The following is a 57671-nucleotide window of genomic DNA, read 5'->3' on the forward strand; positions in this document are numbered from 1 at the left end:
AACAGGCTGATCTCCCCCGAGAGCTCACATCGACGGGGAGGTTTGGCACCTCGATGTCGGCTCATCGCATCCTGGGGCTGGAGCAGGTCCCAAGGGTATGGCTGTTCGCCATTTAAAGCGGTACGCGAGCTGGGTTCAGAACGTCGTGAGACAGTTCGGTCCCTATCTGCCGTGGGCGCAGGAAGGTTGAGGAGAGCTAACCCTAGTACGAGAGGACCGGGTTGGACGAGCCACTGGTGTACCAGTTGTCCTGCCAAGGGCAGCGCTGGGTAGCCAAGCTCGGAAGGGATAACCGCTGAAAGCATCTAAGCGGGAAGCCCACTCCAAGATGAGCCTTCCCATGAGGGTGCAGGAAGACTACCTGCTTGATAGGCTGGGGGTGTAAGCCCTGCGAGGGGTTGAGCTGACCAGTACTAATAACCCGAATGGCTTTTAAGCGGACGTGAGACAAGACTTTTAACAGCTAAATATAATTAACAGCTGTTTATTATTAGTATCGGATTTAATCTATCTAAAGAGTTTAGAAAAAAGTAGAAATTATAAAAAATTATTGTAATTTATCTTTTAAATTTAATAATAAATTTTTTTAAGGTTATCCATTCTCCTAATTGAATTAATCATTAACATATCTGCAACTACACATGCTACCATAGATTCTGCCACTACCGCACCTCTGATTGCAACGATTGGATCGTGTCTTCCTTTTAAAGTTACTTCAACCTCATTTTTATTAATATCTATAGATTTTTGTGTTTGAAAAATTGATGGAGTCGGTTTAAAATAAATTTCAAGTTCAATATTTTCTCCGTTGCTTATTCCGCCCAAAATTCCGCCAGAATTATTGCTTAAAAACCCATTTTTACTAATTTCATCATTATTTTTACTGCCTTTTAATTTATGTGAATTAATATTTCCAATATAAATTCCTTTTACAGCATTAATGCTGAGTATTGCGCTTGCTAAAATATTATCAAGTTTACAATAAATCGGTTCACCAAGTCCAATAGGAGTATTTTTTATTCTAAGTTTTACAACTCCTCCTAGGGAATCGTGATTTTTTCTTGCTTCATCTATTAAATCCATCCAAATTTTTTCTTTTTCTTTATCTAAGGCTAAAATAGGAGAATTTTTTGAATAATTAAAATCAATATCTTCTGCTCTAATTCCTCCTATTTCAATAATTCCTGCTTCAATTTCAATGTCAAATTCTTTTAAAATCATTTTAGCTACTGCTCCGGCTGCTACCCTCGCGGCAGTCTCCCTTGCAGAGCTTCTACCACCGCCTCTGTAATCTCTTATTCCGTATTTGTTAAAATAAGTAAAGTCTGCGTGCCCCGGACGGAAAATATCTTTTATATTTGAATAATCGTTACTTTTAGCGTTTTTATTAAAAATTACTATTGCAATAGGAGTTCCTGTAGTTTTTCCTTCAAAAATCCCGCTTAAAACTTCCGGAAAATCCTCTTCTTTTCTTTGGGTCGCAAATCTGTTTTGCCCTGGTCTTCTTCTTTTAAGTTCATTTATTAAAAATTCTTCATCAAAATTGATTCCGGCCGGCACTCCGTCTATTACAACCCCTATTGCTTTTCCGTGCGATTCTCCAAAAGTTGTAAATCTGAAAATTTCTCCAAAACTGTTAAACATATTTCCCCTTTATTTTCTATTGACCATTAATTATAAATTAAGTTCTTTTTTTAAAATATCAATAGTTTTTTTAGCTCCTTCTTGTTGGGCGACTTTTTTACTTTTACCTTTTGCGCTTGCATATTTTTTACCCTGAATAAAAACTGCTATTTCGAATTCTTTTTTATGATCGGGCCCGGAAGTGTTTACAACCCTATATTCCGGTACTTCCCCAAAATATGCCTGAGTAATTTCCTGTAAATTTGTTTTATAATCTCTTAAAAGTTCTTCAGGCGTAATGGTAGGATAAACATTTTTTAATAAATTTAGGGCTATTTCTTTTGTTTTTTCAAAGCCTGCTTCCAAATACAATGCACCGATAAGTGCCTCAAATGCACTTGAAAGAATTGAAGGTTTCTCTCTTCCTTCGTTGTTTTCTTCAGCATTGGAAAGGAGAAGATAATTTCCCAAGTTTAGTTTTTTTGCTAATCTTGTAAAAGATTCCTCATTTACCAACGCCGCCCTCAGTTTTGATAAAATACCTTCTTCAGCTTTGGGAAAGATAAAAAAAAGATATTCCCCGACAATTAAATCCATAACCGCATCACCTAAAAATTCCAGTCTTTCATTATTAAAATCTTTAGAGTAACTTCTGTGTGTAAGAGCCTCGGTTATCAATTTTTCATTTTTAAACTGATACCCCAGACTCTTTTGCAAATCTTTAGCTATCATTGCTTATCCTTTCATATGTTTTTGGAATGTATTCAATACATTTTGGATTAAATTCTATTAAAGAATTTAAATCAAAAAAGGCCGGTTTACTTGTTAAATAAAAAAATATAAAATGATTAAGAGCTGAAAAGGGATTATCACATATTTCACATTCGCTTTTTTTAATTATTTCACATTTTTCTTTTTCTAAATCCCATATTTCAGCAATTTTGGCTGCAATACCAAATAGACTCTCACCTGTTAATCTTTTAAGTAAAGTTCCATATTCTATGGGTGTTGAACTTAAAATAATATTTAATTTCTCTTTTTTAACTCCGAGCAGAGAGTCACATACGCAAACACTTGCCGGAATTATCGCACCGATTTCAGCATATTTTTTGTATATGTTTTCTCCAAATTCTAATGAGGCAAATTCTTTATAAGAATTTAAAAATTCTTTTTGAAAATCTGTAAAATCAATTTTAAATATTTCCCAATTTTTAGGCGTAAGAAGGGATACTAAATATGAATATACAATTGCCCTAATATTCTCAATTCCTAAAAGAGTAAATAACTGTAATATGTCTTTAACTTCTTTTCTTAAGGAAAAAGCTGCTGAATTTACTATTTTTTCCAATTGTTTTTTTAATATTAAATCATTTTTGGCAGCATTTGCCGCTTTTTTTATATTGCCTTCTTTTAAAGCATTCAAACATTCAAGCGCATATTTTGGAATGGGAGGAATATTTTGTAAATATTTTTCAATGTCATTTTTGCTTACAAGCATTAATTTTTCCTTTTTTGTGCTTCCTCTTTTGCAATTTTATCACAAATTTCATTTTCCTTGTGGCCCGAATGTCCTTTTATCCAGTTTATATTGATTGTATGTAATTTTTTTAATTCATATAATTCTTGCCACATTTCTTTGTTTTTCACATTTTTAAAATTTTTTTTAACCCAGTTTTCCAACCATTCGTTTATTCCTTTTAATACATAAGTTGAATCGGAATATAAATTTATAATGCATGGTTTTTTTAATTGTTTTAATGCCTCAATTACTGCCATAAGCTCCATTTTATTATTAGTTGTATAATCTTCTCCTCCGCTTATTATTTTTTCATAATTTTTATACCTTAAAATGGCACACCATCCTCCAGGTCCCGGATTACCAAGAGAACTTCCGTCTGTAAAAACATCTATTTGTTTCATTTAGTAGCCTTTAATAATTTTTTTCTATTAATAAAATACTGATTTTGTCTTTTTTTATTTTTTGTGCTATAATATATTACAAATTTTAACAAAAGGAGGGCAAAATGCCAAAAATTAACAGATACGAAGATATTTCTCAAATTGACAGAGAAGCAAAAAGAGATTATATAGACAGACACTCACCATTTATTCATTGTGAAGACACAGCAAAAAAAGGTGAAAAATTTAAAGTTAAAGTAAAAGTCGGAAATGAATATTCTCATCCAGATGATTTTGACCATTATATTGCATATGTGCAATTATGGGATGGTGAAACACTACTTGGACAAGCTACATTTACTCCAGGTACTCTTGGAAATGAAAAAAGCCAAGTGGAAGTAGATTTTTATATTATTCCTAAAAAATCTAAACTTAAACTTACTGCAATGGCTTACTGTACAAAACACGGACTTTGGGAGAGTGAAACTAAGGAAGTAACCGTTAGCGAATAATTTTTCCTTTTTTCTTTCCTGTATAAAAAATGACCAAATTATATATAAATGAATCTTCATATGTATAAAAAGAGTATTTTTATTCTGTTTTTTTATTAATTTTTTATTAAAAACTATTGACACAATTTAATTTTTGATTTATAATTTTTACTAGCCTCGAAGGAGGGCTTATGTTTAAACGCATCTTGTTTTTTTACATTGACGGGTTTAAAAACCTGTCTGACCTGGGTAAAAAAATCTGGGTCATCGTTATTATTAAACTTGTTGTGATTTTTGTAGTGCTGAAAGTTTTCTTTTTCCCGACAATCAATTCGCAGGTAAAAGGGGAAAAAGCAAAAGCACAGCTTTATGTTAAACAACTTACAAAAATCACAACGAACCATAAAAAGGAGGAATAGAATGGATTATGCAATGCTAGAATGGGCAAGAGCCCAATTTGCAATGACAGCGTTGTTTCACTTCTTTTTCGTTCCATTTACATTAGGAATGTCGTTTTTAGTGGCATTTTTTGAAACTATCTATGTAAAAACCGGAAAAGAAGAGTGGAAAAACATTACACAGTTTTGGCAATTGATATTTGGTATTAACTTTGCCATAGGTTTAGCAACAGGTATTATTCACGAATTTGAATTTGGGACAAACTGGTCTACGTATTCATGGGTTGTAGGTGACTTGTTTGGAGCACCTCTTGCAGTTGAAGGTATTGTTGCATTCTTTATGGAAGCGACTTTTGCGGCAATAGCATTTTTCGGATGGAAAAGAGTCAGTAAAGGTGTTCATTTAAGTGCATCTTGGCTGCTTGCAATTGGTTCAAACCTTTCAGCGCTTTGGATACTAATTGCAAACGGATTTATGCAACATCCAAGCAGTGCGTTTTTAAGATTTTCTATTGACAACGCAAGAGCGGAAATGCAAAATTTCTGGGCATTGATTACCCAACCGGTTGCACAGGTTAAATTTTTACATACTATTAGTGCCAGTTATACATTGGCAGCGGTATTTGTACTTGGTATATCTTCACTTTATCTGCTTAGAAAAAAACATGTAGAATTTGCTAAAAAATCAGCTGCGGTAGCGGCTGCATTCGGTTTAATCGTTTCTATTTTCACTGTAGTTATAGGTGATGAACATGCTTATGAAGTTACAAATACACAACCTACAAAAATAGCTTCAGCAGAAGGGCTTTATGTAGGTGAAAAGGGTGCACCAATAGTGGCTTTTGGATTTCCAAAAGATTTAGATGCAAGAAATGTTAAATCAAATGATGAGGCATGGAGTTTTAAAATTGAAATTCCAGGATTATTATCACTTCTTGGAAAAAGAAATCCAAATGCTTATATTCCTGGACTTAGAGATTTAGTAAATGGAAATGATAAATACGGTATTTGGTCATTTGCCAAATTACATCAAGTTGGTAAAGAAGCTATTGAAGATTTGAAAGCATATCACGTGGCAAAAGCCAAAGGTGATGCTGCGGCAATGGAAGCAGCAAAAAGAGATTTTTATGCTCCGGTTACCACAGTTGACGGATGGACAGTTACAAAAGCAGATTTAATGGGTTACGGATATCTTGATGATCCAACTAAACTGTATCCCCCAGTACCACCAGTATTTTATGCATTCCATATTATGGTTACTTTAGGATTCTGGTTTATAATTTTATTTGCATGGGCATATATTGCAGTTACAAAAGGAACATTTGAAAACAGTGCAGTACTACAAAAGCTTGCAGTTTTATCAGTTCCACTTCCATGGATTGCAACAAGCTTTGGTTGGATGACAGCAGAACTTGGAAGACAACCTTGGACAGTATTCGGATTGCTTCCGACAAAAATTTCAGTAACACCGATTGCATTGCAAAATGTTCAGGCAACATTTTTCTTATTCTTAAGTGCATTTGTAATTTTAGGTATTGCTGAACTTAAAATCCTATTTACGGTCGTAAAAATCGGACCAAAAGGAGCGCACTGATGACTTGGGCACCAATTACAGTGGACGCGACACATTTTTATCTTCAGGTATATTTCTGGATAATTGTCGCGGTTTTAGGAGGACTTTTTTTATTTATGACATTTGTTCAAGGTGGACAAAGTCTAATGCATGTTGCAAAAGATGAAATGGAAGAAAGAGGTATTGTAAACTCCCTTGGTAGAAAATGGGAGCTTACATTTACTACTCTTGTATTATTTGGTGGTGCGTTGTATGCGGCATTTCCATTATTTTATTCTGTATCATTTGGTGGTGCATACTGGGTATGGATGTTAATTTTATTTACATTTGTATTTCAGGCGGTATCATATGAATATATGAATAAACCCAATAACTTAATTGGTAAAAATACATATAAATTCTTTTTATATGTAAACGGTATAGTCGGTATGATTCTAATTGGTGCTGCTGTCGGAACATTTTTTACAGGAAGTAATTTTACTTATGATCCTGTAACAAGAGTGTTACATTGGGGAACAGCAGCCAACGGATTTAATTTAAGAGGGCTTGAAGCTGCTATAGATTTTGGTCACGGAGCTTGGTTTAACTTGGCATTTGGTGTGTTAGCATTTAGTGCCGCTAGAATTTTAGGTGCTTTATGGCTCATGAATGATTTAGACCAAAATGAATTTTCAGCAGTTCATGAAAGATTAAGAGCAGTTTTAAAAAGATGTTTTGTTGTATTGTTGATTGCCCTATTAATAGTACTTTACGGTTTGTTGACAATGAAAGGATATTCTTATAATATCCATGATCCAGCCGGAAAAGTGACATTGGTTGATGGCAAATATTTGCAAAATTTACTTGCATTTGCAGCAATTCCTTTAATTTTATTCTTAGTTGGAGTAGTTCTTTTTGTTATTGGAATTTTCCAAGGAATCAAAGGTTCAACAAAAGGTATCTGGCCAGCAGGACTTGGAATTGTATTAATCGGAATTATTGTCTTTGTTATAGCAGGACTTAACGGAACTCCATTTTATCCAAGCTATGCTGATTTACAAAGCAGCTTAACTATTCAAAACAGTTCAGGAAGTAAATATACTCTTGAAGTTATGGCATGGGTTAGCGTTGCTGTGCCAATAGTATTGGCATATATTGTTTATGTCTGGTATCAGATGAAAAAAGGCGGACCTGTCAGTGTTGAAGAAATTAATGATTCTGAATCACATGCATATTAAGGAGTGGATATGAAAAAATTTTTAACATTAATAACAATTTTCTTCGGAAGTTTCCTTTTCGCTTCTGATAAATTGTTGCCAAACGGGATTAATCCGGAAGCACAACAGATTAATACGACATGGGGAGTTATCTTATTTTTCATGTGGCCTGTATTGATTATAATTGCTTACAAATTTATAGAATTTACACTTAAAAAAACAGGTCTTGAAAAAGACCTTTAATCTCCTCTTTTTTTCTTCATTTTTGTTATAATAATACTCCAAAAACCACATTAGATTAGGAGAATGTTATGTTAAATTTAGACGATTTGGGTATTACAGCCCAAAACATTATTCACAATCCAAGTTACGATAAAATAATAGAAGATACATTAAAAAAAGGTGAAGTTGTAATAACCAAAAGCGGGGCGACAGCAGTTGATACAGGTGAATTTACCGGAAGAAGCCCAGAAGATAAGTTTTTTGTAAAACAATCTCCAAGTGAAAAATATATAGCATGGGGGGAAATAAACCATCCTATAACTCTTGAAACATTCAGAAATCTGGAAGTATTTACAAAAGAAGAATTATCAAAAAAAGATGAATTGTATGTTGTTGATGTATTTGTAGGAGCCAGCAAAAACAGTAGAAGAGCAATAAGATTTATAACTCCTATAGCATGGCAGGCACATTTTGTAATGAATATGTTTATTTTACCGAGTGAAGAAGAATTTAAAAATTTTGAGCCGGATTTTACTTTTTTGGTTGCAGGGGAAGCAAGATATCCAAAATGGAAAGAGGACGGTTTAAACAGTGATATTTTTGTTGCATTTAATGTAGAAGAAAATACAGCTGTAATGACGGGTACTTTGTATGGGGGCGAGCTTAAAAAAGGTATTTTTACTATGATGAATTACTGGCTTCCGCTTGAAGGTAAACTATCAATGCACTGTTCTGCTAATGTAGGTGAAAAAGGTGATGTGGCATTGTTTTTCGGTCTTTCAGGAACAGGAAAAACTACACTCTCAACTGACCCAAACAGAAAACTTATAGGTGATGACGAACATGGATGGGATGATGAAGGTGTATTTAATTTCGAGGGCGGATGCTATGCAAAAGTAATAAATCTTGACAAAGAAAGCGAGCCTGAAATTTATAATGCTATTAAGAGAAATGCCCTTTTGGAAAATGTAGTAATAAATGAAGAGGGAGAAGTGGATTTTACCGACGCATCAAAAACAGAAAATACAAGGGTCAGTTATCCGATAGAACATATTGAAAATCATGAATGCACTCTAACAGGAGGACACCCTAAAAATATAATATTCTTAAGCGCCGATGCTTTTGGAGTATTGCCTCCGGTTTCTAAACTTACAAAAGAACAGGCAATGTATTATTTTTTAAGCGGATATACTGCAAAAGTAGCAGGGACAGAAAGAGGTATTACAGAACCGGTTGCAACATTCAGTGCATGTTTTGGTGAGCCGTTTTTACCTCTTCATCCAACAGTATACGCAAAACTACTTGGAGAAAAAATTGACAAACACGGAGTAAATGTATATTTAGTAAACACAGGATGGACAGGCGGTCCGTATGGTGTTGGAAAAAGAATGAGCATTAAAGACACAAGAGCATGTATTAATGCAATTCTTGACGGAAGTATAAAAATGGCTGAATTTGAAATTTTACCAGTATTTAATTTAGCTATGCCAAAAGAATTAGCAGGAGTTAATACAAAAGTTCTTAATCCGAGAAACACATGGGCAGATAAAAAAGCCTATGATGAGCAATTAAAAAAACTTGCAAATATGTTTATCGAAAATTTTAAAAGATATGAAGATGTAAAAGAAGGAAAAGAATACGAAAAAGCAGGTCCTAAACTTTAATTCTTCTTGCTTTTTTCACTATTTTTTTATATAATTCTATTCCTTAAGCGGGCTTAGCTCAGTTGGCTAGAGCGCCACCTTGCCAAGGTGGAGGCCGCGGGTTCGAGTCCCGTAGCCCGCTCCAGTAAGGCGCCATAGCCAAGTGGCTAAGGCGGGGGCCTGCAAAGCCCTGATCCCCGGTTCGAATCCGGGTGGCGCCTCCACTTGACATAGGTATATATTTTAATTATAATTCCTTTCACATTTGCCCGGGTGGCGGAAATGGTAGACGCAAGGGACTTAAAATCCCTCGGGAGTTTTTCCCGTGCCGGTTCAAGTCCGGCCCCGGGCACCACCGTCAATCAAATATTTAAAATTATTTGTTTTGATTCATTGGAGAGGTGGGTGAGTGGTTGAAACCGGCGGCCTTGAAAGCCGTTGAACGGGCAACCGTTCCGTGGGTTCGAATCCCACCCTCTCCGCCACTGTTAATTTTATACTTTGTCTTTCTTCAAAAATATTTTATCAGTAATTAATTTAGATATGGTATAATATATTCAAATCTTAATATTCAATTGTTTTTTATTTAAATAATTTTTTTAATTTTTTAAAAAATTAACGGAGCTTTAAAAAATGAATATTCATTTAGAAAAAAAGAATAAAAAAATAATTATTTTTTATTCATCTATCGGTTATGGGCATATTAGCGCGGCTCAGGCTATTAAAAAAGAGATACATAAGCATAATCCCTATGCTGTTATTGTTTTGAAAGATATTCGTGATTTTATGAATCCATTGTGGCGTAAAATTGATGAAAAGCTTTATTGGCTCGTGGCCGGAAACTGTCCGGAGTTGTTTGATGTACTTTTTCAAGAAATTCAAATGCGAGGTAACAGTGTTCCTTCACTTGCTTTATTGCCAAATGATTATCCCGATGAAAAGGTTTTTGAATTTATACAATCCCAACAACCGGATGTAATTTTATCCACGCATTACGGAGCGGCACAGGTTCTTGGTAACTTAAGAGAAAAAGGTAAATTAAAAAACATTAAAATAGGATGGCTTCACACTGATTTTTTTCAAGGTTATTTTCCAAGAATTTCCAAACGGATAGATCAGACGTTTCTTGCACACAGGAAACTGTATAAAATGTGGCTTTCGGCAGGTGTTCCTTCTGAAAAAATTATTACAACTGGTATGCCCGTATATGTGCCTGAATATGAGCATAAAGATCAAAAAACAATTTTAGACAAATATAATTTGGCAGAGGATATACCAATAGTATTAATAACTTCCGGAAAAGAAGGGGTTGGAAATTATGCCGCTTTGGTTAAAGATATTGTGGCACATTATAAAGGAGCGCTGCAAATTGTCGCTGTTTGCGGAAAAAATAAAAAACAGCAGTTTTTGCTTAAAACGTTAAAAAAAAATCTGCCGGATAATGTAAAACTGAAAATTTTTTCTTTATTAACGCATGATGATTTGCTCTCTTTAATGAATATAGCCGATGTTTTAATAACTAAAGCCGGAGGGTTAACACCTGTGGAAGCATTTTCTATAGGCGTTCCTACTATTCTTTTAAATATACTCAGCGGGCATGAAAGGGAAAACGCTTCTTTTTTTGCCAGGCTTGGAGTTGCCAAGCTTGCCTCCAATACAAATCAGGCTGCCGAACTGCTGCAGACATTTTTGTTTAACCCTGCGGAGAAAGAAGCTATCTGCAGAGCGCAGAAAAAATTTAAAGAAAATTTTAAAATTGAGCATATTGTCAGGTTTGCGCTTAATGATAATTTTATTTCATGTTCTTTACCGGGGGATTTTGGTGCTGAAAATGGCAAGCCGGTTATTAATGTCAATGATGCTTTATCACAGCTTGATGCCAATTCTCCGGCTGAAGTTGAATTGCTTTTATCATATGCTACTTCCCATTCTCCGCAGCGAATTATTTGGGAAAATCCATTCGGACACATTGCTATTCGCATAGATAAAACTGTTTACAGTGCAAATTATATTGCAAACCCTTCTGTTGATTCCAATTTTTTACAACATTTAAGTCTTGCGGATTATCTTTATGGGGTAAAGCCGCCGTCTCCTTCACAAATACATACCAACACATATGGTATGGCTTACGGAAGGGAGACAATAGGCCTTCGTGTAGCCGGTGTTCCCGCACAGAATTTAACAGCTATGATAGCAGAAATTTATCGTATTGAAAATGATTTTAAACAGGGAATTATAAAATGGGATAAAACAAAATTTAACTGTGCCGATGTTGTTGATAGGATTCTTCAGGCCGGAGGTTACGGAGAGTCAAACATTTATGAAAAATTTAAATTACCTTCAATGCCTCTGGATTCATTTGAAAAAGCCAAAAAAATTTTTGAATCCGATGCCTCTTTAAAAACAGACCTTGTGGCTTATCATATGGTTCCTGGAGCTAATGCCGATTATAACTATTGCCGTTTTCCTCTTTCATTGAAACAGCCCATACGTTCTTTAACTCGTACACTAAGCAATTCAAAAGATTTTCTTGAAATGTCAATTTCTAAGCACTTAGTAGTATATTACGGTGATCCCCGTGTTTATTTTGAAAATTTACGCAGTGATTTTGAAAATAAAAATGCTCATTTTTATAATTCTCATCATTATGTTTATTATAAAGCTTTGGCAAACGATCTCAAAAAATTTTTTAAATTTAAAAAAGCTCCTCCAAAAATTAATTTTTGGAAAATGAGTTTTTTAAAGCAGTGAATTATTATTGTGATAAAGCTTTGTAAATAATATTTTCAATATTGGGATAGTTATATACATTCCCGTGTTTTACCTTATCAAGATAATAAATATTTTTAAGATTTTTAATCTTTTTAATAAGACTATTTAAACATTTTTGTGGAATTTTATCATCATCTTTTAAAGCAATAATACTAACAGGCATATTTGCGTTTGAAATAAATTTTGCTTCATTAAATTTGTATTTTAAAAGGAAAGACACAGGAAAAAAGGGGTATTCCATTTTTGCTATACATCCAATAGAACTAAAAGGTGTAATTAATAAAACTTTTTTAACCTTTCTTTTGCCGGCTACATAACCCGCAACTGCGCTTCCTAAACTTCTGCCTATTAAAATATCCGGTTTATATTTATCGAATATTTCAAGGGCGTATTTTTCAATGCATTTTTCACACGGCTTTCCAACGCTGCCTGCATATCCTGGATAATTAAAACCTAAAAAGTTAAAATTTTTTATTTTTGGGGCGGTTTTATCTAAAAATTCAATTGCATTGTTTGCATTACCGCTGAAATATAGAACTAAAGGGAGATTTTCCCCATTTTTTGTCATTGCTCCTTCAAGTTTAACTCCATCGCTTGTTTTAAAATATATTTTTTTAGCTATTTTTGGAACGTAGGGTTTTGCCCATTTTTTATTAAAAATTTTTTTATCCTGAATCAGGTATAAATAAATACATGCTGCTATATAAAGAAAGAAAAAAAGAAAAAAAAACATAAAGATTAATTTGAGAAGTTTCAAAATTCTATAAGTCCTTCAAGTGGTGAAGAAGCTGTTGCATAAGGTTTTTTAGGAATTCTACCTGCCTTGTAAGCCATTCTACCTGCCATTACCGCATGTTTCATAGCTTCTGCCATTGCAATAGGATTAGAAGCCTTGGCTATGGCAGTATTTGTCAATACTCCGTCGGCTCCAAGTTCCATTGCAACTGCCGCATCGCTTGCAGTTCCTATCCCAGCATCCACAATTACAGGCACATTTACAGCATCTTTAATAAATACCACATTATATCTGTTTTGAATACCAAGGCCACTTCCTATGGGTGCGGCAAGAGGCATTATGGCTGCTGCTCCTGAGTTTTCAAGTCTTTTGGCCATAATTGGGTCGTCATTAGTATATGCCATAATGGTAAAATCTTCTTTTGCCAATGTTTCGCATGCCTTAAGTGTTTCCATAACATCAGGATAGAGTGTTTTTGCCGTATCTCCTATTATTTCCAATTTAATCAAATCGATTCCGATGGCTTCTTTTACCAGTCTGAAAAGAGTTATTGCCTCATCGGCTTTTGTGCAGCCTGCAGAATTTGGCAGAATTTTTACATCGGTATCTTTGAAATAATCCATTAGATTTTCTTCATTAGAATCAAGAATGTTAACCCTTCTGACCGCTACGGTTATCATTTCGGCACCACTTGCAAGTGTAGCGTCCCTTGTTGTTTTAAAGTCCGGGTATTTCCCGCTTCCAACTATAAGTCTACTTGTAAATTCATATTTACCAATTTTCAAAATATCACTCATTTATTTCTCCTTATTTTAATATAATCCCAGATTTCCTTATTTCCCATAATACCACGTCTTGCAAAAAGCATAATTAAAAGTAAAATTAAACTAAATACAACCATTCTAAGACCTGGAATTCCATGAATTGCACCAATACTCCAGTTAGCGTCATCAAGAGGTCTTAAAACTTCCATGCCGCCAATGAGTAAAAATGTACCAATAATACTTCCGCTCATACTTCCGAGTCCGCCTAAAACAATTATAATTAGCAGCTGGAATGTAAGCATAAATGTAAATTGGTCGGGACTGATTGAACCGATTGAGCTTGCTAAAAGCCCGCCTCCGACCCCTTCAAAAAATGCACTTGTCATAAAAGCCTGCGTTTTTGTTTTAAATGTATTAACTCCCATTGCAAGTGCCGCATCTTCATCGTCTCTAACAGCTTTCATAGCACGGCCGTGTTTGGAATAAACGATATTATACACTAAAATAACAGTAATTAAACAAACTATTCCTATCCAAAAATAACTTGCAAATCCGGGGATAGAATCGAGCCCCATTGAACCGTTTGAAATGGAAGGGTTGTTAATTAAGAATATTCTTATAATAAATCCAAATCCTAATGTTACAATTGCCAAATAATCCCCTCTTACCCTAAAAACGGGAAATGCAAGGGTAAGGGCTATAAGAGAAGAAACTATACCGCTGATTAATAACGTAAAAAACGGATTTGGAAGATAAATATCTTTTATTAAAGGAAGCGGATCGGCTATCATATACATATCCGCTTTAACATCGGGGCTCAACATAAGAAGAGCCGTAACATATGCACCGATTGCCACAAAACCGTTCGGTTCCAATGAAAACTGGCCGGCAACCCCGTTTATTAAATTATAGCTGACGGCTAAAATTATAAATATATAAACATTTCCCAAAACAGTGGTGGTGTAATCACTGAATATTTTTGGAGAAATATATAAAAATCCGATAAAAACAGCTGTAACTATGGCAATTAAAGTAAAATATTTACCAAGAGATAAATTATTCATTTTCTCACTCCATTTTTAATTTTTAATTTTATACTTTCCATTTCTAAAATCTTTGTCTTTCAAAATCAATTCCCATAATACCTGTAGGTTTAAATAATAAAACAAAAATTAAGAAAATAAATGCAAATGCGTCTTTCCATCCTCCGAGTTCCGGGAAAAAACCGGGAATTGCAACTTCGGCAAAACCTAAAATAAAGCCTCCTATTACCGCACCTGTTACGCTTCCGATTCCTCCAACAACCGCAGCGGCAAATGCTTTAAGACCGACAAGCATTCCCATATAAGGATCAATACTCGGATAAGCCATTGCATAAGAAATTCCCCCTATTGCCGCAAGGGCAGAGCCAAGCGCAAATACAAAAGCGATTATTTTGTTTGAATCTGCACCCATTAATTTAACCGTATTTATATCAAAAGCCAAAGCTCTTATGGCGATACCTATTTTTGTTTTATAAAGAATATATAAAACAACCAATAATAAAATTAATGTTATTATAGGAATAATTAAAGTAAGCACGGGAATTGTTAATGATTTTATATGTAATATTGTAGAAAACCATTTTGGAAAATAAAATGCCTGATACGTTCCTCCCAAATATTGATTTGCTATAACATTAAAAAGGGATTCCAGGAAAAAAGAAATACCAATCGCTGTAATTAAGAGTGAAATTTTAGGAGCATTCTTATCAAGAAGGGGTTTATATGCACTGACATATGTCAATATTCCGACAATAGCAGTTACTATAATAGATAAAGTTACGGCCACATAAAAATTAAGCCCCATAATTTTGAAAAAAATAAAAGCCATAAAAGCTCCTACCATCATAATGTCACCGTGAGCAAAATTGATAAGTCTTAAAACTCCGTAAACTAATGTATATCCTATTGCAATCAGGGCATACATACTTCCGAGTGAAAATCCGTTTATTATTTGCTGCAATATAAAACTTAAACTCATTTTTTTCCTTTAACAGATTATTTTATTTCTTCCGCAATTTTTTGCAATATATAATTTTTTATCTGTTTTGTCAATAAAATCCTTAATTTTATAGTTGGAATTATACTCAACAACCCCGCCGCTTATTGTAATTTTTATATTTTTTTTGCAAAAACTTTTATTTTCAATAAATTCTCTGAATTTTTCCATTTTTATACAGGCGTCTTTTTGTTTTGTAAAAGGCATTATAATTAAAAATTCTTCCCCTCCGTATCTGAAAGCATAATCACTTTGTCTAAAATTTTTTTCCATTTCTTTTGCCAATGATTTTAAAATACAATCACCCGTTATGTGCCCATAAGCGTCATTTACTTTTTTAAAGCATACTTCATTTTTTTTGACAGGGTTAATACCGCAGATTTCAATTTCCTCTATTGAGGGTATGTTTTGTTTTAAATAAAACAGAAAGCTTTTTAATATAAGATTTAAATCATACTGTGTTAATAAATTGTGAAAGATTTTTTTAATTAATTCATCTGCTTTATTTAATATTTTTAAATCGCTTTCATAATCTCCCATCAAATACAAACCGCATTCTGTCTGGCACTGAAACGGATCGTTTGGTATCAAATAACCTACCCAGTATATATCCGGCATTATTTCTATGGGCTTAGAATAATCTATTTTCATTTATTTCCTTATATAACAGTTAAAAAATGCTTATAAAGCACTTTTTAACTGTTAATCCCCAAAGGGGAGAAAATTAATTAAGGCTGTACTAATTCTTTAAATACTGTTTTACCGTTTACAATTTGTTCTACAACGGCAGGTTTGTTAACTGGATTTCCAGTTTTTGGGTCGATTGTAAGATTTCCTGTTACAGCTTCGAGGTTTTTAGTATGCCTTATTGCATTGTTTACACATTGTTTAAATTGAAGGTTATTTTTTGTATTTGCTTTTGTGTCACATTGTTTAATTCCGTTATAAATCAATAAGTATCCGTCAGCCCCTGTTGCAGCAAACGCACTTGGAAGCCTTCCGTATTTAGCTTTAAAATCTTTAATAAATTCTTTTGATAACGGAGTCGGAGCTTTTGCTGCGTCAAAATGGTCAGTATACATTACGCCGTTTGCCGCTTTTCCAGCAAGTTTTGTAAGTAGTCCTGGGTCTGCAATCCCGTCTCCGCCCATTACAGGTGCTTTTACTCCGGCGGCTCTGAGTTGTCTTAAAAATAAACCTTCTTCAGGTGCATAAATTGGTGTATAAATAAACGCTGGATTTAATCTTTTAATCTGGGCAACTTGTGCGTTAAAGTCTTTGTCTCCTGTGTTTATAAACAGTTTTTTAAGGACTTTTCCTCCGCCTTTTTTATAAGCTTTTTCAAATGCTTTTGCAAGGCCTACTGAATAATCCTGTTTCATATCGAATAGAATTACTGCATTTTTAAGACCGTGTTCAAGGGCGTATTTCGCCGCAACAGTTCCTTGGAAATCATCTGTAAAACACGCACGTGTAAGATATTTGCTCCCTTTTGTAACCCTTGGGTTTGTGGCAATTTGTGTTACAGTCGGAGTTTTAGTGGCCCCCGCAAATCTTTTAACTGCAAGAGCCATGGATGAAGCAAGAGGTCCTTCAATTGCTACAACTTTTTCTCCGCTGGCAAGTCTTTTATAACCGTTAACAGTTTGAACTTTGTCAAATTGGTTATCTACAATAACTAATTTAATGGTATCTCCGTTTGGGAGTGTTGCATATTTTGAATGGATAAGTTTAATACCGTCAAGAGTTTTTTGTCCAAATGATGCAATAGGTCCTGTTAAAGGTTGAAGAATACCTACTTTGATTTCTTTTGCAAATAATGTCGAAGCAACTAATGCACTGAGTCCGAGAGCGATTACTTTTTTCATTTATCCTCCTTTTATGTTAAAATTCTCTAAATTATACCAAAATAACATTTTAATGACAAAGGAATTTAATGCTAAATTTAAAATTACTTGATAGGGATTTTGAAAATATTACTAAAAAACTTAAATTAAAGGGAATTAACGAAAATCTATTAAAAGAAATTAAACAACTTTTTTCCAAAAAGAAAGAATTAAAAACCAGGCTTGATAAATTATTTGAAAAAAGAAACATGCTTTCAAAGCAGATTGGAAATCTTGTAAAAGAGGGTAAAAAAGAAGAAGCTGAGAATTTAAAAAAAGAAGTGGCCGCATTAAAAGAAGAAATAGAAAAATTAAATACAAAATCCAAACAGATAGAGACTGAATTGGAAAATAAAGCATTAAATATTCCCAATATTCCGGATGATGATGTTCCTGTAGGAAAAGACGAAAATGATAATGTGGAAATAAAAAGATGGGGCAAAATTCCAGAGTTTGATTTTGAAATAAAGCCCCATGACGAACTTGGAGAAAAGCTAAACTGGCTGGATTTTAAAAAGGGCGTGAAACTTGCAAAAAGCCGTTTTACTGTGTTAAAGAGCGATGCGGCAAGACTTGAGAGGGCTTTGATTAATTTCTTTTTAAACCACAACAGGGAATACGGATTCGAAGAAGTTTATGTTCCTTTTATTGTAAACAGGGAGACTATGACGGCCACGGGTCAGCTTCCAAAATTTGAAGAGGATCTATTTAAAATAGAGGGGGAAGAGCTTTATTTAATACCTACGGCCGAAGTGCCTTTAACTAATCTTTTCAGAGATGAAATAATTGATGATTTAAGCAAACCAGTAAAACTTACGGCATATACACCGTGTTTTAGAAAAGAAGCCGGAAGTTACGGGAAAGATACAAAAGGAATTATCCGTCAGCATCAGTTTGACAAGGTGGAACTCGTTGCCATTACCCGTCCGGAAGAGAGCGATAAAATGTTTGAGGAAATGGTTGAATGTGCAAGCAGGGCCCTTGAGAAATTAAATTTGCCTTACAGGCAGGTAATGCTCTGCACAGGGGATTTGGGATTCAGTGCGGCGAAAACAATTGATTTGGAAGTATGGATTCCGTCTCAAAACAGATACAGGGAAATAAGTTCTGTTTCCAATACCAGGGATTTTCAAGCCAGACGCGGAAAAATAAGATTTAAAGACGGTAAAAAAAACCGCCTTGTCCATACACTTAATGGAAGCTCTTTAGCAGTCGGCAGGACACTTGTAGCTATTATGGAAAATTATCAAAGAAAAGATGGAACAATTGAAATTCCTGAAGCGTTAAGAAGATATTTATAAAATTATGAATGTTGAATGATGAATTATGAATGCAATAATTAAAATTCAACATCTAACATTCAAAACTTAACATTTAAAGGTAATAAGTGGCGGAAGAAGAAAATGTAATAATCATTGAAGAAGACAATAAGAAAAAAAAGAAATATTTTTTAATTATCATTATTCTTCTGTTAATTGCATTAATACTGCTTTTGGCTTTGGCTTTCGCAGTAATAAAAAAGAAAAAAGAAAATAATGTCGAAAATAAAGAAATTACAGAAATTGCCAAAAAACTTGAAAAAAAGCATATACAAAAAGACACCCTTAAAACAATAATTAAAAAAGCCGCAATTCTTTATAAAAACGGGCAGAAAAAAAAAGCCCTGGAATTATTGAATAAAGTTTCTTCTTTTTCCCAGTCTCTTTCAAATTACAATCTCGGTGTGATTAAAATGAAAGAGGGTAAATTTAATAAAGCTTTAAAATTTTTTCAAAAAGCGATAAACAATAAAGAAAATAGGGTTGTGAGTGCTATAAATGCTGCTGTATGTGCATTGAAGCTTAAAAATAAAAAACTTTTTGATTATTATATAAATTTGGCATATATTACTTTACCTGAAATTGCCAAATCAAAAAGTTATCCTTATTATTATGCCCTTGTGATGTATTATATGGGATATGAGCAAGAAGCGATTCCCGCTCTTAAAATGAACACTCCTTACAGAGAAGATTCTCAAAGGCTTTTAAGCGCAATTTACGAATATAATAATAATTTTATAAAAGCTCAGGATATTCAGAGGGCCCCTTTTTATAAAGGTCTTGATTTGGCGGAAATAGGTGAATATTCTTTGGCAAAACATTATTTGTCCATTTCAGATAAAAAAAAGGCCAAATTTGCCTTGGCTTTGGTGGATTTAAAACTTTCAGAATTTAAAGAAGCTTCAATACTCTTTAAAAATTTCGATGAAAACAATGTTTATCCTATCCGAATAAATTTAAAACCAAGTTTGTTTGACGTGAAAGTGGCACAAAAAGAGTTTAAAAACAGTTTTTTAGCTAAAAAAAGTGATTATTACGATTTGTTTTTTTATTTTGCCCCGTTTAAGGTTTACAGCCTGAACCAGACTATTGCATATTTAAAAAAGGGAATTGCCGGGATACCTATTGGGGCGATTGAAGAATCAAATTCATATCTTTCAAAAAGCGCTGTTTATTCAGGGCTGAATTTGGAAATTTCAAAAGCAATAAAATTAGCTCTAAACGGGCATATTTATCTGGCGAATAAAAAATTTCAGACACTTATAAAAAAAAGGGACACTTCTTATATTCTGCATTATAATCTTGCTTTGACTTATGCGCAGCTTGGGGATTACAAACAAGCCTATTTTCATTTTTTAAGGGCCTATCATTTGAATCCAGGTGATATGCTAAGCGGTATTTATGCACTTATGGCAGTTAGAAAAACAGGCAGAGACGATTCTAATTTACTTGCTTCTCTAAAAGAGGATTTAAACGGCAAAAATGTTTTGGAATATGGGCTTATTTCTTTAATAAACAATAATACCGTGGGCATAGCCGCATTTTTGGAAAAAAACGAAAAGCCAAATCCTCTGTGGATTTTGGCAAAACTTGCCGGTAAAGCTGTTTTAAATGAAAATTATCTTGATGAAGCATTAAAATTAAAAAGTATGTTTAACAGGGATATTATTGCAAATTTACTCTATTTTTATGCTGAGAATAAAAATTTAAGTGTTAAAAAATTAGCTCTTAATTTTCAGAGTCTGTTTCTGGAAAAAAACTGGGATATGAATGATTTTTATTACGGTGCTAAAGTTGTGAGAGACTGGTATTTTGAATTTGCCAAAATTTCCGGACTTTTAAACAAGGTAAGGTTTGATTTAGAAAAAAAAGCTAAAATAGAAAATTTTGATGTTATACCTCTTTTAAAAAGACTTGCTTTTGCAAATCTATATACCAAACATTTTGAAGAATCTTATGTTATTTACAATGATTTAATCAATAACAAAAATGTAGATGATCCTTTTACATTATACCAGGCTGCAGTTGCGGGAATAGGTGCCAATCATCATGCAAATGCAGTAGCTTTAATGGAACTTGCAAAATTAAAAAACCCGACATATTCAGAAGCAAGATACGGACTTGGACTTTTATGGCAGGAAGCCAATAACATTAGGGCAGCAAGAATTCAGTATTCAAAAATTCCTGACGGTTTTGAGAGTAAATATTTCGATTTTAATATAAAACCTCCAAATTCATACTAAATTCATCAATATATAATAAAATCTTATAAAATAAAACTGAGGAGGTAAAATGAAATTTAGTTCAAGTGATTTTAAACAAGGGCTTTTTAATAAAACTATCACAAATGAAACAAATCATGCAACAGAAGATATTAATGTTTTTGTTAAAAAAACATATCAACTTTTAGCCGGAAGTTTAATTGCCGGGGCCGTTGGTGCATATGTAGGAATGGGTTTTGTATCTAATATGATAAACCCGATAAGCGGAGGGCTTACATTTACATATTGGGGTTCTGTAATTTTGGAATTTGTTTTGCTTTTTGGATTATTGGCGGCGAAAAACAAGACACCGCTTAATTTGGTTTTACTTTTTGCGTTTACTTTTATGACAGGGTTTACATTAGCCCCGAGTTTGGCTGTTTTTATAGCAAGAAATATGGGCTATGTAATTGGAGAGGCGTTTGGTTTAACTGCTGTTGCTTTCGGTGCTTTAACTGTTTTTGCAATGAATACAAAAAAAGATTTTACCACTATGGGGAAAATGCTTTTTATTACATTAATTGTTTTAATAGTAGCAAGTATTGCCAATATTTTCTTACATCTGCCTATGCTTCAATTAATAATTGCAAGTGTAGGGGCGGTTTTGTTTAGTATGTTTATTTTATTTGACACTCAAAATATAATAAGGGGAAATGTAAGCAATGAAATAGAGGCTGCCGTTGCGCTTTATCTTGATTTTCTAAACTTGTTTATATCTCTTCTTCAGATTTTGGGATTTTTAAATAATGAAGAATAATTTGTATAGAAGCATTGATGCAAATATAAACAGGTTTAAAGAGGGTATAAGGGTGGTTGAGGATATTTTAAGATATGAATTTTCTTCTCCCCTTGCTTTTAAACTAAAAGAACTTAGACATATTAAAATTCCTGATTATGAAAAATATATAAAATACAGAGACTCAGCAGAGGATATTTTAAAAAAATCCACAAAAGATGAACTAACCCGTAAAGACTTAAAAGAGATAATTATTTCCAATTTAAAAAGAAGCCAGGAGAGTGCAAGGGTTTTAGAAGAGATTTTTAAATTATTTGATATTAATTTATCAGAAAAGTTTAAAAAAGCGAGATATTTATTGTATAATTACGAAAAAGAAATCCTCTCTCTAATAGAGAGTGAAAAGTTAAAAAATAAAAATAATTAAACTTTCCATTTTATACTTTTAATTTTTAGAAGGGGACATGGCTCAGTTGGTAGAGCACTACGCTGGCAGCGTAGGGGTCACGGGTTCGAGTCCCGTTGTCTCCACCAAATATCCATAATCACTGAAAATTCCGTAAACTCCCATTGAAAACAGTTTATTGGCTTCATTCTTAGAATTCATTGTATATACTAAAACTCTGTATTTTTTTAATTTTTCTAAAAATTTTTTTGTGACCAGTTTTTTTGAAATATGAATTGAATCTATGTTTAATGTTTTTAAGTATTCCATTGAAAAAGGCTTGTCAAAAAGTGCTGCGGTGGAAATATTGTTTTGTTTAAAAAATCTTAAATATTTGTGTTCAAAACTTGAAATTAACACTTTATTTTCAAATTCAAATTTTTTTATAGATTTTAATACTTTTTCCAAAAAGACAGGTTCATTTTTAAATACTTTTTTCAGTTCAATATTTACAGGCATATTCATTTCTTTGCACAATTCTAACGTTTCTTTAAGTGTTGGTATTTTTTCATCAGGATATATTGTAAAATTTTTTAATTCTTTCAGTGTAAATTTGCAAACTTCCCCTTTGCCGTTTGTGGTTCTGTCAATTGTGTCATCATGTATTACAACTATTTGATTGTCTTTTGTAAATGTAACGTCAAATTCTATAAAATCGGCGTTGTTTTTAGCTGCTTTGAACGCATTTAACGTATTTTCCGGATACAAAGCGCTTAATCCTCTGTGGGCACCTATAATATGAGGTTTATTAAAATTATCAAAAAAATTCATTATAATTCCTTAAAAAAGGCTTGGTTTGCTTACATTTAAAAAAATATTAAAAGAAATTCAAAAATATAAAAAAGAATTTATTACTGCTCAAATTATAGCACTTTTGGCTACACTTATCTCCATTCCTATACCACTTTTAATGCCTCTTTTAATTGATGAGGTATTACTCCATAAAGGTGGCTGGTGGATAGATTTTATTAACCGTTTCGGGAATTGCAATCCGTTTTGTTATGTGATGATAACTTTGTTTGCGGTGCTGATATTAAGGGGCTCTTTTATGTTTTTGAATATAGCCCAGGCATTTTTTTTTGAAAAAATAACAAAAGATATAACTTATAAAATAAGGTTGAGGGTAATTGAGCATTTAAAAAGAATTTCCCTTAATGAATATGAAAATTTAAAAACGGGGGATATTGCAAGCAGACTTATAAGCGATGTAAATACTCTGGAGGATTTTTTAATAAAATCGGTTTCGAAATTTGTAATTTCATTTTTGACGCTGATTGGAGTCGCTGTAGTTTTACTAAGTATTAATTTAAAACTTGGGCTTTTTATACTTTTGCTTAATCCTTTTGTTGTTGTTTTTTCAGGAAAACTGGCCAGAAAAGTTAAAAAATATAAACTTTCCCAAAATAAAACAATTTCTGTGTTTCAGGAAACTTTAATAGAAACTCTGGAACTGTTTGACCAGATAAAAGCATACAATAAAGAAAATTTTTTCTTTAAAAGACTGTTTTTACTGGCGGGGGAGATGAAGAAAAAAGCATTTGAGTTCAGCTACAAAAGCGAAGCTTTTAACAAAATGAGTTTTTTAATGTTTTTGGTGGGATATGAAATATTCAGGGCTGCCGGAATTTTGGCGGTTGCATATGATGATTTAAGTATCGGTATGATGATAGCGGTTTTCAGTTATCTGTGGTTTATGATGAGCCCTATTCAGGAAATTATAAATATTCAGTACTCTTTTTTCAGTGCAAAAGCGGCACTTGAGAGGATAAATAAATTGTTTGAACTTAAAAAAGAGCCTGTTTATGAGCATCAAAAGAACCCTTTTAGTAAAGAAGTTACTATTGAAACAAAAAATTTATATTTTAAATATAAAGAGATTCAGATTTTGGAAAATGTGAACGTGAAAATAAATCCTTTTAAGATTACGGCATTAATTGGTGCAAGCGGAGGCGGGAAAACTACATTTGCAAAAATTATTTCAGGACTTTTGGTGGCTGATAAGGGAGATATTTTATATAACAGTGTAAGTTATAAAGAGATAGGTTTAAATGAAATAAGAAAACATGTGGCCTTAATCTTGCAGGAAACTAAACTTTTTAATGACACATTAAGATTTAATTTGACTCTGGGTGAAAATTTTAGCGATGATGAAATCAAAGAAGCCCTAAAAAAAGCAGAGCTTTTAAATGTAGTAAATAAACTTCCAAAAGGACTGGATACGTTTATAGGTAAAAACGGAGTGAAACTGAGCGGCGGGGAAAGGCAGAGGGTTGCAATAGCAAGGGCAATTCTTTTTAAACCCGAAGTTGTAATTTTGGATGAATCCACCTCAGCCCTTGATATAGACACAGAAGACAGGGTTTTTAAAAATATAGAAAATTTTTTAAAACAAAGAACATCAATTATTATTGCCCACAGGGCTGAAACAATTGCAAAAGCGGATGAAATTTTAATGGTAAAAGAAAGAAATATTATAAAAGTTTCTTAAATTTATATTTTTTGCATTTTTTAGCTTAAAGTGTTAAAATACAAGGAAAAAAAGGACATAAAATGAGAAGTGATGAAGTAAAAAAAGGATGGCACAGAGCTCCTCACAGAAGTTTATTCAGAGCTACAGGACTTAAAGATGAAGATTTTGAAAAACCTTTTATTGCCGTTGCAAACTCTTTTATAGAAGTAGTTCCAGGGCACTTTTTTTTAAATAAATATGCGGAAATTGTAAAAGATGAAATTAGAAAAAACGGATGTGTGCCTTTTGAATTTAATACAATCGGTGTAGACGACGGTATTGCAATGGGGCACGACGGTATGCTTTATTCTCTGCCAAGCCGTGAGCTTATTGCAAATTCAGTAGAAACCATGATGAATGCTCATAAATTTGATGCGCTTATCTGTATTCCAAACTGTGATAAAATAACTCCGGGAATGGTTATGGGGGCACTCAGGGTAAATGTGCCTACTATTGTAGTGACAGGCGGACCTATGAGAGCTGGACATATGAAAGACGGAACTCCGATTGACCTTGCTACAGTATTTGAAGGTCTTGGTAAATTTGAAAAAGGTGAAATTGATGAGAATACTTTATACGAATTAGAATGTAATGCATGTCCGGGGGGAGGAAGCTGTTCTGGTATGTTTACAGCCAACTCTATGAATACATTAATAGAAGCTATGGGACTTGCCCTTAAAGGAAATGGAACCGTTCCTGCGCTTACATCTGAGAGGGAAGAGCTTCTAAGACTTGCGGCCAGAAGAATCTGCGAAATTGCAAAAGACGAAAAACTTTATGAACAGTATAGAATAAAAAATATTATCAATGAAAAAGCGGTTCATAATGCGTTTGTTGTGGATATGGCGATGGGTGGAAGTACAAATACGGTTTTACATATGATGGCTATTGCAAAAGAAGCCGGGGTTGATTTTGATTTGGCTAAAATTAATGAAATTGCAAGACATGTAAGCCATATTGCAAAAATTTCCCCTTCACTTCAGACAGTTCATATGGAAGATATTAATAAAGCCGGCGGGATCAGTGCGGTTATGAAAGAAATTTCAAAAAGAAGCGATGTAATACTTTACACTGATAATCCTGTAATTGAAGGCGGAAGTGTTGCCGATAGAATTAAAGATGCTAAAGTGCTTGATTATTCTATAATTAAACCTGTTGAAAAACCGTTTAGTAAAGTGGGCGGGCTTGCCGTTTTATTCGGTAATTTGGCTGAAGAAGGATGTGTTATTAAAACAGCCGGAATTGTCGGAAGTAGAAAATTTACTGGTCGTGCGGTATGCTTTAATTCCCAACAGGAGGCAATTGACGGAATTACAGGTGGAAAAGTAAAAGAAGGAGATGTTGTCGTAATCAGATACGAAGGACCAAAAGGCGGACCTGGAATGCAGGAAATGCTGGCACCTACCAGTTTAATTATGGGTATGGGGCTTGGAGACAAAGTTGCCCTTATAACTGATGGGAGATTTTCAGGTGCCACAAGAGGATTAAGCGTCGGGCATGTAAGTCCTGAAGCGGCCGAGGGCGGAATGATTGGACTTTTGAAAGACGGGGATATTATAGAAATTGATGCCGATAATTTTTCTATAAATGTAAAATTAAGCGATGAAGAAATTGAAAAAAGAAAAAAAGAATTTACCCCTATTAAAAAAGAGGTGCCAGGAAAATGGTTAAGGGAATACCGTGCCCTTGTTACAAACGCTGCTAACGGGGCGATACTTAAAGCGGATTAGTGAAAAAATATTTTTTTATTTTCTCTTCTTTTGTTTTTCTTACAAGTATAATACTGCTTTTTTTTATTGTTTTTGATTCTATAAATTATGCAAAAGCCAAAATGAATGAGGGAATTCATCAAAAAAGGATAAAAGAATATAATCTAATAATAAAAGAAAACAGAGACTATTTGTTTTCAATTGCCAAATATTTTGCCAATTATCCTTTGGTTAAAAAAGCATATAAAGAAAATAATCCTAATTTAATTTATAATGAATTTTTGTCGCTTTTTAATATTATGCATAAAAAAAATCTTATTGAGGAACTTCATTTTTTTAAATATCCCGCTGTTAATTTTTTGGATTTTCCAAACGACAATACAAAAATGTTTGATGTCTCAAAAAAAAGACTTGATATTTTAAATATAGAAACTGCAAAAAAACCTGATGTATTTTATTATATTTGTGCAAAATATCCGGGATTTAGGGCCGTCTTTCCAATAGAGGTTGATTCAAAAATTGTTGGCAGCGTTTCTTTCGCTCAAAATATAGATTTTTTAATAAACAGATTTAAACTTTTGGGGGTTAAAAAAATATCTATTCTTTTAAATGACAAACTGCTTAAATTTTCTTTAATGCCGAAATTTTATAAAAGTTATAAAAAATGCCCTTTAATTGAAAATAAATATAGACTGTTGGGGGATAAAATAGAAAAGAATAGATATTTTATTACCAAAATTGATTTAAAAGATTATTTTGGAAACGAACTGGGAAAAATAATTTTAGCCGATAGAAATGAAATAATGTTTAAAGATATTGTTGTACATATTTTAGGTTATGTTTTTATATTTGTATTAATACTGCTTATGGGATGGTTTTTTTATTTTAGAATGTTAAATTATGTTATAAAAGAGCTTAATAAAACAGATATTTATGTAAAGTTGTTAAAAAATCAGGAGTTTGACAAACTTCCTAAAACTTTTGAGGTAAAAAATGAAATTAACGCTCATCAAAAAGCTATAATAGACGCTGCAAAGGAAATAAAAGCATTTATAAATATTTTACGCTCAAAAAACGAAGAATATTACAATAAAGCTTATATTGATGTTTTAACCGGTGCATTCAACAGAAGATTTTTGGAAGAAAAAGAACATGAATTATTTTTGAAATACAAAACTTTAAAAAAACAGGTTTCAGTATTAATGTTTGATATAGACGATTTTAAAAAAGTAAACGATACATACGGACATGATGTAGGAGATATGGTTTTAAGTGAAATAGGAGAAATTGTAAGAGGGATTTTAAGAAAAGATGATATTTTTATACGTTACGGAGGGGAAGAGTTTGTAATTATTTTAGAAGATGTAAAATTAAAAGAAGCTATAAAAATCGCTGAAAAATTAAGAAAAGCCATAGAAGAGGAAAAAATAAAAATAAATGACGAAAAAGAGATAAGTGTCAGCGTTTCCATTGGAATAAGCGAATTAAATTACGAAACTGACAACAATTTGTTTGATACGATAAAACGGGCGGATGAAAAACTGTATATAGCAAAAAGAAACGGTAAAAACAGGTGGGAAGTATAATAAAAACAGCTTTAGTTATAATAAAACTTGTTATTCCTTTTTATATTTTGGCTGATGTTTTAATCTATTTTCATGTTTTAGAACATATGTCTTTTTTGTTTAAACCTTTTACGTTTATTTTGGGCTTCGATGATAAGCTTGCTTTGAGTTTGGCTGCTGGGATGCTTTTTAATATTTATGCCGGGATTGCATTTGCCGCACCTTTAAATCTTAACCCATACGAATGGACTGCCCTTGGGCTTTTTATGGGAATAGCGCATGCTTTGCCTGTGGAAAATGCAATAATGAAAAAACTTGGTATTTCTGTTTTGTATTCTACAGTTTTAAGAATAAGCGTTGCGACCTTGGCTGTTTATATTTTTAAACTGTTTAATTTTAATTTCAGCGGGGGGGCAGTTTCAAAAAATATTGAAATAAGCCACTATAACAGTTTTTTTGATATGCTTTTGCATTCTGTTTATAATGCTTCAATACTTGCATTAAAAATTATTGTTTTAATCTCAGTTATCATAATCTTTATGGATTTTATAAAAGCTAAATTTTTTAAAGATAAAAATATAAGTTCACATTTTTCAATTGTAACAGGTTTGATTCTCGGAATAACTTACGGGGCAGGAATATTGATTAAAGAAAAAGAAAAACTCTCAAAAAAAGATATACTGTTTATCGGAACTTTTTTAATGATATGTCATTCGGTTATTGAAGATACCGCCCTTTTTGCCATTTTTGGGGCAAGCATATGGATATTGATTTCTATCAGGCTGATTTTGGCAATAATTATCTCTTTTTTAGTTGTAAAACTATATAACAAATCTAATTTTTGATTTTTAAAAAAATTTTCTATTATTTTTGTGTTTTATCTTCTGTCTGCAAAAAAGAAGAAAAATTAATCCTCTTTAACTTCTATTGCCTGATAGGTATAAATTACCGGATGGTATTGTAAACAGTCTCCCGGAAGTCCCGCTTTTAAGCAAAGATGTGCAAAAAACAGATCAAAATTTGGAAGCTCTTCCCATACGCTTGGCAGGAATGTCGCCTGATTGTTTGCAAGCTGTAAAATTACTCCGTCAACGCCCGGTCTGATTTTATTTCTTAAATCGTTTACATCTTCATATTCAAGTTTTTCCGGGATAGTAAGTACGCTTACTTCTATTTCAATCTCATCGAATTCTTCCTCTCTTAATGGTTCAAATCTTGGGTCGCCAAAAGCTGCTGATTTTGCATTTTCAATTACATCATCTATTAACGGTCTGTGTGGTAAAATTGAACCGATACAACCTCTAAGGTTAGAGCCTCTTGGCAGGTTTTTCTTTTTTAAAGTTACAAAACAGGCTCTTTTTTCAGCCAAAAAAGGATATTTTTTTAACCATTCGTCTCTATCAATTAATTTTTTGCCTTCAAATTCTTCTAAAATTGAAAGTCTTGCAATTTTTGATAAAATTTTTAAATCTTCCATTTCCCCTCCTTTTTTATTATTTTACCAAAATTCTACACTTTTCATCGTGGCCGCTTTTTTATCAGCCAGATGAGCAAAGCTTATTTTTAACTTTTCACTTAGGTACTGACTAAATGGTAAAATATACAAGGATAACTACAAAGATAAAAATATGACAGCTTCAGAGCTTCATTTTGCTAACGCACCGCTCAAATTTTGCTAAAAATTGCAAACAGCTACGCAGGCCCTAAGGGTTCGGTGCAATTTTTTAAACGCAAAATTTTCGCTAAATTCCGCTACGCTGTCATATTTTTACTTTTTCATTATTTAGTCAGTGTCTTTCACTTAAAACTTGGCCACTTGGAACTTGTTTACTCGGCACTTGGAACTTTTTTATTTACTAAGCTGTGCCCTTTCTTCAAGTTTATAAAGCCATATAAAAACTTCCACGACAGCTTCATACATTTTTGGAGGTATTTCCTCTCCTACTTCAATATTTAAAAGCATATCGGCAAGTTCTTCATTTTGAAAAAGAGGCACATCAAATTCTTTGGCTTTTTGAATGATTTTTTGTGCAATTTTGCCTTTTCCTTTTGCAATAACTTTTGGAGCGTTTTGCTCATAAGCTTTATATTTAAGAGCTACCGCTTTAGTATTTGTAAATTTTTTCATATATAGGGCCTTTTTTTGTTAAAGTTGATTTGTAAAGGTATACTTCAAGCGGAAATTCAAAATTAATATGTTGCCATTTTTGTATTTTTTCTTTTAATTTATCTTTATCTTTTATGTTTTTAATTCTGCAAAGTGTAATGTGAGCTAAAAAGGGTTTATCGTTTTTTAGATTAAATTTTTTATTTATTTCTCTGTTTATTGAATCATTTCCTTCAACTTGCAAATATAAAATTTTATTTTTTAATAGATTTATCCCATTAATTTTCCATTTTCCATTTTGCATTTTCAATTTAATTTTATATTTCTCCGGTTCGTCTTCCCCTATAAATTTATGAGTTAAATGTAAATTCCAACCTTCCACCCATTTGCCATCAATCACATCTTTAAAATCGTTTTTAATAGTCTGATAAACCGGCAGATTAACAGGTGTTGCAATAAACAGTCTCAATGCATAAACCTTGATATGATATAAAAAACAGCACTTAAAACAATTGAAATAATAATTGAAGAAGTTATAGGAAAATAAAAACTAAAATTTTCTTTTTGAATTACAATATCACCCGGCAGATGAAACAGCGGAAAATCTTTAAAAAAATATAAAATAAGGCCTATAACTATAAAAATCACTCCAATAAAAATAAATATTTTTGCCATAAAAAGCCTTTTTGTTATTATTATAGCAAATTGATATAATTCCAATAAAAAAAGGATTTTTATGCCTATGACAATTACTGAAAAAATATTTGCTGAACACATAGGTAGAGTTGTTAAACCTGGTGAAATTATAATGTGTGATGTTGATATGACAATAGGAAACGATATTACCACCCCAATTTCAATTAAAGCTTTTAAAGAAAGCGGGGCTAAAAAACTGGCAAAACCGGATAATTTTGCAATAGTACTTGATCATTTTATCCCTCCAAAAGATATAGCAAGTGCAAATCAGGCAAAAATAAACAGGGATTTTGCGTATGAGCATAATTTAAAAAACTTTTTTGATGAAAAAGATATGGGAATTGAACACAGATTATTACCTGAAAAAGGACTTGTAATTCCAGGAGACATAATAATCGGAGCTGATTCTCATACCTGTACTCACGGAGCTTTAGGAGCATTTTCAACTGGAATGGGAAGTACCGATATTGCATTTTGTATGATTACAGGAAAAAGCTGGTTTAAAGTGCCTGAAAGTATAAAAGTTGTTTTTACAGGCAAAAGAGGTGAGCACGTTTATGGAAAAGATTTGATACTTGAGTTAATCAGAAGAATAGGAGTTGCCGGGGCGTTATATAAAGCTCTTGAATTTACAGGCGAAGTAATAGAAGAATTGCCGATGGATGACAGGATGAGTTTGTGTAATATGGCAATAGAAGCCGGGGCAAAAAACGGAATTATTGCTTATGATAAAATAACTGAGGCTTTTTTAGAAGAAGTAAAAAAATTTAATCCATTGAGGTCTGAGCCGAAAATCCACTACTCAGACCTTGATGCTAAATATTCAAAAATAATTGAAATAGATGTTAGCAAACTTGAACCGCTTGTTGCCTATCCATTCCTGCCGAGTAATGGAAAACCGATAAGTAAGGCGGTAAAAGATGATATTGAAATTGACCAGGTATATATAGGAAGCTGTACAAACGGAACTTTAAGCGACCTTAGAACTGCGGCAAACATTCTAAAAGGAAAAAAAGTTCATAAAAGAGTTAGGTTAATAGTAACTCCTGCAACCCAGAGAATTTACAAACAGGCTGAGCATGAAGGAATTCTCGATACGTTAATAGATGCGGGCGCTGTTGTCGCCAATCCTACCTGCGGAGCTTGTCTTGGCGGATATATGGGGATTTTGGGAGACGGAGAAAGGGCTGTTGCCACTACAAACAGAAATTTCCGAGGAAGAATGGGAAGCAGGGAAAGTGAAGTGTATCTTAGCAATTCAGCGGTAGCGGCGGCAAGTGCAATTGCAGGAAAAATTGCAGACCCAAGGAATATATAGTGAGTGGTGAGTAGTGAGTTGTGAGTTGTGCATTATGAAATAAGGAGAATTAATGAATATAATTGATAGTGTTGTGTTAGGGATAGTAGAGGGGATTACAGAATTTTTACCAATTTCTTCTACTGCTCATATGATTATAGTTTCCACTCTTCTTGGTTTAAAACAGACTGTTAGCAATGTGGCTTTTGAGGTTATCATTCAGCTTGGTGCTACTCTTGCAATTGTTATGATTTATCTAAATAAAATTAATTTTAAAGAATTCGAACTCTGGAAAAAGGTAATTTTGGCATTTTTGCCTCTTGCCGTTGTCGGATTTATACTCAGGCATCAGATAAAAGAGCTTTTTACTGTCACAACTGCCGCCTGGATGTTTATAATAGGCGGGATTGTCTTTTTTATAGTTGAAAAACTTTATAACGAAGAAAATAAAATAAATGAGGTTGAAAAAGTAAATTTCAAACAGGCATTTATAATAGGTGTTTTTCAAGTTTTTGCCTTAATTCCTGGCACCAGTAGAAGCGGTGCTACCATCGTAGGCGGAATGCTTGGGGGACTTACAAGAAAAACGGCTGCTGATTTTAGTTTTTTGCTTGCAATTCCGACAATGTTTGCGGCAAGCGGGTATGAGTTTGTAAAAAATATCCACAATTTCAAAGACCAAAACGGCCTTATTTTAGCCGTTGGATTTATTGTAAGTTTTATTTCAGCTCATATTGCCGTTAAATGGTTTTTAAAATTTGTTGAAAAATATACGCTTATACCTTTTGGAGTTTATAGGATTATTTTTGGATTGGCTTTACTTTATTTGATTCATATAGGATATATTGCATGAAAAAAATAGGATTTTGGGAAGCTTATTCCATAGGTATCGGCGGTATGATAGGAGGCGGTATTTTTGCCGTTTTGGGACTTACAATCCTTTTGGCAAAAGGCGGGGCACCTGTTTCTTTTATTTTTGCGGGCATTATAGCCCTAATTACTTCTTATTCATATGCCAAGCTTTCTGTCAGATACCCATCAGAAGGCGGAACGGTTGAATTCTTGGTGAGGGCTTTTAAAAATAATCTGTTTACAGGTTATTTAAATACTCTTTTACTTGCTTCTTATATAATAATGCTTGCACTTTATTCTTATGCTTTTGGCAGTTATGCATCTGCTTTGTTTTTAGGCGGTGAAATGGATTTGGCCAAAAAAATATTTATAGTTATAGTAATTTCATTTTTTACCATAATTAATTTTTTTGGTGCATATGTGAGCGGGAAAGCCGAAGATGTAATGGTTTTTGTAAAAGTTGGAATACTTCTTATATTTTCTGTGTTGGGATTTTTTACAGGGGATTTTAGTAAACTTTCGCCTTCTCATTGGGAGAGTTTATTAAATTTAATGACAGGCGGTCTTATAATATTTTTAGCTTATGAGGGGTTTGAACTTATCGCAAATACAGCCCAGGATGTGGAAGATCCTGAAAAAACACTTCCAAAAGCCTTTTACGCAGCTGTGTCTACAACTATTTTTATTTACGTTTTAGTCAGTATTGTAACGGTTGCAAATGTATCTTACGAAGATGTTCAAAAATACCAGGATTATGTCTTGGCTGTGGCGGCCAAACCTTTTTTGGGAAAAGCGGGATTTATATTAATAGGAATTGCCGCACTTCTATCCACTTCTTCCGCTATTAACGCCACATTATACGGGAGTGCCAGGGTCAGTTATCTGATAGCCAAATTTGGGGAACTTCCAAAAAATTTAACTAAAAATATCTGGAAACACGGAACCGAGGGTCTTTTAATCTTAGCTGTTCTTACCATTGTTTTTGCACTTACATTTAATCTGGAAAATATTTCAATTGCAGGAAGTTTAGGCTTTTTAATAATATTTTCTTTTGTTAATCTTGCCAATTTTAAACTTTCAAAATACACAGATTCTAATCCTTTTATACCGTTGGCTGGATTTTTACTTTGTTTAGTTTCTATCATTACTTTAATATCTTATAATTTAAAAACAAATCCTAATTCCCTTGCTTCATCCTTTGTAGTGTTGGTGCTTACTTTTTTGTTTGAGGTCGCTTACAGGTTTTTTACAGACGTGAGGCTTAAAGAAACTGTTGATGTAAAACTTAAAGAAAGAGAAGATTTGTTAAAAGATGCTGAAAAATATATAGATAAAATTTCATCCGCCGTTAAAAACAGTGTTTCTGATTCTGAAGTTTATCTTGTGGGTAAATATTTCTCACATGATAAATTAAAAGTGGGACATGTAAATTTTTATATCTTTTCAGACAAAAATAAGGAAAAAATAAACAGTGCCGTGGAAAAAATAGAAAAAGATTTGAATTTACCGACATATAGTCCCTTTAATATTAAAGTTTTAAATAAATCTCAAAAAAATCAACTTCCAAAAGAAAATAAAAAACTATGAATTATCTGTTGCCTGAATGGGAAAAACAAAGCTTTATCCAGCTTGTTTTTCCACATAAAAATACAGACTGGGTTTGCTGTTTAAATGAAGCAATAGAAACTTTCACTGAAATTGCGTATGCAATTGCTCAGTTTCAAAAGGTGTTAATCTGCTATCAGGATGAAAATACAATAAAACATTTAAAACATAAAAATTTTATTTTTAAAAAAATTCAAAACAATGATACATGGGCAAGAGATTTTGGAGCTATAAGTATAAAAATAGATAATGAAATTAAACTTCTTGATTTTAAATTTAACGGATGGGGGTTAAAATTTCCAAGTAATTATGATAATGTAATTAATAGAAAAATTTTTAAGTTACACAAAAGTTATAATTTTGTTTTAGAGGGCGGAAGTATTGATACAAACGGAGAAGTTTTACTTACCACGTCTAAGTGTCTGCTTGAAGAAAACAGAAATTATCCGATGAGTAAAACTGAGATTGAAAATTTTTTAAAGAGTGAACTTTTTGTAAAAGAAGTTATTTGGCTAAATCACGGATCTTTGGAAGGGGATGATACAGATTCTCATGTTGATACACTTGCAAGATTTATAAATAAAGATACAATAGTTTACTCTTTATGTGAAGATAAAAATGATATTCACTATAATGAACTTAAGAAAATGGAAAAAGAGCTTAAAAAAACAAAGTTTAATTTAATCCCTCTGCCTCTGCCTTCCCCTAAAATATATGAAGGTGAAAGGCTTCCTGCAACGTATGCCAATTTTTTAATAATAAACAATGCGGTTTTGCTTCCTGTTTATGAAGATGAAAAAGATAAATATGTTTATGATTTGTTTTGCAAAATTTTTCCGGACAGGGAAATTGTTCCGATAAATGCAAATATGTTAATCAGACAGCATGGAAGTGTTCACTGTATAAGTAAAGAGTATTTTAATGAACCTGAGCAAATTATCATTAGATGAGCTAAAAGAACTTTTAGAAGATGTAAAAGCTGAGATTAAAAAAAGAAAAACAAATTGGTTTTCTTTTAAAACTCCCAAATGTTTTAACCCTTTAAAACACGGTCCGGCTTACATTGCAAAACTTTATATGGCGGATGAGCGGGTTGAGAGGGAATTTTTTAACGATAACGGGAAAGAATGGTGTAAAAAGAAAAAATATTACAAAACTTCGTGGGATGTTGAGCTTAATGAAGGCGATGTAATTGAATGCAGGCTTGAAGAGGGTGGTAAGTTTGATAAAAGAGAGTGGTATATAGTGGAAAATGGAGAATTACAACCTCTTAGCGATTTGAGCGAGGCTATTGAAAAACTTAAAAACTAATAGTTAGTAAAAAACTACAAAGATAAAAATATTACAGCTCAATGCTTCATTTTGCTAACGCACCATTCAAATTTTGCTAAAAATTGCAAACAGCTACGCAGCCCTTACGGGTTAAATGCAATTTTTTAACGCAAAATTTTCGTTAAATTCCGCAACGCTGTAATATTTTTACTTTTTCGTTATTTAAAAGTATTATATATATGAATAGCAAGCCAGATGGCAATTTTTTTTGTTTTTAAAAGAGTATGTGGAGTGTTCGCAGGAATAAATAGGCAATCTCCGTTTTTTAGCTTTTTAACAACTCCGTTTATTTCTATTTTGGCACATCCTTTTAGTAAAACCACAAATTCATCCTCTTTTTGGGTAAAAGTCTGGGGAGTTTTTAGGGTGTTTGAAATAATTTTTTTAATTTCTATGTTTTTGTGTTTAAGTAGAGTTTTAAATATTTCGCGGTCAATTTCAGGTAATTTTTCTATTTCGTAAATATTCATCAGATTTTCTCCAAAATAATTTCAGTGCTTTTTTTTCTCTCCAGCCAAGGTGGTAATAAATAATTGTTTCTAAATAATCTTTTGCCTCTTTTGTTGAAATACCAAGCTTATCAGCATATTTTTTTAAAGTTAAATAAGGAATTTTTTGTTTTTTTCTTAAAAATTCGTTTATCAGTTTTTCGTATTTTTTATGGTTTTTGTTTGCACAAAAGCAGGCAAATACAAAAGGCAGTTTATATTTTTTATGCCATACTTCTGCCAAATCGATACAGTTTTTCTGCCTGAATGCTTTATCCCCTATTACAACCTGCCCTTTTAAATTTAAAATATTTTTTAACATATTGGATGTATCGCTTTCTGTATCAAACCCTTCACCAGGACACAAAAGTACGGTTTTTACTTTTCTTTTTACAGCAATACCTGCATTAAAACATTGTTCGTTTTTTGCTTTGACTGAAGATATAAAAGCCGCATCAATAATTCTTTTTTTATATAATTTATTTATCTTTGAAGGTACACCTTTTATTATAGGGATATTCTTTTTTTTCAAAAATTGGTAAAATGGTAAAAGATTTAAATAATTGATATGACCGATTTTCATATTGACCTTTTTTTGGAATTTTAACATAAAGGAATCAAATGGTAAAAGTAGAATTTTTAGGACCAATTAACAAAAAAGCCATAGAAGTGGAAGTTAAGAGTTTAAAAGAATTAAGAGAAATTTTGAATAAAGACGAAAATTTAAAAAAATGGCTTGAAAATTCGGCTGTAGCCTTAAATGATAAATTGATTAATACGCTTGAAATAGAATTAAAAGACGGAGATAAAATATCTATTTTACCTCCTGTTTGCGGTGGGTGAAATAGTGAGTGGTGAGTAGTGAGTGGAGAATGCAAAATTAAGTAAAGTGAAAAATGAAAGGAATATAATGGTCGAGGTTTTTAACGGCGGTGTTCCCGTAATTGAAACGGTTGAGAGATGGTATGAGAATTTTAAATTGGAAGGTTTTGGCGCAATGATTCCGTTTATCGGCATAGTCAGACCCGATAAAGGGATTGATGGGCTTAGTTTTGATTTATATCTTCCTATGCTGAATCAGTGGTTTAAAAAATGGAATAATCTAGAAGATGCGAAAATAATGATGGCCCACAGTTTTGGTGATGTTATGGTAGGGGAAACAAGCTTTTTGTGTGCGGTTTTTACAAAACACAGGCGCGAGGGTTTTAAATATTTAGAAGAATTTGTAGAAGATTTTAAAGCAAACGCACCTATTTGGAAATACGATTTAATTAACGGTAAAAGAATTTTTGCAAGCGATAGGGCAAAACCACTGCCACAGGCTGGGATACTTAGATAGTTAAAAGTTAAAAATGAAAAGTTTAAAGTTAAGGAGAATAAATGGCACATATAAGTTTTGAAGAATCACAAAAAATTTTAAAAGAGAATTTGCCAAAAACTAAAGATTCTGAAAAAGTTTTTTTGGATAATGCCCTGAATAGAATTTTAGCCGAAGATATTGCCGCAAAATATGACAATCCTTATATGCCGACCGCCTCTATGGACGGGTATGCAATCAGATATGAGGATATAGAAAAAGAAATAAAAATAATAGGACGAAACCCTGCCGGAAGTTTTGAATTTAATAAAATAAGTAACGGTGAAGCCGTTAAAACATTTACAGGTTCTTTTATGCCGGAAGGTAGCGATACGTTAGTGCCTATTGAAAATGTTGAGGTCAAGGGAGATAAATTAATAGTAAAAGAAAAAGTAGAAAAAGGATATTCGGTTAGACCTGTGGGGGAGGATTTTAGAAAAGGTGAAGTTTTAATAAAAAAAGGAACAGTAATTAAAGCCGGAGAAATTGGCGTTTTGGCAAGTCTTGGAATAAGCAGCGTATATGTGGTAAGAAAACCTGTTGTTTCAATTATTGCCACCGGGGAGGAAATTGCAGATATTAATGATGAAGTAAGGCTCGGGCAAATCAGAAGCTCCAATAATTATACCCTGAATGCTCTTGCACGAAGTTTGGGGTATGATTCTCATAATTTGGGAATTGCTGGGGATAAAAAAAATGAAATAAAAGAAAAAATTTTAAATGCGCTTGATTCAAGTGATATTGTTGTTACCACGGGGGGTGTCAGTGTGGGGGATTTTGATTTTGTAAAAGAAGTTACGGGTGAATTTGATGTTTTGTTTCACGGGGTCAATATAAAGCCCGGCCAGTGGATTATGGTGGCAAGGGCCGGCAGTAAATATATAGTTTCGCTTCCGGGATTTCCATACAGTTCGTTTGTTACGTTTCTTTTGTATGTGGCGCCTATTGCCGACAGTTTTGAAAATAAAAAATCTGTTGAATTCTTAAGTGCAACTCTAAGGGATGATTTTAAAAAGGTTTTTAAAAAAACACAGTTTGTTGCTGTGAATTTATCTTTTGAAAATGGTAAATATGTTGTAGATGTTAGAGGTAAAAAAAGCGGCAGCAGTGCCATTTTGACCAATCTTATAACAACAAAGGCCCTGATGTGGCTTGATGAGGGGCTTTATGAATTAAAAGCGGGAAGCGAAGTTAGAATTATTAAATTTTATTAAAAAGGATTTAAATGATAAAAACTCCGGCTTATATAATAGAAGAAGAAAAATTAGAAAACAATTTAAAAATACTTGAATATGTACAAAAACAGGCAAATTGTAAAATACTTGTGGCTCTTAAAGGATATGCCGCATGGTCTACATTTGATTTATTGGAAAAATATTTAAGCGGAGCTACCGCGAGCGGTCTTTGGGAAGCAAAGCTTGGGAATATGAAACCCTGGGAAGTTCATACCTACTCACCAGCATATAAAGAAGATGAAATAGATGAAATAGCCGATATTTCCCATACAGTTGTTTTTAATTCATTTAATCAGCTTGAAAGATTTGAAAACAGGGTTAAGGATAAAGCTTTAATAGGGCTTAGGATAAATCCCGGTGTTTCAAGCGCCCCTGTGGCGCTTTACGACCCTTGTGCCCCTTTTAGCCGTCTTGGAATTACAAAAGAAAATTTTAAAGCAAATAAATTAAAAAATATAAGCGGTCTGCATTTTCATGCTCTCTGCGAGCAGTTAGACACCGCTTTGGAGAAAACTCTTGAAGGGTTTGAGAAAAATTTCGGTGAATACATTAAAGATATGGAATGGGTAAATTTCGGTGGAGGTCATCATATTACAAGAAAAGATTATAATGTTGAAAATTTAATAAAATTAATTAAGGAATTTAAAAACCGTTATCCTAATATCAAAGATGTTTATCTCGAACCGGGCGAAGCGGTAGGGCTAAATGCAGGATATCTTGAAACAGAGGTGCTTGATATAATTGATAACGGAATGAAAATAGCAATTCTTGACACGTCGGCGGAAGCCCATATGCCTGATGTCTTAGCGATGCCTTACCGCCCGGAAGTTAGAGGCGCTGGAAAACCGGGTGAGAAAAAATATACTTACAGGTTTGGTGGAGTTACATGCTTAGCCGGTGATGTTATAGGGGATTACAGTTTTGATGAGCCTCTTAAAGTGGGTGAACGGGTTATTTTTGAAGATATGGCGATTTATACTTATGTGAAAAACACCGCATTTAACGGGGTAAGACTTCCTTCAATTGTAATAAAAAGAAAAAATGGAGAGTTTTTTGTATCCCGTGAATTTCATTACGAGGATTTCAGGGATAGGCTCGGTTGATTTTTTAATAAATAATTAATATAATTTAAGTCATAAAAAATTAAAGGAGAAAGAGATGAAAGGAAAAGTGTTAGATTTTAATCTTCAGGAGGGAAAAGGTGTAATAAGCGGGGATGACGGCAAACGATATGAATTTGAAATAAAAGAGTGGAAGGAACAGACCCCTCCGCAAAAAAACGATACTGTGGATTTTGAAGTAAATGAAGAAGGCAGGGCTGTAGGAATTTATTATGATTTGGAAAATTCTCCTTCATCAGGTGAAAAAAGTAAAATAGTCGCATTTTTGTTGGCTTTCTTTTTAGGAGGTTTTGGAATACATAAGTTTTATTTGGGATGCAATAAAGAAGGCATAATAATGCTGGTTGTTTTTCTTGTGGGTATTTTTTTAGCGGGAATTCCCTCTTTTGTAATTGCGGTAATCGCATTTATTGAATCATTAATATATATATTTAAATCCGATAAAGATTTTGAAGAAATTTATGTTAAAAATAAACGATGCTGGTTTTAATAAATGAAAGGAAAAGTGTTAGATTTTAATCTTCAGGAGGGGAAAGGTGTAATAAGCGGAGATGACGGCAAAAGATACGAATTTGAAATAAAAGAGTGGAAGGAACAGACCCCTCCGCAAAAAAACGATACTGTGGATTTTGAAGTAAATGAAGAAAAAGCACTAAAAATTTATCTGTTGGAAACTCCGGATAAAAAAATAAAAGAAAATATTAAAACATTTGGAGGCAGCGGGGGAGTATTGCTGCTGATAGCCGGATTTTTTTCACCCATTCCACATATAGGGGCGGCTATTTCTTTGCTTGCGAGTGTGGTCGGGTTTATACTGATGGCTATTGCAATCAAGCAGCTTTCCGAATTTAAAAAAGATGAAAAAGCTTTTAAAAATTTTATAATAGCAACAGTGCTTTATTTTGTAAATTCTTTTCTGTTTTTATTTTTGATACTCGGTTTTATTATTGCAATAATGGCCGGAAGCGACAATTCTTCCGATGAAATGACTTCCGTTTTGGTTTTTGTCTCAATTATTGGAATTGTGTTATATATTTTGGGCATAGTTAGTTCGCTGTTTTTTAAAAAATGTTTTAATTCTTTAAGCAAAATAACAAATGAAAAAATGTTTTCAACGGGTGGAAATCTTATTTTTATCGGAAGTTTTTTAACAATAATAGTTGTTGGTTTTATAATTATATTAATAGGCTGGATTTTTGTTACCGTGGGATTTTTTTCTTTAAATTCAAACAGTTAATTTGACTTTTTTTCTTTTCATAAATATAATTGCGGCTAAAAAAGGCCTGTATTGAGTAAGAATTTGATAATAGTGGAATCTCCCGCAAAAGCAAAAACAATTAAAAATTTTTTAGGTAAAAATTATGAAGTTGTTGCGAGTAAAGGGCATATAAGGGATTTGCCCAAAACTTCATTTGGTATAAAAATAGAAGATGATAAATTCTTTCCTCAGTATCGCGTTACCAAAGACCATCAGGATATTGCAAAAAAACTGAAAGAACTTGCAAAAAAATCAGAAAATATCTATATAGCTACCGATGAAGACAGAGAAGGTGAGGCGATAGGGTTTCACATAGCAAACGTAATAGGCAAAAATCCGGAAGAACTTCCTAGAATTGTGTTTCATGAAATTACAAAAACCGCTATAAAAAATGCGTTAAAAACACCGAAAAAGCTTGATATTAACAGAGTAAACGCCCAGCAGGCAAGAAGACTTCTTGATCGAATTGTGGGTTATAAACTCTCACCCCTACTTAATAAAAAAATTCAAAAAGGTTTAAGCGCCGGCAGGGTTCAAAGTTCTGCTCTTAAACTTATAGTGGACAGAGAAAGGGAAATCAAAGCGTTTGTTCCTCAGGAATACTGGAGTATAGAAGGTGTTTTTAAAAACAAGGCCGGCAGTTTAATTAAATATAACGGCAAAAAACTTGATAAATTTGATATAAAAACAAAAGATGAAGCGGGAAAAATTGTAAATGAATTAAAACCTCTTGAATATACAGTAACTAAAATAGAAAAGAAAAAAACAAAAGTAAAATCCCCAGCACCTTTTATGACTTCAACACTTCAGCAGGTTGCAAGCAGCGAGCTGGGATTTGGCCCGAGAAGAACAATGCAGATAGCGCAAAAACTTTATGAAGGTGTTAAAACCCCTGTGGGCGAGACTGGTATTATCACCTATATGAGAACTGACAGTTTAAATATTGCAAAAGAAGCCAAGGAGGGGGCAGTGAAATTTATAAAAGAAAATATAGGTGAAAATTATGCCCAGGCTAAAACATACAAAACTAAATCATCAGGTGCCCAAGAAGCACATGAAGCAATAAGACCGGTTGATGTGAGACTGACTCCGGGGGATTTAAAAAACTATTTAACTAAAGATGAATTAAAATTATATACTTTGATTTATAACAGATTTTTGGCATCTCAGATGAAAGATGCCGAATATGAAACTCAAAATATTTATATTTCCAATGAATTGGGTGAATTTAAAATAAGCGGTAAAAAACTGATTTTTGACGGATTTTATAAAGTTTACGGAAAACCGAGCGCAGATGAATTATTACCTGAATTCAGTAAAGGCGAAAAATTAAAACCGGATGATGTAAAAGCAACCCAGCATTTTACAAAACCGCCTGAAAGATACACGGAGGCAAGTCTTATTAAAAAACTCGAATCTCTTGGAATCGGAAGGCCTTCCACTTACGCCCCGACCGTCACTTTGCTTCAAAACAGAAATTATGTTGAGGTAAAAGATAAAAAACTTTATCCTACAGAAATTGCCTTTAATGTTATTGAAACGCTTGAAAAACATTTTCCAAATATAGTGGATGCGAATTTTACTGCGAATATGGAAGAAATGCTTGATAAAATTGCGGAAAACAAAAAAGACTGGCAGGAAGTGTTAAAAGAATTTTACAAACCTTTTATGGATATGATTGATAAAGGATATAAAGAAATCCCCTCACAAAAAATTGCAAAACCAATTGATGAGACATGCCCTTTATGCGGGGCGCCTCTTGTTATCAGAAAAGGGAGATTCGGAGAGTTTATAGCCTGCAGCAGCTACCCGAAATGTAAATATACAAGGCCATTGAAAGAAGAAAAAGTAAAAAAAGCCGATGTCAAATGTGACAAATGCGGGGCCGACATGGTTATTAAAAAAGGAAAAAACGGGGAGTTTTTGGCATGCAGCAATTATCCGAAATGTAAAAACACAAAACCGCTTAACCCTCCTGAAATTCTTGAAGATGTAAAATGCCCGGAATGTGGCGGGGATATAATAAAAAGAAAATCCCGTAGAGGCGAGTTTTACGGTTGCAGCAATTATCCGAAATGCAAATTTATTTCCAAATATCGTCCCACCAATGAAAAATGTCCGGAATGCGGATATTTAATGGCCAAGCGTACATACAGGGGAAAAGAAGTACTTGAATGTATAAAATGCAAAACAAGGAAAGATATTTGAAAATAGGTATTATTTCAGATACACATAAAAAACCGGGAAGGGCCAAAAAAGCAATAGATTTGCTTTTGAGCAAAAATATAGAATTTATGCTTCATGCGGGAGATATTGTTAGAGTCGAAGTTTTGGAATATTTAGAAAAGAAAATCAGATATGTGGCTGTTCTTGGTAATAACGACCACCATTTATACAGTGTAATTGATAAGTATAATCTTGTAACTGAACCTTATTATTTTAAACTTGCAAACAAAACATGGAAATTAATGCATTATCCAAAATATATGTTTCCTTTGGATACCGATATAATTGTTTACGGACACACGCATGATGTGGATATAAGCTATAACGGTAAAAATTTGATTCTTAATCCGGGTGAAGTTTGTGCAAGAGACCACGGATTTTCTACATGTATGAGTCTGGATATTGAAGAAAATAAATACATAGTAACTCTTTATTACAGAAAAATTGATGATGGTGAATGGAAAGAAAAGAAAAAAGAATTTATTTTTTAATGCTATAATTAATAAAAAGAAAAATTATGGAATTAAGATTAATTGAAGCTGTTTTACCAAAAGAAAAAAAAGAAGATATACAAACCTTGCTTTCAAAAGAAAATATTGTCGATTTTTGGCGTGAAGAAATTGTTGAAGATAAAATTATTTTTCAAATTTTGGTAGATGCGATATTATCCGAAAAACTGATTGATAAGCTTTCAAGAAAATTTTCAAAAGACGAGAGATTTAGAATTGTCAGCATGGATGTAAAAACAACCCTTCCGCTCCCCCAGCAGGAAATTTCAAAAACCAAACATATAAGAGTAAGTATTCCGGAGCTTTACAATGCCATTGTTTCATCGATTGAAATAAATTATATTTTTATAACAATGATTGTTCTTTCAACAATAATTGCAGCATTTGGGCTTTATAAAAACAGCGGGGCAATTATAATCGGCGCCATGGTGATAGCCCCTTTGCTCTCTCCGAATATTGCCGTTTCGTTTGCCACGGTTTTAGGAGATTTGGAACTTGAAAAAAAAGGAATTGCGGCTTTTTTGATCGGCTGTTTTATTGCTCTGCTTTTATCGGTTGCAATAGGGTGTTTTCTAAATATTGATGTTGACAATTTTGAAATAAAAAGCAGAATAGCTGTAAATTATCCTGATTTGATTATTGCTTTTGTTTCAGGGGTTGCCGGAACATTGGCGTTTACCACAGGTCAAATGATGGGACTTGTGGGTGTTATGGTTGCAATTTCCCTGCTTCCCCCTTTGGTTAACACGGGATTATTAATATCTAACGGATATTTTTTATATGCAACAGGGAGTTTTTTACTTTTTTTGGCAAACTTTGCAAGTTTAAATCTTGCCGGTGTTTTGACATTTTTGTTTCAGGGTGTTAAACCGAGAAAATGGTGGGAAGAAAAAAAAGCAAAAGAGCATAGAATAAAAGCTATTATTTTATGGATGATTTTAATTTTTATTTTAATATTTGCAATTTTTGCGGAAAAAAAATTTTTGGCAAAGAAAAGACTGTTTCAGGAGAATAAAATATATTATTTTAAAAAGTGACCCGTGTATCTACTGTTATAATTGTTCTGATTATTTAGTTTTTATAAAATTGGGCTTTAAGCAAAGTGAAATATTATATTAATAATATGCTATAATAATGTAATACAATAATACAAGGAGTAATAATGCTAAGTATTAGGCTTGATAAAGAATTAGAGAATAAACTTGAAACAATAGTAAAGCAGACTAAAAAATCAAAAAGTTTTTTTATCAGGGAGGCTTTAAAAGAATATCTTCAAAAGTTAGAAGATGAAAGACTTAAAAATAAAAAAGAAGCATTAGAGTATTTTATGAACAATCCGGTTGATACAGGGATAAAAGAATTAAAAGCCATTCAAAAGGTTAAAAGTGAAAAAGATATTCATTGATGCAAATATTCTTATTGATTTTATTGATCCAAAAAGAGCAAAACATAATGCAGCAGTTGACTTTTTTAGAACTCATTTAGAAGATTATTTTTATACCAGTTGCGATATTTTAACCACAATTTATTATATAACTTCTAAAACTCAAAATCCATTACAAGCTATTGAAAATCTTTTAAAATTAGTTAAGATTATACCTTTTGGTAATAAAGAAGCCAAACAAGCCATTGATTTAATGAATGAAGATAAAAAATTTAAAGACTTTGAAGACACCATTCAATATATTTTGGCTAAAAAAGTAAAATCTGATTATATAGCGACAAATGATAAAGGATTTTATTCCTCGGATATTGAAATAATTTCAGTTTAAAATGACCCGTGTGGGAATCGAACCCACAACCCTCGGATTAAGAGTCCGATGCTCTGCCAGTTGAGCTAACGAGTCGTGTGGTATAATTATATCAAAAAAGAAGGTTTATGGATAAGGTATATTTATGTGCTATATCAAATATTAGAAGTGGGGCGTGCAGGGAAGACTGCAGGTTTTGTATCCAGAGTGTCAAATGGGGTGCTAATATAAACAGATACAGGGAAAAAAGTATTAAAACTATTGTTTATGAGGCAAAACTTGCAAAAAAAAACCGGGCAAGCGGATTTTGTCTTGTTACAAGCGGGAAAGGTCTTGATGACAAAACACTTGAATATGTAGGCAGGGCAAGTAAGGCAATACTCAAAGAAGTGGATATAACTATTATTGCATGCAACGGAATTGCAAGCAAAGTTGCATTAAAGGAACTTAAAAACTGCGGTGTAAAAATTTATAACCACAATCTTGAAACAAGTCAGGAATATTATCCTAAAATCTGTTCAACCCACAGCTGGGATGAAAGATTTAAAACATGTGAAAATATAAAATCAGTGGGTCTTGGACTTTGCTGCGGAGGAATTTTTGGAATGGGAGAAAGTGAAGAGGATAGAATAAGTCTTATTAATTCACTAAAAAAACTTAATCCTGAAGGAATACCGATAAACTTTTTTATAGAAAATCCAAAACTGCCTCTAAAAGCAACCCACACAAAAGAATTTGCAGTTAATATAATTAAAAAAATAAGGAGCGAATTTCCAAATTCTATTGTAATGATGGCGGGAGGCCGGGAAATTGTATTTAAAGAGACTTGGATTGAAGGAATAAAAGCAGGTGCTAACTCTATAGTTATCGGGGATTATCTGACAACAAAAGGCGAGAGACCCGACAGGGATATAGAAATATTAAAAAAAGAAAATATAGAGATAGCAAATGCATGCTGAGTTTATTTTGATTTTATCATTAGCAGTAATTATTCTTATTTCACCTTTTATAAGTTCTATATTTCGTTTTCCCATTTTGGCGGTTGAAATTATTTTGGGAGCAATTTTCAGTTTTATAGGATTAATTGGGGAAAATGAAATTTTTAGCTTACTTTCTGAAACAGGTTTTTTATATTTAATGCTGCTTGCCGGGATGGAAATAAACTTAAAAGAGATGTTTAAACTTGAAAAAAAGATATTTATCTATGCTGTTTTATTTTTGATATTAATGTATCTGCTTAGTTTATTGAGCGTTTTTTTCTTAGGATTCAGTAAAATATTTATTGTTGTTTTTCCTCTGGTTTCGGTTGGGCTTATACTCTCTTTGCAACAGGAAATCGGCAAAAAAGAGTGGCTTGAACTTGCAATGAAAGTAGGGGTAATTGCCGAGGTTGTTTCTATTATTGTTTTGACACTTCTTAGCAGTTATTTTGAATTTGGCTTTACATACAGATTTTTTGTAAATATTTCTATATTAATGGCAGTTTTAATTTCCCTTGCGGTTTTGTTTTTTATAATGAGAACACTTTTTTGGTGGTTTCCCGAGATTAAATTTTATCTGATGCCGGGAATTGATAAATATCATCAGGATGTGAGAATTGCAATTAGCCTCTTTTTTATAGTAATTGTTCTTTTGTATAAAATAGGTATTGATGTGGTTTTGGGGGCTTTTGTGGTAGGGGTGTTTTTGAAAACGTTTTTTGAGCATAATAAATCGCTTGAGCACAAATTGGCGCCTTTTGGATTCGGTTTTTTGATTCCAATATTTTTTGTGCATGTGGGTTCAAGTCTTGATATAAAACTTCTTTCTTCAAAAATGTTGATTGACAGTTTTTATATCGTGCTTTTAATGATTTTAATAAGAATTTTTGCTTCATCTGTTTTTTTCCGTATTTTGAATTTAAAAAGTATATTGTTTGGTATAAGCCTTTCCATGCCTCTTACTCTAATGATTGCTGTTGCCGCTCTTGCACATCAGAATCATACAATAAATGATTATTGGTATAATGTTTTGGTTGTTGCGGCTGTAATTGAAGTTATTGTTGTGATGGTAGGAGTTAAAATATTGAATAAATTAATAGTTAAAAGTGAAAAATGAAAAATTTAAAATATTAAGATATTGTTCTTAACTTTTCACTTTTAATTTTTCATTATTAATTGTTGGTATAATTTCACAAAAAAAGGAAAATAATGGTAATTACAAGATTTGCTCCCTCCCCTACAGGATATCTGCATATCGGCGGGCTTAGAACTGCTCTTTTTAACTGGCTTTGGGCCAGAAAAAACAACGGAAAATTCAGACTAAGAATAGAAGATACGGACCGGAAAAGAAATAAACAAGAAGCAGTTGAAGCCATAATAAAAGCGTTTGAGTGGACTGGGCTTAATTATGACGGGGAAGTGGTTTTTCAAAGTGAGAGGTTTGATATTTATAAAGAATTTGTAAACGAACTGCTGCAAAAAGGTCTTGCATATAAATGTTACCTCACAAAAGAAGAGCTTGAAATAATAAGAAACGCCAAAATGAAAGGCGGGGAACCCCCTATTGACATAAGAAAATACAGAGATTTTAAGGGTGAACTTGATAAGCCTTATGTAATAAGATTTAAAACGCCTCTTGAGGGAAAAATTTGTTTTGAAGATGGTGTAAAGGGAATGCAGTGTGTGGATGCAAAAGAAATTGAAGATTTTGTAATTGCCAGGGGTGACGGAACTCCTACATATAATTTTGTGGTTGTAATTGACGACCATGAAATGAGTTTGACGGATATTATAAGGGGGGATGACCATTTAAGAAATACATTCAAACAGATGCTGCTTTATGAAGCTTTCGGATGGAAAATGCCGAAATTTTACCATGTGCCTATGATTCATAATGAAAAAGGCGGCAAAATGAGTAAGCGTGACGGTGCTGTGGATGTGATGGAATATAAGAAAGAAGGCTTTCTTCCGGAAGCTTTGCTTAACTTTTTAGTGCGCCTCGGATGGTCTCACGGGGATCAGGAAATTTTCAGCATGGAAGAAATGATAAACCTGTTTGACCCGAAAGACATTAATAAAGCCCCAAGCAGATTCAATAAAGAAAAGCTTGAGTGGTTAAACTCCCATTATATTAAAAATTCGCCGAATGAAAGATTGGAAATTATATTAAGAGACGATTTTGGTGTTGACATTGTAAATCATGACAGAAAAGAGATTTTAATAGATGAATTGAAAGAGAGGGTAAAAACCCTAAAAGAAATGGCCACAGAAATTGAAAAAATACTAAACGCTCCGGGTGAATATAATGAAAAAGCGGTTAAAAAATTTATAAAAGATGATGTTTTGGCCAATTTAAATGGATTTGTAGTCTTTTTAGAAGATAAAAATCCAAAACTGCCAAATGAATGGCATGATATCATGCATGAATTTTTGGAATTAAAACAGATTAAACCCAAATTTTTAATGCCGCCTCTTAGAATCGCAATGGTGGGGGATACCAAAGGAATTGACCTTGCGGCAATGTTAAGCGTCCTTGGAAAAGAAAAAGTGATAAAAAGAATAGATAAATTACTCGCAAATTTCGAGGTTTTTTAAACCTCTTTTTTGTAAAATTATAAATATTAAAAATACAGCTGTCGCATAAAACATATCAAATCCTATTACAAAGATAATTAAGCTCATTGAAACAACTGCAAAAAAAGAGATTTTGTTTTTTAAAATTTTCAAAGCCGAAAGTGATACCAAAAAATAGATTAATACAAAAACCCCGTTTGCATATGTAATAAGCAAATCCACTTTAAAATTGATTTTAAATTTTAAAATGCTTACAACTAAAATTATTCCCATAATAATAAAAAGTGCTTTTTTAAATTCTATATTCAGGGTGGTTGCTAAGCGTGTAAGAGCCGCAACATATAAATTAAGAGCCATTATGCATATGCTAAAAGCGATAATTGCCATTAATTTGTCGGTATAAGGCATTACTTTTGATGCAATTATTACAAGTGAGTGGAGATTTTTTGATTCGTTTCCATATGCATTGAATACCAAAACCGAAAAAGTTACGGCCATATACAAAAAAGCAACGGTTATTATTCCTGTAACAACCGCTTTAAAAAAGTCGTTTTCATTTTTAAATTCATGTGATATATGGCTCAGTGCCTCTATACCCACAAAACACCAAAACACAATTCCGAGAGTTTTAATAATATGTAATTTGTGATTTGTGATGTGGAAGTTTTGAAAAAGTGCATATATGAAAAAACAGATAATAATACTTGTGATTGTAATTGTTATAAAAATATTTATATTTGATGATATATTAAGAGATAATAGGTTTAATATCAAAATTATTACTGCCGCCAGAATAATAAAATCAACAAGATATTCTTTTCCAAAAGCACCGGCAAGATATGATGCAGCGGTAATTATTACAACAGGTGGGCCTATAGGGATTATTGAAAGATATAAAAATGATGTCGCCTTTTCAAATTTTTTACCAAAAGCCGTACCAACAAATGTAGCGCTTCCTCCTGCACTGGGATACATTTTGCCAAATTTTCCGAATACAAACGCCACAGGTAAAATCATAACCGCTGTTAAAAACCATGCAATTAACGCTGTCCATCCGCTGTAAGTTGCGCTTATTGCGGGGACTATAAACACTCCGCTTCCAAGAAGTGTAATTACAATGGTGGCGATTCCTTGAATTAAATTCATTAAATATCTTTTTTAAAATTATATTTGTTTTATTTGTATTAGTCAATAAGAAACAAATATTTTGTTATAATTCTTAAAAGAAACAAAAGGCTTAATATGACACTTGGAGAGAAAATAAAGTTTCTAAGAGAAAACAAAGGATTAAATTTAAGCGAACTTGCAAAAAGAGCCGGGATTGCAAAATCCACACTTTTTAAAATAGAAGAGAATAAAACAAATCCGACTATCAAAACAATCTGGGCCATTGCCGAAATTTTAGGTGTTCCTTTTGGAGAGCTTGTAGGCGAGGGTGAAATAAAAGAAGAGGGTGTGAGCGTTACACTAATTGAAAAAAACGATTCATTTGAAAGTTATAAAATGAATTTAAAAGAAAATGCAACTTACATTGCGAAACCTCATTTTGCAGGTACAAAAGAAAAAATTTTTGTTTTAAACGGAAGTATCACAGTAGGGAAAGTGGATGATCCAAAAGAAATTAACCAGGGAGATGTTGTTGAATTTGATGCCGATTGTACCCATTTATACAGTGCTAAAAGCGCTTCAACGCTTATAATTACTATTTATTATTCTAAAAGCAGGTATTTTAGTGAAGATGTTTTTGTTGATGTATTTGACAGGGATGTTTATGAAGAACTGAATAATTTAGTTAATTCAGGAGTTGAGGTTATAAGAGTTATTGCCAAACATGACAAATATGATGGGGAAAATGTAATTAAAAATGAAAACGGCATTTTTATATATAAAAAAAGAAATTTAAATTTTTTTGAAGTAAAAAATATAAATTTTGAAAAAATTGAGGGGATTTATCATTTTTTACCAAGTTTTTATACACAAAAAGAGATGGATAGAAGTATTATTTTGCATTTTACAGCGTTTAGGGAAGAACTGATTTTTGAAAGATATCTTGCACTCATTGGGGAAATTAACCTGGCTAAAAGCCTTGCATTAAAAAGTTCTTTTAAAGAACTTGTTGAGTGTATTGATAGGAAAATATATTTGACACACCTTAATAATTTTTTGGATAAAGTAAGAAAAAAAAATATTGAAGTTGAAATTACAAAACTGTTTTCAACTTATACCGATGGGGGGATATATGGAATAAAGTTGAAAAAATGAAAAAAAGAGGTATAATTGAAATGTTTAGTGCCGCCTTTTTATGGGGCAGCACTCCGATAATGTCTATTCTCTCACATCTTCCAAGCGGGGTTTTTGTATTTTTTAGGGTCGTTTTTGCTTTTCCTTTTTTGCTCTATTTTGCTATTAAAAAAACAGGAATTAAAGAATTTTTTAAATTAAGACCTTTTTGGCCAATTTTTTTATCGGGAATTATGCTAAGTTTTAACTGGATTTTTCTATTCTGGGCGGTAAATTTTATAAGTGTTTCAACTGTTATAGTAATGTATTATACGGGTCCTATATTTACCATTATTTTATCTGTAATTTTTTTAAAAGAAAAACTAACAATTAATTTGATAATTGCCATGTTTTTTGCCCTTTTAGGTGTGATTTTCAGTGTAAAAGGCGAAATTGAAGTAAATAAATTTGTTTTTATTGCCTTGCTTTCAGGAGTTTTTTACGGATTTTTGGGTTTTTTTTCCAAAATAGCCACAAAATATCATAAAGCTTTGGATGTTACTGCCTGGCAGGTTTTTATTTCCATTTTTTTAACATTCCCGTTTTTGTTTATAAATAATTATCATATTACAATTCAGGGAATTGTCGTTTCAGCCGTTACCGGAGTTGTCCATACCGCACTGGCACTTTTTCTCTGGTATGATTCCCTAAATTATATAAAACTTTCGGCCGCTTCTATTATTGCATTTACGGATCTTTTTTTTGCAATGATTCTTGCGTGGCTTATTTTAGGCCAAGTGCCTAATATTTATCAGATAACAGGTGGATTTTTAGTGTTTTTGGCAGGTGTGTTTATGAGTATGGGGGAAATAAGGAAGAGAAAATGAAAATATTGTTAGTGGAAGATGATATAGATTTAAATGAGACTATAAAAGAATATCTGCAAAATTTTTATGAAATAGATAGTGTGTTTGACGGGGAAGAAGCTCTAAAAAAAGCTTACGAAAATAATTATGATTTAATGATTTTTGATGTAAAACTTCCAAAAATGGACGGATTTAGTGCAGTAAAAGAGATCAGGAAATTTAAAAACACACCTGTTATTTTTTTAACTTCACTTGATAGTGAAAAAGATGTTGAAGAAGGTTTTTTAAGCGGCGGGGATGATTATATAAAAAAACCTTTTTCCTTAAAAGAACTCAAATACAGAATTGATGCAATTATCAAAAGGGTATATGGAGATTCAAATATAGTAAGATTAAAAAACGGATTTGAATTTGATTTGAATAATTTAGAATTGAAAAAAGATAATAAAACTATTCATTTAAAACCGAAAGTTGCAGAGCTTTTAAAATTTTTTATACAAAACAGAAACAGGGTTGTAAGTAAGGAGGAAATTTTTGAATATCTGTATGGATTAGATGAACCAAATGAAAAATCATTAAGGACTTTTATCAATAATTTAAGGTTTGTTTTAGGAAAAGATAGTATTGAGACAATAAGTGGCAGGGGATATAAATTTGTTGGCTGAAAAGAAGGCTTTAAGGAGGTTTTTGCTAATTTATCTAGTATCTACAATTTTTTTGATAGGTATAGGAGAGTTTTTTTATTATAAATTAGCTTATAAAAATATTATTGAAAGTGAAATTAAGTCAATTGAAACAGAAATAAAGGTTTTTTTAGAACAAAACAGAGGAATGTTTATAAAAATAATCAATTATAAATTTACTTCTCCAACAAATTTAAAAATTGTAATATATAAAGATAAAAAATTAATATATTCGAATTTTAATCCTGAAAAAGTATATTTTGATAAAACGTTTTGGATTAAAAGAAAATATATTTATTACAGGTTTGAAATGATTAAAAGATGGGGAATAATAGATGTTATCGCTGAAAAACCACTTAATAAAACAAAATTTAATATTTTATATAAAAATTTGTTGATATTTAATATTTTCTTTTTATTTTTTTTAACTTTTGTTTCTTTTTGGTTAGGAAGAGTATTTTTAGCTCCTATGAAAGAGGTTATAAATAGTTTAGAAGACTTTATACGAGATTCAACTCATGAAATGAATACTCCTATTAGCATAATTCTTACAAATATTGAGATGATTAAAGAAAAACCAAATAAAAAAGCTATAAAAAGAATAGAAAATGCTAGTATGAGACTTAGTAAAATTTTTGAAGACTTAAAATATATAAGGTTGTATCATAAAAAGAAAAAAGAGTTAAAAAAGATTGATTTAAAAGAGCTTGTTTCTAGGAGGATTTTAGTTTTTGAAACTCAAATTGAAAATAAAAACTTAAAAGTTATAAAAGATTGTGAAAGTTTTGAAGTAATTTTTGATGAAGAAGATTTAATTAGAATTATTGATAATTTACTTTCAAATGCAATTAAATATGCTCCTAATAATTCAACTATTGAGATTAAACTTAAAAAAGGAAAATTTTGTACAAAAAATATTGGTGAAATTAAAAATATTGAAAACATTACAAAAAAATTTGTAAGAGAAAATAGTAGTGAGGGCGGTTTTGGGCTTGGACTTTATATTGTTAAAAAAATAGCAGATGAATATAAAATAAAGTTTGAAATTAGAAATATAGATAAAAAAGTAGCAGTCTGTTTACATTTTGTTTAACTTCCTCTTTTATAATTTTAGAAAAAATTAAGGAGAAAGAAATGAAAAAATTATTAAGCGCATTAGTTTTAGGAGTTTTATTAAGTAGTGCTTATGCAAAAACGCCGATTGAAAATTATGTATTAAGTTTACCTAAAGAGAGTTTATCAAAAGTTGAAATTAATGACTTACTTCATATGAGAGAAGAAGAAAAATTAGCAAGGGATGTTTATCTGACTTTATATAAAAAATGGAAACTGCCGGTATTTAAAAATATTTCAAAAAGTGAAAATTGGCATATGCATATGATTAAATTGCTTTTAGATAAATATGGTTTAAATGACCCGGTTGAAAAAACAGGAGACAGGGTAGGTGTATTTGAGAGTAAAAAGCTTCAAAAACTTTATAATGAATTGGTTGAGAAAGGCTCAATGAGTTTAAAAGACGCTTTAATGGTAGGAGCTACAATAGAAGATTTGGATATTAAAGATTTAGAAGAAGCAATTAAAAGAAGTAATAATAAAGATATAAACTTAGTTTATCAAAATCTTGAAAAAGGAAGCCGTAATCATATGAGAGCTTTTGTTGGAGTGTTAAGAAGATATGGCGGGGATTATACTCCACAATTTATTTCTATGAGTGAATTTAATCAAATTATAAGTTCAAAACACGAAATGGGAATGATGAAAAGTTCTAAGTACTACAATAATGAGTTTTATGGAGTTGTTGAGAGAGTTTATACATTACCTGGTCTTAGAAAAGGTATTTATTGGTGGATGGCAGATGTAAAAACTGATAATGCTACTTTAAAAGTAGCAATTGCACCTACTTGGACTTTACAAAATATCAATATAAGGCCTGGGGATAGAGTAGAAGTAAAAGGTTATAAGGGAATGTATAGTTTTATAACTTGTGAAATAGAAGATAAAACAACAAGTTTGGAGTATAAAAGTAAATCTAGGAGATGTAAATGAGAAAATGGATTGATCTGTTTTTGTTTTATGCAACGATAATTATCATTTTTAGTGGAATTGTATTATACATAATGCCTCATGGAAGGGTGGCTTATTTTACAGGCTGGAAGTTTTTAGGTATTGATAAAGACGGATGGGATAATTTGCATGTAATTTTTGGATTTTTTATGGTTATTGTAGCAATTTGGCATATTGTTGTTAATTGGAGGGCTTTAAAAAAATATCTTTTTTTACAAAAAGAATCAGTGTTTGCTCTTTTAATTATAGCTTTGGTATCTATTGGGACAATAAAGAATATCCAACCCTTTAAGAGTGTAAGTGATTTAGAAGAGTATATTAAAAATTCTTGGGAAGTTTCAAAAAGTGAGATACCAATTGCACACGGAGAGCTTTTGAGTTTAAAAGATTTTTGTGATAAATTGAATATTCCTTTAAATCAAGCGACAGATAAATTAAAAGAAAAAGGAATTAAATTTAATGTAAACGAAACTTTAAAAGAAATTGCCAATAAAAATAACTTAACCCCTGTTAAAATTTATGAAATAATAAAACCTAAAAAAAATAGCAATTTTCAAAATGTAAAGTTTATACCGGGAAGCGGAATTGGAAAAATGACTCTTAGCGATTTTTGTAAAAAATACGGTTGTAATGTAAATGAAACTATTAAAACTCTAAAATCTAAGGGAATAAATGCTAAAAAGACTCAAACTTTAAGAGAAATTGCAGAAGATAATAAAATAACACCTATAGACATAGTAAAAATTATTACTAAATATAATTAAAAAACCGGTACGTAAGAGCTTTGTTTTGGAGGAGGAGAGAGAGGGGTAAAGAGTTCTTTTTTACCGTTTGGCAATGTAAATGTTTTTACTTTTTGAGGTTTTTTAAAATGTCTAATCAGTTCCGGATGAAGGTTTAACAGTTTTTTATAAAATTCTTTGAATACCGGGGCACTTACCCTGCCGCCTGGCATTTTATCTCCGAGTGTTGAATAATCGTCGTTTCCAAACCATATGAGAGTTTGAGTGTTTGGTGTAAATCCGCAAAACCATGCGTCTGTAAAGTTATTTGTTGTCCCTGTTTTACCCGCTATTTCAATGCCTTTTACCCTGGCTTTTCTACCTGTTCCGTGTTTGACTACATCTTTTAATATATCTATCATTAAATATGCCTGATAATCAGGTTCAATATATTCGTATTTCGGCTCTGTTTTTATAATAAGCCCTTCTTTTGGCAAAATGATTTTTTTTACTATATGAATATAACTTTTTGTGCCGTAGTTGCTAAATATTGTATAAAGCTGGGCAAATTTCCACATTGGAATCCCGGCGCTTCCAAGTGCAATGCTTAAATTGTTGGGAAGTTTGTCAAATCCGAAATTATAAAGATTTTTTATAACATTATCTAATCCCATAGACATAACAAGGTTTATGGTTGCAAGATTTCTTGAATGGACAAGGGCTTCTCTTAATGTAATAAGTCCGAGAGCGTTTTTTTCATAATTTTTAGGCTTCCAGTATTTATCTTCTTGAGGGGTATTGCTTGGGATTTTAAATGTTCTTTTAATATCCGGGATAAGACTTGCCGGATTATAGCCTATATTCAAAGCTGTTTGATAAATGAACGGTTTTATTGCGCTTCCCACGCTTCTTCTTGACTGAATAACTCTGTTGAATTTGCTTTTTTTATAATCGACACCCCCGATTAGAGCCAAAACTTCACCTGTTTTTTGGTTTAAGCTTATCATTGCGCCGTTAAGCTCGTTTTTATTTAATTTTGGATTAAGTTTTAACAGTCTTTCATAATTTTCTTTTATGGATTCATTTGCAATTTTTTGTATATTGGTATCTATTGTCAGATAAATATCATATCCACGTGAAAGCAGATTTTTGTATTTTTTAGAGAGTCTGTAAATTGCGCTGTCCACTGCATAGCCTACTAAATTTTTTATTTTCGGCTCAATCATGTATTTATATACTTTCGGGTGTGAAAGTATCGCTTTTTTATATTCTTCGGGGGTAATCCATCCCAAAAGATACAGTCTTTTAATAATGGAATCGGCTCTTTTTAAATTAAGCTCATAATGTCTGGTGGGGTCATATAGACTCGGACCTTTTGGAAGGGCAATTAGCATTGCAATTTCTTTTAAGCTCAAATTTTTCAATTTTTTGTGAAAATATCCGTAAGCCGCCGTGGCAATCCCGTAATATCCATTACCAAAATAGATTTGGTTTAAATATCTCTCGAGAATTTCCTCTTTGGTTAAAAAATGTTCGACTTTTAAAGATATTATTATTTCTTTTAGTTTTCTTTTTAATGTTTTTTTTCTGTTTAAATAAATGTTTCTTACAAGCTGCTGGGTTATTGTCGAAGCCCCTTCAACTTTTCTGCCGGCTTTTATATCCGTAATGAGGGCTCTTAAAATTGCATTTATATTTATACCTTCATGCTCAAAAAAAGAGGTGTCTTCTGTGGCAACCAGTGTTTCTATGACACGTCCGGGAATGTCTTTGTATTTTACATAAAAACGGTTTTGTTTAGAAAACCTGACATCTATTAACTTTCCGTTTCTGTCAAAAAACCGGGCTGAAACAGGCGGGTTGTAATATATTATTTTTGCCGCAACAAACCTTGTGTCGTTATATAAATATAAAAAATACCCTAAACCTGCAATAACTGCC

At 32.4% G+C, this 57671-nt stretch carries 59 protein-coding genes, 6 tRNA genes and 1 rRNA gene (1 of these 66 running past the window's edge); 46 read left to right on the plus strand and 20 right to left on the minus strand.

The window, feature by feature from the left end; genetic code table 11:
- A 23S ribosomal RNA gene (locus DZ68_RS0108625) occupies positions 1-438 on the plus strand; the annotation flags it as partial.
- Positions 439-570: 132 nt separating this feature from the next.
- On the opposite strand, the gene aroC is transcribed toward DZ68_RS0108625, so the two are convergent.
- Genes aroC through rnhA form a run of 4 tightly spaced genes read right to left on the minus strand, consistent with a single transcriptional unit; the run spans position 571 to position 3543 of the window.
- Positions 571-1644 (minus strand): chorismate synthase, encoded by a 1074-nt coding sequence (aroC, locus tag DZ68_RS0108630; protein WP_024788203.1) that lies wholly within the window; start codon positions 1642-1644, stop codon positions 571-573.
- Between the two features lie 30 nt (positions 1645-1674).
- Complete coding sequence (gene rnc, locus DZ68_RS0108635; RefSeq protein WP_024788204.1) at positions 1675-2355, minus strand: ribonuclease III; 681 nt, start codon at positions 2353-2355, stop codon at positions 1675-1677.
- Positions 2345-3121, minus strand: a complete 777-nt coding sequence (locus DZ68_RS0108640; protein ID WP_024788205.1) for an HDOD domain-containing protein — start codon at positions 3119-3121, stop codon at positions 2345-2347. The genes rnc and DZ68_RS0108640 overlap by 11 nt, the downstream gene beginning before the upstream one ends.
- Positions 3121-3543 carry a ribonuclease HI gene (gene rnhA, locus DZ68_RS0108645; RefSeq protein ID WP_024788206.1) on the minus strand — a complete coding sequence of 141 codons (423 nt, stop codon included), beginning with the start codon at positions 3541-3543 and terminating at the stop codon, positions 3121-3123. Before rnhA ends, DZ68_RS0108640 begins: the two co-directional genes overlap by 1 nt.
- A 104-nt stretch (positions 3544-3647) precedes the next feature.
- Here rnhA and DZ68_RS0108650 point away from each other — a divergent pair, with 104 nt between their 5' ends.
- From DZ68_RS0108650 to DZ68_RS0108700, 11 genes are all read left to right on the plus strand, one after another.
- Positions 3648-4034 carry a class II SORL domain-containing protein gene (locus tag DZ68_RS0108650; protein WP_024791034.1) on the plus strand — a complete coding sequence of 129 codons (387 nt, stop codon included), beginning with the start codon at positions 3648-3650 and terminating at the stop codon, positions 4032-4034.
- 170 nt (positions 4035-4204) lie between these two features.
- Positions 4205-4432 (plus strand): DUF4492 domain-containing protein, encoded by a 228-nt coding sequence (locus DZ68_RS0108655; protein WP_024788208.1) that lies wholly within the window; start codon positions 4205-4207, stop codon positions 4430-4432.
- Between the two features lies 1 nt (position 4433).
- A complete protein-coding gene (locus DZ68_RS0108660; RefSeq protein WP_024788209.1) occupies positions 4434-6005 on the plus strand; it encodes a cytochrome ubiquinol oxidase subunit I in 1572 nt (523 codons plus the stop codon).
- Positions 6005-7201 (plus strand): cytochrome d ubiquinol oxidase subunit II, encoded by a 1197-nt coding sequence (locus DZ68_RS0108665; protein WP_024788210.1) that lies wholly within the window; start codon positions 6005-6007, stop codon positions 7199-7201. Before DZ68_RS0108660 ends, DZ68_RS0108665 begins: the two co-directional genes overlap by 1 nt.
- A 9-nt stretch (positions 7202-7210) precedes the next feature.
- The gene (locus tag DZ68_RS0108670; protein WP_024788211.1) at positions 7211-7423 is read left to right on the plus strand and encodes a hypothetical protein; all 213 of its coding nucleotides are present in this window, start codon (positions 7211-7213) and stop codon (positions 7421-7423) included.
- Between the two features lie 68 nt (positions 7424-7491).
- Positions 7492-9066, plus strand: coding sequence for a phosphoenolpyruvate carboxykinase (ATP) (gene pckA, locus DZ68_RS0108675; protein WP_024788212.1), 1575 nt, complete (start codon positions 7492-7494; stop codon positions 9064-9066).
- Positions 9067-9113: 47 nt separating this feature from the next.
- A tRNA-Gly gene (locus DZ68_RS0108680) sits at positions 9114-9190 on the plus strand.
- Between the two features lie 4 nt (positions 9191-9194).
- Positions 9195-9269: transfer RNA gene (locus DZ68_RS0108685), tRNA-Cys, on the plus strand.
- Between the two features lie 43 nt (positions 9270-9312).
- A tRNA-Leu gene (locus DZ68_RS0108690) sits at positions 9313-9400 on the plus strand.
- 40 nt (positions 9401-9440) lie between these two features.
- A tRNA-Ser gene (locus DZ68_RS0108695) sits at positions 9441-9530 on the plus strand.
- Between the two features lie 148 nt (positions 9531-9678).
- Positions 9679-11796: a glycosyltransferase gene (locus tag DZ68_RS0108700; protein ID WP_024788213.1), complete on the plus strand. Its 2118-nt coding sequence runs from the start codon at positions 9679-9681 to the stop codon at positions 11794-11796.
- A gap of 4 nt (positions 11797-11800) precedes the next feature.
- On the opposite strand, the gene DZ68_RS10285 is transcribed toward DZ68_RS0108700, so the two are convergent.
- From DZ68_RS10285 to DZ68_RS0108730, 6 genes are all read right to left on the minus strand, one after another.
- Entirely contained in the window at positions 11801-12574 is a 774-nt protein-coding gene (locus tag DZ68_RS10285) for an alpha/beta fold hydrolase (RefSeq protein ID WP_024788214.1), read from the minus strand.
- Positions 12571-13350 (minus strand): thiazole synthase, encoded by a 780-nt coding sequence (locus tag DZ68_RS0108710; RefSeq protein WP_024788215.1) that lies wholly within the window; start codon positions 13348-13350, stop codon positions 12571-12573. The genes DZ68_RS10285 and DZ68_RS0108710 overlap by 4 nt, the downstream gene beginning before the upstream one ends.
- Positions 13347-14381 carry a branched-chain amino acid ABC transporter permease gene (locus DZ68_RS0108715; RefSeq protein WP_024788216.1) on the minus strand — a complete coding sequence of 345 codons (1035 nt, stop codon included), beginning with the start codon at positions 14379-14381 and terminating at the stop codon, positions 13347-13349. The genes DZ68_RS0108710 and DZ68_RS0108715 overlap by 4 nt, the downstream gene beginning before the upstream one ends.
- Positions 14382-14424: 43 nt before the next feature.
- Positions 14425-15339, minus strand: coding sequence for a branched-chain amino acid ABC transporter permease (locus DZ68_RS0108720; protein ID WP_024788217.1), 915 nt, complete (start codon positions 15337-15339; stop codon positions 14425-14427).
- A gap of 9 nt (positions 15340-15348) precedes the next feature.
- A complete protein-coding gene (locus tag DZ68_RS10540) occupies positions 15349-16008 on the minus strand; it encodes a GGDEF domain-containing protein (protein ID WP_024788218.1) in 660 nt (219 codons plus the stop codon).
- Positions 16009-16085: 77 nt separating this feature from the next.
- Positions 16086-17225 (minus strand): ABC transporter substrate-binding protein, encoded by a 1140-nt coding sequence (locus DZ68_RS0108730; RefSeq protein ID WP_024788219.1) that lies wholly within the window; start codon positions 17223-17225, stop codon positions 16086-16088.
- Between the two features lie 68 nt (positions 17226-17293).
- Between DZ68_RS0108730 and serS the strand changes: the two genes are divergently transcribed.
- The 5 genes from serS to DZ68_RS0108755 all read left to right on the plus strand — a co-directional run bounded on the left by serS (position 17294) and on the right by DZ68_RS0108755 (position 22093).
- Positions 17294-18544, plus strand: a complete 1251-nt coding sequence (gene serS, locus DZ68_RS0108735; RefSeq protein ID WP_024788220.1) for a serine--tRNA ligase — start codon at positions 17294-17296, stop codon at positions 18542-18544.
- An 86-nt stretch (positions 18545-18630) separates the two neighbouring features.
- A complete protein-coding gene (locus tag DZ68_RS0108740; protein ID WP_024788221.1) occupies positions 18631-20805 on the plus strand; it encodes a tetratricopeptide repeat protein in 2175 nt (724 codons plus the stop codon).
- A gap of 49 nt (positions 20806-20854) precedes the next feature.
- The gene (locus tag DZ68_RS0108745) at positions 20855-21580 is read left to right on the plus strand and encodes a Bax inhibitor-1/YccA family protein (RefSeq protein ID WP_024788222.1); all 726 of its coding nucleotides are present in this window, start codon (positions 20855-20857) and stop codon (positions 21578-21580) included.
- The gene (locus tag DZ68_RS0108750) at positions 21570-21986 is read left to right on the plus strand and encodes a thiamine-phosphate pyrophosphorylase (protein WP_024791035.1); all 417 of its coding nucleotides are present in this window, start codon (positions 21570-21572) and stop codon (positions 21984-21986) included. Before DZ68_RS0108745 ends, DZ68_RS0108750 begins: the two co-directional genes overlap by 11 nt.
- A gap of 31 nt (positions 21987-22017) precedes the next feature.
- Positions 22018-22093, plus strand: a tRNA-Ala gene (locus DZ68_RS0108755).
- Here the strand turns inward: DZ68_RS0108755 and DZ68_RS11380 are convergent.
- Positions 22044-22775 carry a glycerophosphodiester phosphodiesterase family protein gene (locus DZ68_RS11380; protein WP_084023942.1) on the minus strand — a complete coding sequence of 244 codons (732 nt, stop codon included), beginning with the start codon at positions 22773-22775 and terminating at the stop codon, positions 22044-22046. The two genes, DZ68_RS0108755 and DZ68_RS11380, sit on opposite strands and share 50 nt — an antisense overlap.
- A 25-nt stretch (positions 22776-22800) precedes the next feature.
- Between DZ68_RS11380 and DZ68_RS0108765 the strand changes: the two genes are divergently transcribed.
- From DZ68_RS0108765 to DZ68_RS0108780, 4 genes are all read left to right on the plus strand, one after another.
- Positions 22801-24492, plus strand: coding sequence for an ABC transporter ATP-binding protein (locus tag DZ68_RS0108765; protein ID WP_024788225.1), 1692 nt, complete (start codon positions 22801-22803; stop codon positions 24490-24492).
- Between the two features lie 62 nt (positions 24493-24554).
- Positions 24555-26243, plus strand: coding sequence for a dihydroxy-acid dehydratase (gene ilvD, locus DZ68_RS0108770; RefSeq protein ID WP_024791036.1), 1689 nt, complete (start codon positions 24555-24557; stop codon positions 26241-26243).
- The gene (locus DZ68_RS10545) at positions 26243-27808 is read left to right on the plus strand and encodes a diguanylate cyclase (RefSeq protein WP_024791037.1); all 1566 of its coding nucleotides are present in this window, start codon (positions 26243-26245) and stop codon (positions 27806-27808) included. Before ilvD ends, DZ68_RS10545 begins: the two co-directional genes overlap by 1 nt.
- Complete coding sequence (locus DZ68_RS0108780; protein WP_024788228.1) at positions 27796-28632, plus strand: hypothetical protein; 837 nt, start codon at positions 27796-27798, stop codon at positions 28630-28632. The genes DZ68_RS10545 and DZ68_RS0108780 overlap by 13 nt, the downstream gene beginning before the upstream one ends.
- 62 nt (positions 28633-28694) lie before the next feature.
- Here the strand turns inward: DZ68_RS0108780 and amrA are convergent, their stop codons facing one another.
- From amrA to DZ68_RS0108800, 4 genes are all read right to left on the minus strand, one after another.
- Positions 28695-29264 carry an AmmeMemoRadiSam system protein A gene (gene amrA, locus DZ68_RS0108785; RefSeq protein WP_024788229.1) on the minus strand — a complete coding sequence of 190 codons (570 nt, stop codon included), beginning with the start codon at positions 29262-29264 and terminating at the stop codon, positions 28695-28697.
- Between the two features lie 372 nt (positions 29265-29636).
- Entirely contained in the window at positions 29637-29915 is a 279-nt protein-coding gene (locus tag DZ68_RS0108790; RefSeq protein ID WP_024788230.1) for an EscU/YscU/HrcU family type III secretion system export apparatus switch protein, read from the minus strand.
- Positions 29893-30363, minus strand: coding sequence for an RNA 2',3'-cyclic phosphodiesterase (gene thpR, locus DZ68_RS0108795; RefSeq protein WP_024788231.1), 471 nt, complete (start codon positions 30361-30363; stop codon positions 29893-29895). Before thpR ends, DZ68_RS0108790 begins: the two co-directional genes overlap by 23 nt.
- Positions 30360-30569, minus strand: a complete 210-nt coding sequence (locus tag DZ68_RS0108800) for a DUF2905 domain-containing protein (protein ID WP_024788232.1) — start codon at positions 30567-30569, stop codon at positions 30360-30362. The genes thpR and DZ68_RS0108800 overlap by 4 nt, the downstream gene beginning before the upstream one ends.
- Positions 30570-30630: 61 nt before the next feature.
- Between DZ68_RS0108800 and leuC the strand changes: the two genes are divergently transcribed.
- Genes leuC through DZ68_RS0108825 form a run of 5 tightly spaced genes read left to right on the plus strand, consistent with a single transcriptional unit; the run spans position 30631 to position 35655 of the window.
- Positions 30631-31908, plus strand: a complete 1278-nt coding sequence (gene leuC / locus DZ68_RS0108805) for a 3-isopropylmalate dehydratase large subunit (protein ID WP_024791038.1) — start codon at positions 30631-30633, stop codon at positions 31906-31908.
- Between the two features lie 52 nt (positions 31909-31960).
- Entirely contained in the window at positions 31961-32740 is a 780-nt protein-coding gene (locus tag DZ68_RS0108810; protein ID WP_024788233.1) for an undecaprenyl-diphosphate phosphatase, read from the plus strand.
- Positions 32737-34326, plus strand: a complete 1590-nt coding sequence (locus DZ68_RS0108815) for an APC family permease (protein WP_024788234.1) — start codon at positions 32737-32739, stop codon at positions 34324-34326. Before DZ68_RS0108810 ends, DZ68_RS0108815 begins: the two co-directional genes overlap by 4 nt.
- Positions 34323-35294: an agmatine deiminase family protein gene (locus DZ68_RS0108820; protein WP_024788235.1), complete on the plus strand. Its 972-nt coding sequence runs from the start codon at positions 34323-34325 to the stop codon at positions 35292-35294. The genes DZ68_RS0108815 and DZ68_RS0108820 overlap by 4 nt, the downstream gene beginning before the upstream one ends.
- Positions 35266-35655: a hypothetical protein gene (locus tag DZ68_RS0108825; RefSeq protein ID WP_024788236.1), complete on the plus strand. Its 390-nt coding sequence runs from the start codon at positions 35266-35268 to the stop codon at positions 35653-35655. Before DZ68_RS0108820 ends, DZ68_RS0108825 begins: the two co-directional genes overlap by 29 nt.
- A 179-nt stretch (positions 35656-35834) precedes the next feature.
- Here the strand turns inward: DZ68_RS0108825 and DZ68_RS0108830 are convergent, their stop codons facing one another.
- Together DZ68_RS0108830 and DZ68_RS0108835 are read right to left on the minus strand one after the other, a co-directional pair.
- Positions 35835-36146, minus strand: coding sequence for a cupin domain-containing protein (locus tag DZ68_RS0108830; RefSeq protein WP_051428260.1), 312 nt, complete (start codon positions 36144-36146; stop codon positions 35835-35837).
- Positions 36115-36774 (minus strand): MqnA/MqnD/SBP family protein, encoded by a 660-nt coding sequence (locus DZ68_RS0108835; protein ID WP_084021820.1) that lies wholly within the window; start codon positions 36772-36774, stop codon positions 36115-36117. Before DZ68_RS0108835 ends, DZ68_RS0108830 begins: the two co-directional genes overlap by 32 nt.
- An 11-nt stretch (positions 36775-36785) precedes the next feature.
- On the opposite strand from DZ68_RS0108835, the gene DZ68_RS0108840 reads away from it, so the two are divergent.
- From DZ68_RS0108840 to DZ68_RS0108890, 11 genes are all read left to right on the plus strand, one after another.
- Entirely contained in the window at positions 36786-37007 is a 222-nt protein-coding gene (locus tag DZ68_RS0108840; RefSeq protein ID WP_024788239.1) for a MoaD/ThiS family protein, read from the plus strand.
- Positions 37008-37074: 67 nt separating this feature from the next.
- Entirely contained in the window at positions 37075-37503 is a 429-nt protein-coding gene (locus DZ68_RS0108845) for a molybdenum cofactor biosynthesis protein MoaE (protein WP_024788240.1), read from the plus strand.
- Between the two features lie 41 nt (positions 37504-37544).
- Complete coding sequence (locus DZ68_RS0108850) at positions 37545-38735, plus strand: molybdopterin molybdotransferase MoeA (RefSeq protein ID WP_024788241.1); 1191 nt, start codon at positions 37545-37547, stop codon at positions 38733-38735.
- Between the two features lie 11 nt (positions 38736-38746).
- The gene (gene nspC / locus DZ68_RS0108855) at positions 38747-39859 is read left to right on the plus strand and encodes a carboxynorspermidine decarboxylase (protein WP_024788242.1); all 1113 of its coding nucleotides are present in this window, start codon (positions 38747-38749) and stop codon (positions 39857-39859) included.
- 55 nt (positions 39860-39914) lie between these two features.
- A complete protein-coding gene (locus tag DZ68_RS0108860) occupies positions 39915-40367 on the plus strand; it encodes a TM2 domain-containing protein (RefSeq protein ID WP_024790330.1) in 453 nt (150 codons plus the stop codon).
- 3 nt (positions 40368-40370) lie between these two features.
- Positions 40371-41114, plus strand: a complete 744-nt coding sequence (locus DZ68_RS0108865; RefSeq protein WP_084021821.1) for a DUF996 domain-containing protein — start codon at positions 40371-40373, stop codon at positions 41112-41114.
- 51 nt (positions 41115-41165) lie between these two features.
- Complete coding sequence (topA, locus tag DZ68_RS0108870) at positions 41166-43343, plus strand: type I DNA topoisomerase (RefSeq protein ID WP_024788245.1); 2178 nt, start codon at positions 41166-41168, stop codon at positions 43341-43343.
- Positions 43340-43852 carry a metallophosphoesterase gene (locus tag DZ68_RS0108875; protein WP_024788246.1) on the plus strand — a complete coding sequence of 171 codons (513 nt, stop codon included), beginning with the start codon at positions 43340-43342 and terminating at the stop codon, positions 43850-43852. Before topA ends, DZ68_RS0108875 begins: the two co-directional genes overlap by 4 nt.
- A 26-nt stretch (positions 43853-43878) precedes the next feature.
- Positions 43879-44907, plus strand: a complete 1029-nt coding sequence (locus tag DZ68_RS0108880) for a TIGR00341 family protein (RefSeq protein ID WP_024788247.1) — start codon at positions 43879-43881, stop codon at positions 44905-44907.
- 125 nt (positions 44908-45032) lie between these two features.
- Positions 45033-45275: a ribbon-helix-helix protein, CopG family gene (locus tag DZ68_RS0108885; RefSeq protein ID WP_024788248.1), complete on the plus strand. Its 243-nt coding sequence runs from the start codon at positions 45033-45035 to the stop codon at positions 45273-45275.
- Complete coding sequence (locus DZ68_RS0108890; protein ID WP_024788249.1) at positions 45256-45642, plus strand: PIN domain-containing protein; 387 nt, start codon at positions 45256-45258, stop codon at positions 45640-45642. Before DZ68_RS0108885 ends, DZ68_RS0108890 begins: the two co-directional genes overlap by 20 nt.
- A gap of 2 nt (positions 45643-45644) precedes the next feature.
- Here the strand turns inward: DZ68_RS0108890 and DZ68_RS0108895 are convergent.
- Positions 45645-45717: transfer RNA gene (locus DZ68_RS0108895), tRNA-Lys, on the minus strand.
- A gap of 32 nt (positions 45718-45749) precedes the next feature.
- Here DZ68_RS0108895 and DZ68_RS0108900 point away from each other — a divergent pair.
- From DZ68_RS0108900 to gltX, 3 genes are all read left to right on the plus strand, one after another.
- Positions 45750-46580, plus strand: a complete 831-nt coding sequence (locus DZ68_RS0108900) for a biotin synthase (protein WP_024788250.1) — start codon at positions 45750-45752, stop codon at positions 46578-46580.
- Positions 46570-47718: a cation:proton antiporter gene (locus DZ68_RS0108905; RefSeq protein WP_024788251.1), complete on the plus strand. Its 1149-nt coding sequence runs from the start codon at positions 46570-46572 to the stop codon at positions 47716-47718. Before DZ68_RS0108900 ends, DZ68_RS0108905 begins: the two co-directional genes overlap by 11 nt.
- 92 nt (positions 47719-47810) lie before the next feature.
- Entirely contained in the window at positions 47811-49196 is a 1386-nt protein-coding gene (gltX, locus tag DZ68_RS0108910; RefSeq protein WP_024788252.1) for a glutamate--tRNA ligase, read from the plus strand.
- On the opposite strand, the gene DZ68_RS0108915 is transcribed toward gltX, so the two are convergent.
- Positions 49170-50321, minus strand: a complete 1152-nt coding sequence (locus tag DZ68_RS0108915; RefSeq protein WP_024788253.1) for an amino acid permease — start codon at positions 50319-50321, stop codon at positions 49170-49172. The two genes, gltX and DZ68_RS0108915, sit on opposite strands and share 27 nt — an antisense overlap.
- Before the next feature lie 96 nt (positions 50322-50417).
- On the opposite strand from DZ68_RS0108915, the gene DZ68_RS10550 reads away from it, so the two are divergent.
- The 6 genes from DZ68_RS10550 to DZ68_RS0108945 are packed head-to-tail and all read left to right on the plus strand — an operon-like array spanning position 50418 to position 55772.
- On the plus strand, positions 50418-51437 hold the full coding sequence (locus DZ68_RS10550; protein ID WP_024788254.1) for a helix-turn-helix domain-containing protein: 1020 nt from the start codon (positions 50418-50420) through the stop codon (positions 51435-51437).
- Entirely contained in the window at positions 51434-52282 is an 849-nt protein-coding gene (locus DZ68_RS0108925) for a DMT family transporter (RefSeq protein ID WP_024788255.1), read from the plus strand. The genes DZ68_RS10550 and DZ68_RS0108925 overlap by 4 nt, the downstream gene beginning before the upstream one ends.
- Positions 52279-52926: a response regulator transcription factor gene (locus DZ68_RS0108930; protein ID WP_024788256.1), complete on the plus strand. Its 648-nt coding sequence runs from the start codon at positions 52279-52281 to the stop codon at positions 52924-52926. Before DZ68_RS0108925 ends, DZ68_RS0108930 begins: the two co-directional genes overlap by 4 nt.
- Before the next feature lie 22 nt (positions 52927-52948).
- Positions 52949-54037, plus strand: a complete 1089-nt coding sequence (locus DZ68_RS0108935) for a sensor histidine kinase KdpD (protein ID WP_024791039.1) — start codon at positions 52949-52951, stop codon at positions 54035-54037.
- Between the two features lie 41 nt (positions 54038-54078).
- Positions 54079-54990: a DUF2202 domain-containing protein gene (locus DZ68_RS10660; RefSeq protein ID WP_024788258.1), complete on the plus strand. Its 912-nt coding sequence runs from the start codon at positions 54079-54081 to the stop codon at positions 54988-54990.
- Entirely contained in the window at positions 54987-55772 is a 786-nt protein-coding gene (locus DZ68_RS0108945; protein ID WP_024791040.1) for a DUF4405 domain-containing protein, read from the plus strand. Before DZ68_RS10660 ends, DZ68_RS0108945 begins: the two co-directional genes overlap by 4 nt.
- Here DZ68_RS0108945 and DZ68_RS0108950 read toward each other — a convergent pair.
- Positions 55769-57671, minus strand: the 3' portion of a protein-coding gene (locus DZ68_RS0108950; RefSeq protein WP_024788260.1) for a transglycosylase domain-containing protein. Its footprint extends 44 nt past the window's final position; 1903 of the gene's 1947 nt are visible here — the last part of the coding sequence; the start codon falls outside the window, past its right edge; the stop codon is at positions 55769-55771. The genes DZ68_RS0108945 and DZ68_RS0108950 overlap by 4 nt on opposite strands.

Source organism: Lebetimonas sp. JS085 (genome assembly GCF_000523295.1).
GTDB lineage: Bacteria > Campylobacterota > Campylobacteria > Campylobacterales > Nautiliaceae > Lebetimonas.

Bases quoted from the DNA above. Each gene is read 5' to 3' on its own strand.
- DZ68_RS10540 (WP_024788218.1), bottom strand. From the start codon at position 16,008: ATGAAAATAGATTATTCTAAGCCCATAGAAATAATGCCGGATATATAC.
- DZ68_RS0108790 (WP_024788230.1), bottom strand. From the start codon at position 29,915: ATGAAAAAATTTACAAATACTAAAGCGGTAGCTCTTAAATATAAAGCT.
- aroC (WP_024788203.1), bottom strand. From the start codon at position 1,644: ATGTTTAACAGTTTTGGAGAAATTTTCAGATTTACAACTTTTGGAGAA.
- DZ68_RS0108815 (WP_024788234.1), top strand. From the start codon at position 32,737: ATGAAAAAAATAGGATTTTGGGAAGCTTATTCCATAGGTATCGGCGGT.
- serS (WP_024788220.1), top strand. From the start codon at position 17,294: ATGCTAAATTTAAAATTACTTGATAGGGATTTTGAAAATATTACTAAA.
- amrA (WP_024788229.1), bottom strand. From the start codon at position 29,264: ATGGAAGATTTAAAAATTTTATCAAAAATTGCAAGACTTTCAATTTTA.
- DZ68_RS0108710 (WP_024788215.1), bottom strand. From the start codon at position 13,350: ATGAGTGATATTTTGAAAATTGGTAAATATGAATTTACAAGTAGACTT.
- gltX (WP_024788252.1), top strand. From the start codon at position 47,811: ATGGTAATTACAAGATTTGCTCCCTCCCCTACAGGATATCTGCATATC.
- DZ68_RS0108835 (WP_084021820.1), bottom strand. From the start codon at position 36,774: ATGTTAAAATTCCAAAAAAAGGTCAATATGAAAATCGGTCATATCAAT.
- DZ68_RS0108930 (WP_024788256.1), top strand. From the start codon at position 52,279: ATGAAAATATTGTTAGTGGAAGATGATATAGATTTAAATGAGACTATA.
- DZ68_RS0108660 (WP_024788209.1), top strand. From the start codon at position 4,434: ATGGATTATGCAATGCTAGAATGGGCAAGAGCCCAATTTGCAATGACA.
- DZ68_RS0108800 (WP_024788232.1), bottom strand. From the start codon at position 30,569: ATGGCAAAAATATTTATTTTTATTGGAGTGATTTTTATAGTTATAGGC.
- DZ68_RS0108915 (WP_024788253.1), bottom strand. From the start codon at position 50,321: ATGAATTTAATTCAAGGAATCGCCACCATTGTAATTACACTTCTTGGA.
- pckA (WP_024788212.1), top strand. From the start codon at position 7,492: ATGTTAAATTTAGACGATTTGGGTATTACAGCCCAAAACATTATTCAC.
- DZ68_RS0108810 (WP_024788233.1), top strand. From the start codon at position 31,961: ATGAATATAATTGATAGTGTTGTGTTAGGGATAGTAGAGGGGATTACA.
- rnhA (WP_024788206.1), bottom strand. From the start codon at position 3,543: ATGAAACAAATAGATGTTTTTACAGACGGAAGTTCTCTTGGTAATCCG.
- DZ68_RS0108655 (WP_024788208.1), top strand. From the start codon at position 4,205: ATGTTTAAACGCATCTTGTTTTTTTACATTGACGGGTTTAAAAACCTG.
- DZ68_RS0108850 (WP_024788241.1), top strand. From the start codon at position 37,545: ATGGCACATATAAGTTTTGAAGAATCACAAAAAATTTTAAAAGAGAAT.
- DZ68_RS0108900 (WP_024788250.1), top strand. From the start codon at position 45,750: ATGGATAAGGTATATTTATGTGCTATATCAAATATTAGAAGTGGGGCG.
- DZ68_RS0108845 (WP_024788240.1), top strand. From the start codon at position 37,075: ATGGTCGAGGTTTTTAACGGCGGTGTTCCCGTAATTGAAACGGTTGAG.
- DZ68_RS0108885 (WP_024788248.1), top strand. From the start codon at position 45,033: ATGCTAAGTATTAGGCTTGATAAAGAATTAGAGAATAAACTTGAAACA.
- ilvD (WP_024791036.1), top strand. From the start codon at position 24,555: ATGAGAAGTGATGAAGTAAAAAAAGGATGGCACAGAGCTCCTCACAGA.
- nspC (WP_024788242.1), top strand. From the start codon at position 38,747: ATGATAAAAACTCCGGCTTATATAATAGAAGAAGAAAAATTAGAAAAC.
- DZ68_RS0108840 (WP_024788239.1), top strand. From the start codon at position 36,786: ATGGTAAAAGTAGAATTTTTAGGACCAATTAACAAAAAAGCCATAGAA.
- DZ68_RS0108905 (WP_024788251.1), top strand. From the start codon at position 46,570: ATGCATGCTGAGTTTATTTTGATTTTATCATTAGCAGTAATTATTCTT.
- DZ68_RS0108665 (WP_024788210.1), top strand. From the start codon at position 6,005: ATGACTTGGGCACCAATTACAGTGGACGCGACACATTTTTATCTTCAG.
- DZ68_RS0108825 (WP_024788236.1), top strand. From the start codon at position 35,266: ATGAACCTGAGCAAATTATCATTAGATGAGCTAAAAGAACTTTTAGAA.
- DZ68_RS0108820 (WP_024788235.1), top strand. From the start codon at position 34,323: ATGAATTATCTGTTGCCTGAATGGGAAAAACAAAGCTTTATCCAGCTT.
- DZ68_RS10660 (WP_024788258.1), top strand. From the start codon at position 54,079: ATGAAAAAATTATTAAGCGCATTAGTTTTAGGAGTTTTATTAAGTAGT.
- DZ68_RS0108865 (WP_084021821.1), top strand. From the start codon at position 40,371: ATGAAAGGAAAAGTGTTAGATTTTAATCTTCAGGAGGGGAAAGGTGTA.
- DZ68_RS0108860 (WP_024790330.1), top strand. From the start codon at position 39,915: ATGAAAGGAAAAGTGTTAGATTTTAATCTTCAGGAGGGAAAAGGTGTA.
- DZ68_RS0108945 (WP_024791040.1), top strand. From the start codon at position 54,987: ATGAGAAAATGGATTGATCTGTTTTTGTTTTATGCAACGATAATTATC.
- DZ68_RS0108880 (WP_024788247.1), top strand. From the start codon at position 43,879: ATGGAATTAAGATTAATTGAAGCTGTTTTACCAAAAGAAAAAAAAGAA.
- DZ68_RS0108925 (WP_024788255.1), top strand. From the start codon at position 51,434: ATGAAAAAAAGAGGTATAATTGAAATGTTTAGTGCCGCCTTTTTATGG.
- leuC (WP_024791038.1), top strand. From the start codon at position 30,631: ATGCCTATGACAATTACTGAAAAAATATTTGCTGAACACATAGGTAGA.
- DZ68_RS0108640 (WP_024788205.1), bottom strand. From the start codon at position 3,121: ATGCTTGTAAGCAAAAATGACATTGAAAAATATTTACAAAATATTCCT.
- DZ68_RS0108745 (WP_024788222.1), top strand. From the start codon at position 20,855: ATGAAATTTAGTTCAAGTGATTTTAAACAAGGGCTTTTTAATAAAACT.
- DZ68_RS0108670 (WP_024788211.1), top strand. From the start codon at position 7,211: ATGAAAAAATTTTTAACATTAATAACAATTTTCTTCGGAAGTTTCCTT.
- DZ68_RS0108830 (WP_051428260.1), bottom strand. From the start codon at position 36,146: ATGAATATTTACGAAATAGAAAAATTACCTGAAATTGACCGCGAAATA.
- rnc (WP_024788204.1), bottom strand. From the start codon at position 2,355: ATGATAGCTAAAGATTTGCAAAAGAGTCTGGGGTATCAGTTTAAAAAT.
- DZ68_RS0108750 (WP_024791035.1), top strand. From the start codon at position 21,570: ATGAAGAATAATTTGTATAGAAGCATTGATGCAAATATAAACAGGTTT.
- DZ68_RS10550 (WP_024788254.1), top strand. From the start codon at position 50,418: ATGACACTTGGAGAGAAAATAAAGTTTCTAAGAGAAAACAAAGGATTA.
- DZ68_RS0108715 (WP_024788216.1), bottom strand. From the start codon at position 14,381: ATGAATAATTTATCTCTTGGTAAATATTTTACTTTAATTGCCATAGTT.
- DZ68_RS0108650 (WP_024791034.1), top strand. From the start codon at position 3,648: ATGCCAAAAATTAACAGATACGAAGATATTTCTCAAATTGACAGAGAA.
- DZ68_RS0108720 (WP_024788217.1), bottom strand. From the start codon at position 15,339: ATGAGTTTAAGTTTTATATTGCAGCAAATAATAAACGGATTTTCACTC.
- DZ68_RS11380 (WP_084023942.1), bottom strand. From the start codon at position 22,775: ATGAATTTTTTTGATAATTTTAATAAACCTCATATTATAGGTGCCCAC.
- DZ68_RS0108700 (WP_024788213.1), top strand. From the start codon at position 9,679: ATGAATATTCATTTAGAAAAAAAGAATAAAAAAATAATTATTTTTTAT.
- DZ68_RS0108730 (WP_024788219.1), bottom strand. From the start codon at position 17,225: ATGAAAAAAGTAATCGCTCTCGGACTCAGTGCATTAGTTGCTTCGACA.